Below are 57,365 nucleotides of genomic sequence, written 5' to 3' on the forward strand. Positions count from 1 at the left end.
CCGGGGATCCGGCCGTTGGAGCGGGACGACCGCAGGATCGCGTCGGCGGTGTTGACGCGGGGCAGCGCGTACGGGTGCTCCTCGGACAGCCAGCGGATCATCCGCTCGCGGACGGTCACGCGGACCGTCCAGATGTCGTCGGCGTCCTTGGCGGTCACCAGTGCCCTGATCTGGAGGGTGTTGGGCGTGGTGTCCGTGACGTCCAGGCCGTAGGCGCGGCCGTCCCAGGCCGGGCACTCGCGCAGGATGTCGCGGAGCTTCTCACGCATCGCGTCCAGCGGTGCGGAGTGGTCGAGGTGCCAGTAGACGATGCCGGTCATCTGCGGGGTGCCGCGCGACCAGTTCTCGAACGGCTTGGACGTGAAGTACGAGACGGGCATGGTGATCCGGCGCTCGTCCCAGGTCCGCACGGTGAGGAAGGTCAGCGTGATCTCCTCGACCGTGCCCCACTCGCCGTCCACCACCACCGTGTCGCCGATCCGCACCATGTCGCCGAAGGCGATCTGGAAGCCGGCGAACATGTTGCTCAGCGTCGACTGGGCGGCGACACCGGCGACGATGCCGATGATGCCCGCGGAGGCCAGCAGCGAGGCGCCGGCCGCGCGGAACGCCGGGAACGTCAGCAGCATCGCCGCCACCGCGACCACCCCGACCACCGCGGAGACGACCCGCATGATCAGCGACACCTGGGTGCGTACCCGCCGCACCCGGGCCGCGTCCCGGTGCACGCGCGCGTAACGGCGGTACGAGGTCTCGACGACCGCGGCGGAGATCCGGATCGCCATCCACGCGGTCGACCCGATCAGCACCAGGGTGAGCGTCTGGCCGATGCCGACGCGGTGGCCCTCCAGCATCTCGGCGTTGTCGAACGATCCTCTCAGCAGGGCGGCGCACAGCCCGAGCTGGTACGGGATGCGCGCGCGGCGCAACAGCCCCCACAGGGGTGTCTCGGGATGCCGTCGGTCGGCCTTGCACAACAGTCGGTCGGTGGCCCAGCCGATGAACAACGTCAGCACGACCGAACCGCCGACCACGATCAGTGGGCGGAGCAGGTTCTCCATGCCTTCGAACGTAACCGGCCCTGCGGGGTCGTGAACATGCACGTTGTGTGAAGAGACCCACGTGGGGTGGTGCGGGGGGCGCCCCGTGGGGCGTTGTCGGCACCGGCTGGCACCATGGCCCCATGAACATCATGCTCTTCCATTCGACCTATGGACTGCGTCCCGCGGTGCGCGCGGCGGCGGACCGGCTGCGCGCCGCCGGTCACGAGGTGTGGACCCCGGACCTCTTCGACGGGCGCACGTTCGACACGGTCGAGGAGGGCATGGCCCACAACGAGGGGATCGGCAAGGACGAGCTGCTGAGGAGAGCCGTCCTGGCCGCCGCGCCCTACTCGGAGCGGGGGCTGGTGTACGCCGGTTTCTCGCTGGGCGCGTCGATCGCCCAGACCCTCGCCCTCGGTGACGACAAGGCACGCGGTCTGCTGCTCCTGCACGGCACCTCCGACCTCGCGCCGAACGCCTCGGTGGACGACCTGCCGGTGCAGCTGCACGTGGCCGAGCCGGACCCGTTCGAGACCGACGACTGGCTGAGCGCCTGGTACCTCCAGATGGGCAGGGCGGGCGCCGACGTGGAGATCTACCGGTACGCCGGGGCCGGTCACCTCTACACCGACCCCGACCTGCCCGACTACGACGCCGAGGCCGCCGAGGCCACCTGGCGGGTGGCGCTCGGCTTCCTCGAGAGCCTGTAGGCGGCGGCTACACGGGGTCGTACGTCCGCTCGACCTTCTGCGTGCCGGTGCGGGTGCGGTAGGAGCGGGACCAGGACGAGGTCGCGTCCGCCCTGGTGCGGCTGGACACCACGTAGTAGTCCATCTGCGCGCGGTCGGCGGTGATGTCCAGGACGCCGTAACCGTGCCGGTCGGTGTCCACCCAGTGGACGTGGCGGTTGGCGGCCTTGATGACCGGGGCGGCGAGTGCGGAGACCGTGCCCTCGGGGACCTTCACCAGGTCGTCGAGGTTGTCGGAGGTCACCGAGGTGACCACGAACTCCGTGGCGGCCGAGGCGGACAGCGGGTAGGTCCCGGCGTCCACGGGAACGTCGTTGGCCCACGCCATGTGGATGTCGCCGGTGAGGAAGACGGTGTTGCGGATGGCGTTCGCGCGCAGGTGGGCGAGGAGTTCACGGCGGTCGTCCGTGTAGCCGTCCCACTGGTCGGTGTTGAGGGCGAGGCCCTCCTGCGGCAGGCCGAGCAGCTTGGCGAGCGGCTTGAGCAGGTCCGCGGAGAGCGAGCCGATCGCGAACGGCGAGATCATCACCGAGTTGCCGACCAGCCGCCAGGTGGTGTCGGACGCCTTCAGACCGGCCTTCAGCCAGTCGAGCTGGGCGCGGCCGGTGAGGGTGCGGTCCGGGTCGTCGACGTCGCCGTTGCCGACGGAGACCTGCTGGGAGCGGAAGGAACGCAGGTCCAGCAGGGAGAGGTCGGCGAGCTTGCCGAAGCGCAGCCGGCGGTAGGTGGTGCCCGCCAGCGCCGGGCGGACCGGCATCCACTCGAAGTAGGCCTGCTTGGCGGCCGCCTGACGGGCGGTCCAGTTGCCCTCGGCGCCCTCGGTGTGGTTCTCGGCGCCGCCCGACCAGGTGTCGTTGGCGATCTCGTGGTCGTCCCAGATCGCGATGACGGGCGCCTTGGTGTGCAGGGCCTGCAGATCGGGGTCGGTCTTGTACCTGCCGTGCCGGGTGCGGTAGTCGGCGAGGGTGAGGATCTCGTGCGTGGGCGCGTGCTGCCGTACGACGGTGCCGCGGGTGCCGTACTCGCCGGTGCCGTACTCGTAGATGTAGTCGCCGAGGTGCAGCCAGGCGTCGAGGTCGCCGCGGGCGGCGAGGTGGCGGTAGGAGGAGAACCAGCCGGCCTCCCAGTTGGCGCAGGACACCACGCCGAAGCGCAGACCCGCCACGGACGCGTCCGCCGCCGGCGCGGTGCGGGTACGCGCCACCGGGGAGTCGGTCCCGCCGGCCGAGAAGCGGAACCAGTAGTCCGTGGCCGGGGCGAGACCGCGGACGTCGGCCTTGACGGTGTGGTCGGAGGCGGCGGTCGCGGTGACGGACCCCTTCGCCACGACGTTCGTCAGTGCCTTGTCCCGGGCGACGACCCACTCGACCTCGGTGTCCGGGCCGAGCCCGGAGCCGGGTACGGCCTCGGCGGTGGGCGTCACCCGGGTCCACAGCAGGACGCCGTCGGGCAGCGGGTCGCCGGAGGCGACACCGTGCAGGAAGGCGGGGGTCTCGTCGGCGGCCCACGCGGGCAGCGCGGCGGCGAGCGGCCCGGCCAGCACGGCGGTGGCGGCGGCGGCCTTGACGACCGTACGGCGGCGCGGGGCGCCCGCGTCGAGGCGGTCCGACGGCGCGTCGGTGCTCTCTGTTGATCTGTATCGACTGGTCACGGGCGATCAGATTACTGACCAGTACGACGCAGGGCGGGCGAACTGGCAAAAGTTCGCCCGCTCTTCGGTTCTCCGTCTCTCAGGCTGCCGTCACGCGGCGGCCGTTCAGGCCTTGAGGGCCGCCTCGAGCGCGGTGTTGAAGTCGGCGACCGTCATCGGGGCGTTCTGACTGCCGGGTGCGGTCAGCGGCTTCCCGTCCATCCTCAGGGTCGGGGTGCCCGACACACCGCTCTTGTCGAACGTCTCGGACATCTCCAGCGCCCACCTGTCGTAGGTGCCGTCCTTCACGGCCTTCTGGAACGCGGCGTTGCCCTTGAGCGCGGAGACCGTGTCCGCCGCCTTGATCAGGTAGCTGTCGTCCTTGAACTTGTCGTCGGACTCCTCGGGGTGCCACTTCGCCGAGTACAGCGCCGTCTTGTACTCGAGGAACGCCTCCGGGCTGACGTCGAGCGCGGCGCCCAGCGCGCTCAGCGCGTTCTTGGAGCCCTCGCCGGTCAGGCTGTTGTCGAGGAAGGTGGCGCCGACGAACTGGAGCTTGAACTTGCCGGCGTCGTAGTCCGACTTCACGGTGGCGCCCACGGTCTGCTCGAACTGGGCGCAGACCGGGCAGCGCGGGTCCTCGTACATCACGAGGGTCTTCTTGGCGGTGCTCTTGCCCATCACGACCGTCGTGCCGTTCTCACCGGTGGTGTTGGCCGGCTTGACCAGCGGCTTGTCCTTGGCCTCCTCCCAGTACGTGGGCTTGTTGTTCTGGACGACCGCGTAACCTATGCCGCCGGCCACCGCCAGCACCGCGACGACCGAGCAGGCCACGACGACCTGCCGCTTGACCTTGGCCCGCTTGGCCTGACGTTCGCGCTCGAGACGCAGTCGCTCGCGGGCCGCCGTCTTCGCCGCCGCACTGTTGCGCTTGCTCATGGTGGTGTTCTCCAGGTGGGACGCGCACGGGGGTGCGCGGATACGTGTGTGGGGACTGTCGTGCTCCGGGGCCGCGCAGGGCGATCGGGACGGGGACCGGCCCGGTGATCGAACCCGTCGGATCGAAGCCGGTGACCGGACCCGGTACGTCCGACCGGGCGATCCGGTGTCGCTCAGGCGGCGGCCGGGCGCGGGGGTCCGCGACGTCCCAGGGAGTGCACGAGGATCCGGTCGCGGCTGGTGGCGACCGGACGGCGCGCGGGCCGCGGCAGGCGGCGGGCAGCCGGGGTGCCGCGGACGGTCACGGCGGCCACGGCCAGCAGCAGCGGCCGGAACGTGGTCGCGGTCGCCGCGCGCAGCAACTGGCCCAGCGCGCGCTCGCCCCGCCGCAGCCAGGCCGCGGCGACGAGGCCGACGCCGACGTGCGCGCCCAGCAGCAGCCAGGCCGTCGACGGGTCGGCGTGGGCGAGGAGGCCGCCGACCCGCTCGGGGTCGGTGCCGGTCACGCGGGCCAGCGGGGCGCCGACACTGGTGCCGTCGCCGCACAGGACGTCGAGGCCGACGGAGCGCAGCGGGCCGGCGACCGGGCCGCCCGCCCGGCCGTAGCAGACGTGCTGGCCGGTGGTGAAGACGGTGTCGGCCGCCAGCTCCAGCGGGATCAGCAGGGCGGCGATCCGCCCGAAGCCGCGCTCCCGGCCCGCCAGCGCGTACGCCAGGAGGAACACGGCGACCGCGAGGGCGGCCACCGTGTTCAGCGGCAGCGGGACCCGGGACAGCAGCACGTGCGACGCGGTGCTGAGCGTCACGACGAAGGCCGTGAACAGCGCCGCGCGTACGGCTCTGAGGCGGGTCCCGGATATGTCCATAGCGGAGGAGAGTGTGTCACGCGCGCCGGTAAGAGGCCCCTAAAGGGTTGCTGTGAGCGCCCTTTTCGTTATGGAGCCCGTCACAGACCCGGGATCCGGCCGTTGCGGAACAGGTCGAGGAAGATCTGGTGGTCCGCACGCGCGCGTGCGCCGTAGGCGTGCGCGAAGTCGACCAGGAGCGGCGCGAAGCCCTCCTCGTCGCCGGCGATCGCCGCGTCGATGGCCCGCTCGGTGGAGAACGGCACCAGCGACTCGCCGGAGGTGTCGTCCGCCGCCGCGTGCATGGTGGCCGTGGCCCGGCCGAGGTCGGCGACGACGCCCGCGATCTCCTCCGGGTCGTCGATGTCGCTCCAGTCCAGGTCCACCGCGTACGGCGATACCTCGGCGACCAGCTGACCCGCGCCGTCCAGCTCGGTCCAGCCCAGCCACGGGTCGGCGTGCTGCTGGAGGGCCCGCTGGGAGATCACCGTGCGGTGGCCCTCGTGCTGGAAGTAGTCGCGGATCGCCCGGTCGGTGATGTGCCGGGAGACGGCCGGGGTCTGGCCCTGCTTGATGTAGATCACCACGTCGTTCTCCAGGGCGTCGCTGTGGCCCTCCAGGAGGATGTTGTACGAGGGCAGGCCCGCCGAGCCGATGCCGATGCCCCGGCGGCCGACGACGTCCTTCACGCGGTAGGAGTCCGGGCGGGCCAGGGAGGTCTCCGGCAGCGTCTCCAGATAGCCGTCGAAGGCGGCGAGGACCTTGTAGCGGGTGGCGGCGTCCAGCTCGATGGAGCCGCCGCCCGGCGCGAAGCGGCGCTCGAAGTCGCGGATCTCGGTCATGGAGTCCAGCAGCCCGAATCGGGTCAGGGAACGGGCGTCGCGCAGCGCGTCCAGCAGGGGGCCCTCGGCCGTGTCCAGCGTGAAGGGCGGCACCTCGTCCTGCTTGGCACCCGTCGCCAGGGCGCGGATCCGCTCGCGGTAGGCGCCCGCGTACACCCCCACCAGCTCGGTGATCTGGTCGTCGCTGAGCGCCTTCGCGTACCCGATCAGGGCGATCGAGGCGGAGAAGCGCTTCAGGTCCCAGGTGAAGGGGCCGACGTACGCCTCGTCGAAGTCGTTGACGTTGAAGATCAGACGGCCCTGGGAATCCATGTAGGTGCCGAAGTTCTCCGCGTGCAGATCGCCGTGGATCCACACGCGCGAGGTGCGCTCGTCCAGGTAGGGCCCGGTGAAGGCGCCGGTCTCGCCGCGCCCGCCGCTCGCCGCGTCCTGGTCGTGGTAGAAGAGGCACGCCGTGCCCCGGTAGAACGCGAACGCCGAGGCCGCCATCTTGCGGAACTTCACACGGAACGCGGCCGGGTCCGCGGCCAGGAGTTCGCCGAAGGCGGTGTCGAGGACGGCGAGGATCTCCTCGCCGCGAGGCTCTTCGTTGAGCTGCGGAACCGACATCGCGGGGTGCCTCCTGGTGCTTCATGCGTACGACAGCGTTTCTGTCGTCTCCAACGGGCGGACGCGTGCGAAAGTGCCCACGGCCCCCCGCTGTGAAGGTACGCCGGGGAGCCGCCCGCCCGTCACCCGGCCACCGCCCCTCATCGAGGCGCTTCGCGCCACCGTGTTCACCTCACCTGTCAGTGCCGAGGCATAGACTTCGAGGCTGACCCCCCGACCGTCCGCCAGCCCGTCGTCGATCGTTCACCCGTCGCCCGACCGCCGCCCGCAGCACGGCGCGTCGCGCCGCAGCACCTGCCCCATGGAGGCCATGCCGTGTCGAAGCCGCCGTTCACGCACCTGCACGTCCACACCCAGTACTCGCTGCTGGACGGTGCCGCGCGGCTGAAGGACATGTTCAACGCGTGCAACGAGATGGGCATGACCCATATCGCCATGTCCGACCACGGCAATCTCCACGGGGCGTACGACTTCTTCCATTCCGCGAAGAAGGCCGGGGTCACCCCGATCATCGGGATCGAGGCGTACGTCGCCCCCGAGTCGCGGCGCAACAAGCGCAAGATCCAGTGGGGCCAGCCGCACCAGAAGCGCGACGACGTCTCCGGTTCCGGCGGTTACACGCACAAGACCATCTGGGCGGCGAACGCGACCGGCCTGCACAACCTCTTCAAGCTCTCCTCGGACGCGTACGCCGAGGGCTGGCTCCAGAAGTGGCCGCGGATGGACAAGGAGACCATCTCCCAGTGGTCCGAGGGGCTCATCGCCTCCACCGGCTGCCCCTCCGGCGAGCTCCAGACCCGCCTGCGCCTCGGCCAGTACGACGAGGCGCTGAAGGCGGCGGCCGAGTACCAGGACATCTTCGGCAAGGACCGCTACTTCCTGGAGCTGATGGACCACGGCATCGAGATCGAGCGCCGGGTCCGCGACGGCCTGCTGGAGATCGGCAAGAAGCTCGGCATCCCGCCGCTGGTCACCAACGACTCGCACTACACGTACGCGCACGAGGCGGCCGCCCACGACGCCCTGCTGTGCATCCAGACCGGCAAGAACCTCTCCGACCCGGACCGTTTCCGCTTCGACGGCACCGGCTACTACCTGAAGTCCACGGACGAGATGTACGCCATCGACTCCTCGGACGCCTGGCAGGAGGGCTGCGCCAACACCCTCCTGGTGGCCGAGCAGATCGACACGACCGGCATGTTCGAGGCCAAGAACCTCATGCCGAAGTTCGACATCCCCGAGGGCTACACGGAGGTCAGCTGGTTCAAGGAGGAGGTCCGCCGCGGCATGGAGCGCCGCTTCCCGGGCGGCATCCCCGAGGACCGGCAGAAGCAGGTCGAGTACGAGATGGACGTCATCATCCAGATGGGGTTCCCGGGCTACTTCCTCGTCGTCGCCGACTTCATCATGTGGGCCAAGAACAACGGCATCGCGGTCGGCCCCGGCCGAGGCTCCGCGGCCGGCTCGATCGTCGCGTACGCCATGGGCATCACCGACCTCGACCCGATCCCGCACGGCCTGATCTTCGAGCGGTTCCTCAACCCCGAGCGCGTCTCCATGCCGGACGTCGACATCGACTTCGACGAGCGCCGGCGCGTCGAGGTGATCCGGTACGTGACCGAGAAGTACGGCGCCGACAAGGTCGCCATGATCGGCACCTACGGCAAGATCAAGGCGAAGAACGCCATCAAGGACTCCGCGCGCGTGCTGGGCTATCCGTACGCGATGGGCGACCGTCTCACCAAGGCGATGCCGGCCGACGTCCTGGGCAAGGGCATCGACCTGAACGGCATCACCGACCCCTCGCACCCCCGCTACAGCGAGGCGGGCGAGATCCGCGCGATGTACGAGAACGAGCCGGACGTGAAGAAGGTCATCGACACCGCCAAGGGCGTCGAGGGCCTGGTCCGGCAGATGGGCGTGCACGCGGCGGGCGTGATCATGTCCAGCGAACCGATCGTCGACCACGCCCCGATCTGGGTGCGGCACACCGACGGCGTGACCATCACCCAGTGGGACTACCCCCAGTGCGAGTCGCTGGGCCTGCTGAAGATGGACTTCCTCGGCCTGCGCAACCTCACGATCATGGACGACGCCATCAAGATGGTGAAGGCCAACAAGGGCATCGACCTGGAGATGCTCGCCCTCCCGCTGGACGACCCCAAGACCTTCGAACTGCTCTGCCGCGGCGACACCCTCGGCGTCTTCCAGTTCGACGGCGGCCCGATGCGCTCGCTGCTCCGCCAGATGCAGCCCGACAACTTCGAGGACATCTCCGCCGTCTCGGCCCTGTACCGGCCCGGCCCGATGGGCATGAACTCGCACATCAACTACGCGGAGCGCAAGAACGGCCGCCAGGAGATCACGCCGATCCACAAGGAGCTGGAGGAGCCCCTCGAGGAGGTCCTGGCCGTCACCTACGGTCTGATCGTCTACCAGGAGCAGGTGCAGAAGGCCGCCCAGATCATCGCCGGGTACTCCCTCGGCGAGGCCGACATCCTCCGCCGCGTGATGGGCAAGAAGAAGCCCGACGAGCTGGCGAAGAACTTCACCATCTTCCAGGCCGGCGCGAAGAGGAACGGCTACAGCGACGAGGCGATCCAGGCCCTGTGGGACGTGCTGGTCCCCTTCGCCGGCTACGCGTTCAACAAGGCCCACTCGGCCGCGTACGGACTGGTCTCGTACTGGACGGCGTACCTGAAGGCGAACTACCCCGCCGAGTACATGGCCGCGCTGCTCACCTCGGTCAAGGACGACAAGGACAAGTCGGCCGTGTACCTCAACGAGTGCCGCCGCATGGGCATCAAGGTGCTCCCGCCGAACGTGAACGAGTCCGAGTCGAACTTCGCCGCCCAGGGCGACGACGTGATCCTCTTCGGCCTCTCCGCGGTGCGCAACGTCGGCACCAACGTCGTCGAGTCGATCATCAAGTCCCGCAAGGCCAAGGGGAAGTACTCCTCCTTCCCCGACTACCTCGACAAGGTCGAAGCGGTGGTCTGCAACAAGCGCACCACGGAATCGCTGATCAAGGCCGGCGCCTTCGACTCCATGGGCCACACCCGCAAGGGCCTCACCGCGCAGTACGAGCCGATGATCGACAACGTGGTCGCGGTCAAGCGCAAGGAGGCCGAGGGCCAGTTCGACCTCTTCGGCGGCATGGGCGAGGAACAGAACGACGAGCCCGGCTTCGGCCTCGACGTCGAGTTCACCACCGACGAGTGGGACAAGACGTACCTGCTCGCGCAGGAGCGCGAGATGCTCGGCCTGTACGTCTCCGACCACCCCCTCTTCGGTCTGGAGCACGTGCTGTCCGACAAGGCGGACGCCGGCATCGCCCAGCTCACCGGGGGTGAGCACGCCGACGGCGCGGTCGTGACCATCGGCGGCATCATCTCGGGTCTCCAGCGCAAGATGACCAAGCAGGGCAACGCCTGGGCCATCGCCACCGTCGAGGACCTCGCCGGTTCCATCGAGTGCATGTTCTTCCCCGCGACCTACCAGCTGGTCTCGACCCAACTCGTCGAGGACGCCGTGGTGTTCGTCAAGGGCCGCCTCGACAAGCGGGAGGACGTGCCCCGCCTGGTCGCGATGGAACTCCAGGTGCCGGACCTGTCCAACGCGGGCACCAACGCGCCCGTGATCCTCACCATCCCGGCCGTGAAGGTCACCCCGCCGATGGTCAACCGCCTCGGCGAGATCCTCACCCACCACCGGGGCGACAGCGAGGTCCGGATCAAGCTCCAGGGCCCGACGAAGACGACCGTGCTCCGCCTGGACCGGCACCGGGTCAAGCCCGACCCGGCCCTGTTCGGCGACCTGAAGGTGCTGCTCGGCCCGTCCTGCCTGGCCGGCTGAGCCGCGGACGCACGCAAGGGGCGCACCCGGACCTCCGGGTGCGCCCCTCCTGCATGCGCCAGGGCGTCAAGGGCCCGTCACGCGGATGCTAGTTGTGGCCGAAGCGCTTGCCGCGTCCCTTGCCGCGGGCCATCTCGCCGGGCGCCATCTGCGTCGGGTTCGACTCGTCCTGCGGCTCCAGGGTGGCCTGCGCCGTCTGCGGGGTGCGCTCGGACTGCGGCTGCTTACGGTCACGGTTCTTGTTCTTGGCCATGGGGATCTGCCTCCTGTTGGGGGTCTAGGGGCCAGGGCCGGAATCAGATTCACATAGGCTGACTTGTGGCGCATTTCGGATAATTACCGTCGGTGACAGGGTCCGTCGGCGGGCTCCGCCCCGAAACGCCACGCCGAAGATCGAGTTCCGGCCGTTAACCCCCGTGCGGTCGGGCAGACTCGAAGCAGGCCTGAAGCAAACCTCCCGGGAAGAGGGTGAGTCGTGTGGACCGCTGCATCGTCCTGGTGGACGCCGGGTATCTGCTGGGGGCCGCCGCGAGTCTCCTCGCCGGAGAACCCTCGCGCTCCCGGATCACCGTCGATCACGCCGCCCTCGTCCAGGGCCTGCGCGAACAGGCCGAGTCCGAGACCGAACGGCCCCTGCTGCGCATCTACTGGTTCGACGGCGCCCCCGACCGCGTCCCCCAGCCCGAGCACCGCAGACTGCGCGTGATGCCGCGGGTCACCGTCCGGCTGGGCGCCCTGACCCGCAGCGACGGCCGCTGGGCGCAGAAGGGCGTCGACGCCGCGATGCACGCCGAGCTGACCGAGCTGGCCCGCAACCGGGCCTGCTCCGACGTCGTCCTCGTCACCGGTGACGGCGACCTGCTGCCCGGCATGATGGCCGCCAAGGAACACGGCGTCGCCGTCCACCTGTGGGCCGTCCAGGCCGCCGACGGCGACTACAACCAGTCCGAGGACCTCGTCGCCGAGGCCGACGAACGGCGCGTCCTGGACCGCACCTGGATCACCAAGGCCGTACGCGCCAAGGACCTCGGCGGGGTCTGCGCGCCGCCGCCCGTGCCGCGGCCCGAGATCGCCGCCATCCTCTCCGCGCCGCTCCCCGAATCCACCCTGGCGCCCACGTCCGAGCGGCCCGCGGAGCAGAGCGAGCACCCCTCCGCCGCCACCGGCAACGGCCCCCGGGACCGGGTCCCCGCCCCCAAGGGCGTCCCCACCCCCAAGGACCTCGCGGCCCTGCGCGCGCCCGGCGACCGGGCCGCCCAGCCCCCGGCCACCGCGACCCTGCGCTGGTCCTCCGACAGGGGCTGGGTCGACCGGCCCGGCACCGCCGCCGAGCCCCCGGAGATCGCCTCGATGCCGACCCTCGCGCAGGTCACCACGGCCGAGCAGCGGTGGGCCGACCGCGAGGAGGACATCACCACCGTCGGCGGCGACCCCTTCGAGGTGGGGCAGGTCTTCGCCCGCCGCTGGATGGGGCGCCTCGGCGACCAGAACCATCTCCAGAAGCTGTCCGGCATGTACCCGCGCATCCCGCACCGCATCGACGGCGAACTGCTGCGCTACGCGGCCCGCTTCGGCCTCCTCGCGCACAAGGACGACCAGATCGACGAGCACGACCGCTACGCCATCCGGGCGGGGTTCTGGCGCGAGATCGACGTCCGGGCGACGGCCGAGCACGCGCCCGCGGCGGACTGAACCGGACACTCTGGGCGCCCCCCGACGGCGGGCGGGGCGCGCCGACCCCGTAGGCTCGTTCCTTGTGAGTACGCGCGCGGCATCGACCATTCGGCACCGGGACGAGGTCGTGTGTGCCGTACGCGGACTGACCAAGACCTATCCGGCGGTCCGGGGCCGGCGCGGCACTGCCGGGACCCCCGAGGTCCGCGCCACCGACGACGTGCGGCTCGACGTGCGGCGGGGTGAGATCTTCGGCCTGCTCGGGCCCAACGGGGCCGGCAAGACCAGCGTCGTGCGCCAGGTCACCGGTCTGATGCGGCCGGACGGCGGCAGCGTGGAGATCCTCGGCCACGACATCGTGCGCCACCCCGAACGGGCCGCGCGCATCCTCGCCTACCTCGGTCAGGAGTCCACCGCCCTCGACGAACTCACCGTCTCCCTCGCCGCCGAGACCACCGGACGGCTGCGCGGACTCCCCGTGCGCGAGGCCCGGCGGGAACGGGACGCCGTGCTCGAGGAACTGGGGCTCACCCCGATCGCCGGCCGGCCGCTGCGCAAGCTCTCCGGCGGACAGCGGCGGCTGGCCTGCTTCGCGACCGCGCTGGTGGGGGAGCGGCCGCTGCTGGTGCTGGACGAACCCACCACCGGGATGGACCCCGTCGCCCGGCGCGCCGTGTGGTCCGCCGTGGACCGGCGGCGCGCCGAGCGCGGCACCACCGTGCTGCTCGTCACCCACAACGTCATCGAGGCCGAGACCGTCCTCGACCGGGTCGCCGTCCTCGACCGCGGCCGGGTCATCGCCTGCGACACGCCCGCCGGGCTCAAGGAGCAGGTCGCCGACGAGGTACGGGTCGAGCTGGTGTGGCGGGAGCGGGCGCCGCTGGACGTCCCCGAGGTCGCCGCGCTGCGCGAGCGGGCCGTGGAGTCCGGGCGCCGCTGGACGCTGCGGCTCGGCCCCGAGGAGGCCCGCACGGTTGTCGCCACCGTCACCGGCGGGGCCGCCTTCGCCGCCCTGGACGACTTCACCCTCGCCACCCCCAGCCTGGAGGACGTCTACCTGGCGCTGGGCGGGGCCGCGCGGCAGGGACTGGTGAAGGCGTGAGCAGGACCGTCCCCGCGTCCGTACCGAACAGGGCGACCACCGGACCCAAGAGGAGCACCGCGACGTGAGTGTCGTACCCGCAGAGGTTCTGCCGGGCAGCGCCCTGGCCGTGGACGGACAGCCGGCCCGGGAGGCGGCCGAGCTGGCGCCGCGCGCGCGGCTGTGGCCGTCGCTCGTGGCCGTGTACCGGGCGCAGCTGTCCCGCGCGCGGGTGGCCCGCATCCCGCTCCTGTTCGTGGCGACCTTCCAGTCGGTCGGCATCCTGATCATGATGCGCGGGGTCGTGGAGGGCGGACGCGAGGCGGAGGCCGTGGTGGCCGGCTCGGCGGTCCTCGTCGTCGCCTTCGTCGCGCTGAACCTGCTGGCGCAGTACTTCGGCCAGCTGCGGGCCACCGGTGGCCTCGACCACTACGCCACGCTGCCGGTGCCGCCCGCGGCCGTCGTGCTGGGCGCCGCGGGCGCGTACGCCTCCTTCACCGTGCCGGGGACGCTGGTGACCGCGGTCTTCGGCGCCGTGCTCTTCGGACTGCCGCTGACCCACCTGTGGGTGCTGGCGCTCGTCGTCCCGCTGTCCGGCGCCGCGCTGGCCGGGCTCGGCGCGGCCTTCGGCCTGCTCGCCCCGCGCCCCGAGCTGGCCACCGTGCTCGGCCAGCTGGGCATGTCGGCGGCGCTGCTGCTCGGCGTGCTGCCGCCCGACCGGATGCCGGAGACGGTGCGCCTCGCCCGCGACCTGCTGCCGTCGACGTACGGCGTGGAGGCGCTCGCGCGGACCTTCCGGCCGCACCCCGACTGGGCCTTCGTGCTCGGGGACCTCGCGGTGTGCGCCGCCGTCGGCGTGGTGTCGCTGGCGGTCGCCACCTGGGCGTACCGCCGGGCCGCCGTCCGATGACGCACGGCACGGACGGGCCTGGCACGATGTCAGGGTGACCGCACCGCTGACTCCCCCTCCGCCGCCGCACGAACCGTCCCCGGGCGACGCCTGGCCGTCGCCCGGCGCACACCCCGATGCGGCCGCATTCCGGGGCGTCGCGCCCCACGACGCCGGACACGGACAGGACGGGCCCGGGATGAAGACGGAGCTGCGGGAAGCCGCCGTGATCACCGTCGTGGTCGCGCTCGTCGGCGTGGCACTGGGTCTGCTGTGGCTGTGGCTGGCGCCGCGCGTCCCGCTGGTCGGGGAGGCCGTGGACGACAACTGGGTCGTCTACCTCAAGGACACCGAGGGCGAGCAGGCCGTCGGTGTGGACGGAACGTTCGTCCTGCTCGCCATGGCCTGCGGCGCCGTGAGCGCCGCCGCCGTGTTCGCCTGGCGCCGACGCGGAGGCGTGCCGCTGGTCGTGGCCCTGGCCCTCGGCGGACTGCTCGGCTCCCTGCTGGCGTGGCGGCTGGGCGTGTGGCTCGGCCCCGGGCAGGACGTGATCGCGCACGCGAGGGCGGCGGGCGCGGGCGTCACGTTCTCGGCCCCGCTGAAGCTGAGCGCCAAGGGCGCGCTGCTGGCCTGGCCCCTGGCCGCCCTCCTGGTGCACCTCGGCCTCACGGCCCTGTTCGGCCCCCGCGACCCCGATCCGTACGGGCAGGGACCGCTCCCGAAGGACCCGTACGGAGCGCCGCTCGGGTAGGGCGGGCGCCGCGCCCGCGCTGGGCGTGCGGTGCCCGAGCCGGGGCGCGGCACTCGGCGGGCTTGTGCGCCGGGGAGCGGTGGGGCGTGGCCGGGCTCGGCGGGCGCGTGGCCGAGGTGGCCGGGTGCGCCCGGCTGTACGGAGCGTGCGGTGGCCGTACGAGGCGTGCGGCGCTCGTGCCGGGCGGCACCCGAGCCGGAACCGTGGCTGGGCGTGCCGGGTCCGGGCCGGGGGTGCGGCTGGGCGTGCCCGGCCCGTACCGAACCTGTCGGGCGCTCGCCGGTCAGGAGCGGCCGATGGGGGACAGGACCGCTTCCGTGAGCTCGGCCAGGTCGGTGGGGGCCAGTTCGACCTCCAGACCGCGGCGGCCCGCCGAGACGCAGATGGTGGCGTGCGCCCGCGCCGAGTCGTCGAGCACCGTGGGGAGCTTCTTGCGCTGGCCCAGCGGGGAGATGCCGCCGCGGACGTAGCCGGTGGTGCGTTCGGCGAGGGCCGGGTCGGCCATGGCGGCGCGTTTGCCGCCGACCGCCGCCGCGAGGGCCTTGAGATCGAGCGAGCCGGCGACCGGCACCACGGCGACCGTCAGGGTGCCGTCCACGTCGGCGACCAGGGTCTTGAAGACCCGGTCGGGGGAGACGCCCATGGCCTCGGCGGCCTCCTCGCCGTAGGACGGGTGGGCCGGATCGTGGTCGTAGGCGTGGACCGTGAACTCCACGCCCGCCGCCGTCAGGGCGACGGTCGCGGGCGTGCCGCCGGACTGCTGCTGCTTCTTCGACTTCTTCGCCATCAGGGCCTTCCCGTGCGTCAGTTCAGACTCGTCTGCCCGCGGGTCAGATCCGCCGCGGGCAGCGAGGGCAGGCTACGGAGGATGGCCGTCTCCACGCGCAGGAGTTTCAGCTCGTCGCGCAGCCGGGAGGCGGTGTCCGGGGCCTGGAGCAGCCGCTGCTTGGCGGGCGTGTCGAGCATCATCGCGGCCGCCACCAGGTACGACACCACGGACGGATCGTCCGGCAGGTCCGCCCCGGTGGACAAGGAGCGTTCGCGGGCGCCCGCCAGACGCTTCTGGTACTGGCGGAAGGCCCGCAGGACGCCCTCCGCGAGCGCGCCCGCCTCGTCGCCCGGCTCCTCCGCCAGCTCCTCCAGTTCCGCCACCAGGAAGGGGCCCGAGGCGTCCACCGACACCAGGCGCACCCGGGTCGTCCCGGTGGCCAGCACCTCGAAGGTGCCGTCGGCGCGCTCCCGGACCGTCGCCGCGTCGGCGACGCACCCGACGGAGTGGAACGCCTTGACCGGGTCGTCGCCGAACCCGGCGGCGGGACCCCGCCGGGGCGGCGCCGTCGCGTCCGGCATGCCCGGGGCGGCCGGTGCGACCTCGTGGCCGTCGCGGATGGCGACGACGGCGAACCGGCGCGCCTCCTCCTCGGGGGTCTTCAGCAGATCGCGCATCAGGGCGCGGTAGCGCTCCTCGAACACGTTGAGCGGCAGCACCAGTCCGGGGAAGAGGACGGTGTTCAGCGGGAAGAGCGGCAGCCGGACGGTGGTCACGGCGCAGAAGCCTAGTGGTCCGTGGGGTACGCGCGTTCCCCGTGCCCGTTCCGCGGATGGTCCGGGGGCTCTCCGGAGGGTCCCGCGCACACGCTCTCGCGCACCGCCAGGAAGTGTCCCAGCGGGTCGTCGGACAGCCGGCCCCACGGGAAGGACGTGGCGTACGGGCCGACCAGACGCAGCTGGGCGAGGGCGTCGGCCCGGCGGCCGAGCCGGACCAGGACGTACGTCAGGAGGTTGCGGATCTCGGCCGTCCACGGGTCCGACCCCGGGAAACGGGCGGAGAGCACGATCGCGCGGTCGGCGGCCGCGTCGAGGCGCTCGCGGGGCACCTCGGGCCCGCAGCCGTCGGTCAGGTAGGAGAAGGCGGCCCGTACCGGCAGCGCCTGGACGAGCGAGCCGGCCGGGGCGTCCTGCGCGGCACGGTCGGCGAAGTCGAAGCACTCGCGGTGGGAGCCGTGCCAGGACTCGGCCAGATAGCGTTCGGCGGCCACATGACAGCCGTAGTGGTGCGGGGCGCGGCGGACGGCGGCCGCCCACAGCTCCTCGAAGTACGTGTGCCCGGCGTTCGAGCCGCGCGCGTGGTCCAGGGCGATCCGCCACGGCACCGGGTCGCGGTGGTCGCCCTGCGCGGCGGCCGTGATCAGCGGGCTCACCTCGCGCAGCAGCTCGGCCCGGGCGGGTGACCCCCAGGCGCGCCCCACCGCGAGCTGGGCGGCCACCAGCAGGACGTCGGGGTCGTACGGGGCGGCGGCCCGCCAGTCCTCGAACCACTCCGGGCGGGACCGCGCGAAGGACGCGAGGCGGGTGACGTACCGGTCGCGGTACTCCCACTCGGCCCGCTCCCTGGTGCCGGCCAGCAGCGCGGCGGCCGCCCCGTACGCGCCCCGCCCGGCCGCGACCAGCGCGGGGCCCAGGCGGTCGTCGGGCACGTCGAGGAGCACCTCGTCGTCGGCCGGGAGTCCGGCCGCGGGGCGGGGGACGGCGGTCCGCGCGCGCCGGGACGCGACCGTCCGCGGGGCGCGGATGAACGGGGGCAGCAGAGCCATGGTTTTGCCATTGAAAAGCGATCGGCCGACCCCGCGCCAGGGGGCGGGGCGAACCTCTGGAAAGTTGTACGCCACCGGGTCAAGGCCGGGTAAAAGGTGAAGGTTCCGCTCCGGTGGGCCGGCTTTCCGGGCGGGTCGCACCGGGCCCCGGCCGCCGTCAGCCGCGTCGCAGCGCCCGGGTCACGCCCGCCGCGACCGTCGTGGCCAGCACCCAGCCCAGCAGGATCATCGCCGTCTGCACCCACTGCCAGCCGTCGTGCAGCCGCCACTGGCCCGCCTGGCCCAGGTCGATCACGGGCAGCAGCAGGTCGAGGGCGAACAGCGCCGGATTCCACGGCGGGTGCCCGTCGCGGTTGACCGGCGGATGGTCCGCGTGCGCGAACGCCAGGGAACTCGCCGCCCACAGCACCGCCATCCACACGGCCGCCCGGCCCGGCCGGTAGCCGTAGGCCACCGTCCAGTCCTGGGCGTACCCCCAGAGCTTCGCGGCCGGCGGCAGCGTCTCGCGGCGCCTGCGCTGCTTGGCGAGCAGCACCTCGCGGGCGTCCTCGTCCTCCCCGCCGGCCCGCAGCACCGCCGCCAGCCGCTCGTACGGCTCCGGGTTGTACTCGGCGGTCGCCGCGGCCACCCAGCCCAGGCGCTCGTCCAGCGGGAACGGCCCCTGCGGCACCAGGTTCTCGTACGCGAAACCGCCCATGTGCAGGTTGCCGGGGCCCGGCCAGGCGCCCGCGCGGTCCACCAGGTTGACCACCCGCGCCCCCGACAGCACCACCTTGCCGCGCTGCGGCCGCTCCCCGAGGAAGCGCAGCTCGGGCGTCTGCACCCGGCGCAGCGACAGCTCCTGGTCGTCGGTGAAGCTGAACCGGGCCTGCTCCAGGTCGACGGCGTCCCCGAACCGCCCGTCGTCCAGGCGCACCCCGCCCCGGCACTCGAAGCGCTGGACGCGGGTCCCGCGCGCGGGAGTGGTGCCGCTCAGCGCCTGGCCGCCGAGGCCGGCCGGGGTCAGGTAGAGGGAACGTTCGACGGTGAGCTGGGGCGCGTTCAGCGCGAACCGGGTGTACGGATTGGTCAGCCGCGCCCCGCGCAGGCTCAGCGAGACCCCGATCTTGGCGCTGCGCAGCCGCAGCTCGCCGTGCGACTCCAGCATCTCGGCCTGGAGGTCCTGGCCGACGCTCAGGCCGTCGGCGGTGATCGAGCGGCCGCTGCGGTCGCGGTAGACGATCGCCATGTTGAGCATCAGGTCGGTGCCGATCTGCGCGTCGGTGAGCCGGACGCCGTTGTGGAAGCGGCAGCGGGGCAGGTGCAGATCCCCCTCCGTCTGGAGCCGGGCGGCCTCCAGCCGCGGCACCGAGCAGTCCACCATGCGCAGCGTGGACACCCGCGCCTCGGGCAGCAGCACGTCCCGCTCGAAGCGGCAGCGCTTCATCTCGACGTACGGCTCCACGGTGCCGCCCGCCAGGTCGAGGCTGTCGCTGATCTGCACGCCGACCAGCTTGAGCGAGGACACCCGGCCGGCGAGGGCGGGCGGCCCGTCCAGCAGCAGCCAGGCCACGATCCGCGCCCTTACCGTGCGGGACTCGCCCCAGGGGTGCCCGCCGTGCGGGTCGTCGACGACGCCGTCGCCACTGCTGAGGTCGTACACGCTGCCGTTGCGGAAGGCCTGCCACATGCCGGCCTCGGCGGCGGTCAGGTCGTCCGGCAGGTCCCCGGTCCGGATGCCGGCTCCTTCCGTCACGCTGCTTCGGTCCCTTCGCTCGCGCACACGTTCCGCACAACCGTTCATGCCCGGTGGGTGACGCCCCGAACGCTAACCGTGAGGAGGATCTTCCGTTTCCGGCCACGTTCTGTATCAGCCATTGATACGCGCGGACGACCTCCGATTCCGGTCTGAGAGAATTGACGTCGTGATCTCCCGAATCGATCTGCGCGGCGACGCCCTCCCCGAGGGACCCGCCCTGCGCGACCTGCTGCCCCGAGCCGACTTCGACGTCTCGGCCGCCCTCGAGAAGGTGCGTCCGATCTGCGAGGCCGTGCATCATCGTGGCGACGCGGCACTGATCGACTTCGCCGAGAAGTTCGACGGCGTCCGGCTCGACCGGGTGCGGGTCCCCGCCGAGGCCCTCGCCCGCGCCCTCGCGGAACTCGATCCCGCCGTGCGCGCGGCCCTGGAGGAGTCCATCCGCCGCACCCGTGCCGTCCACCGCGAGCAGCGCCGTACGAACCACACGACGCAGGTCGTGCCCGGCGGCTCGGTGACCGAGAAGTGGGTTCCGGTCGACCGCGTCGGGCTGTACGCGCCCGGCGGCCGGTCGGTCTACCCGTCCTCCGTGATCATGAACGTGGTCCCGGCCCAGGAGGCCGGCGTCGAGTCGATCGCGCTCGCCTCCCCGGCCCAGGCCGACTTCGGCGGACTGCCGCACCCGACGATCCTCGCCGCGTGCGCGCTGCTCGGCGTCGACGAGGTCTACGCGGCCGGCGGCGCCACCGCCGTCGCGATGTTCGCCTACGGCACCGAGTCCTGCCCGCCCGCCAACATGGTCACCGGCCCCGGCAACATCTGGGTCGCCGCCGCCAAGCGCTACTTCACCGGCAGGATCGGCATCGACGCCGAGGCCGGCCCGACCGAGATCGCCGTCCTGGCCGACTCCACCGCCGACCCCGTCCACGTCGCCGCCGACCTGATCAGCCAGGCCGAGCACGACCCCCTGGCCGCCGCCGTCCTGGTCACCGACTCCGCCGAGCTGGCGGACGCGGTCGAGCGGGAGCTGGAGCCGCAGGTCGCGGCCACCCGACACATCGACGACCGGATCGTCCCGGCCCTCAAGGGCCGGCAGTCCGCGATCGTCCTGGTCGACGGCATCGACGAGGGCCTGCGGGTGGTCGACGCCTACGGCGCCGAGCACCTGGAGATCCAGACGGCCGACGCCGCCGCGGTCGCCGACCGGGTGCGCAACGCGGGCGCGATCTTCGTCGGACCCTGGGCGCCCGTGTCGCTCGGCGACTACGCCGCCGGGTCCAACCACGTCCTGCCCACCGGCGGCTGCGCCTGCCACTCCTCCGGCCTGTCCGTCCAGTCCTTCCTGCGCGGCATCCACATCGTCGACTACACGAAGGACGCGCTGGCCGACATCGCGCACCACGTGGTCACGCTGGCGGAGGCGGAGGACCTGCCCGCGCACGGCGCGGCGATCAAGGCACGGTTCGACTGGAAGGTACCCGAGGGCAAGTGACCGGCATTGACGATCTCCCCGTACGGGACGAGCTGCGCGGCAAGTCCCCCTACGGCGCGCCCCAGTTGGACGTGCCGGTACGGCTGAACACCAACGAGAACCCCTACCCGCTGCCCGAGGCGCTCGTCGAGCGGATCACCGAGCGCGTCCGCGCGGCCGCCCGTGACCTCAACCGCTACCCCGACCGGGACGCCGTCGAGCTGCGCACCCGGCTCGCCGCGTACCTGACGGACACCTCCGGGTACGAGGTCGGTCCGGCGAACGTCTGGGCCGCCAACGGCTCCAACGAGGTCATCCAGCAACTGCTCCAGACCTTCGGCGGACCGGGCCGCACCGCGATCGGTTTCGAGCCGTCGTACTCGATGCACGGCCTCATCGCGCGCGGCACCGGCACAGGATGGATCTCCGGGCCGCGCAACGAGGACTTCACCATCGACCTCGCGGCCGCCGAGAAGGCCATCGCGGAGAACCGGCCGGACGTCGTCTTCGTCACCACCCCCAACAACCCCACCGGCACCGCCGTCCCGGCCCCGACCGTCCTCGCGCTGTACGAGGCCGCGCAGGCCGCCAAGCCGTCCATGGTGATCGTGGACGAGGCCTACGTCGAGTTCAGCCACGGCGACTCGCTGCTGCCGCTGCTCGAAGGTCGGCCGAATCTCGTCGTCTCGCGGACGATGTCGAAGGCCTTCGGCGCGGCCGGCCTGCGTCTCGGCTACCTCGCCGCCCACCCGGCCGTCGTGGACGCCGTCCAGCTGGTCCGGCTGCCCTACCACCTGTCCGCCGTCACCCAGGCGACCGCCCTGGCCGCCCTGGAACACACCGGCACGCTGCTGAAGTACGTCGAGCAGCTCAAGGCGGAGCGGGACCGTCTGGTGGCCGAACTGCTGGCGCTCGGCTACGAGGTGACCGCCTCCGACGCCAACTTCGTGCAGTTCGGCCGGTTCGAGGACGCGCACGCGATGTGGCGGAAGATCCTCGACCGGGGCGTCCTGGTCCGTGACAACGGCGTACCGGGATGGCTGCGGGTCACCGCCGGGACCCCCGAAGAGAACGACGCGTTCCTCGACGCGGTCCGTGAGATCAAGAAGGAGCAGGGTTCATGAGCCGTGTCGGACGCGTGGAGCGCACCACCAAGGAGACGTCCGTCCTGGTCGAGATCGATCTCGACGGCACCGGCAAGGTCGATGTGGCGACCGGCGTCGGCTTCTACGACCACATGCTCGACCAGCTCGGCCGGCACGGTCTGTTCGACCTGACCGTGAAGACCGACGGCGACCTGCACATCGACTCCCACCACACCATCGAGGACACCGCCCTCGCGCTGGGCGCCGCCTTCAAGCAGGCGCTCGGCGACAAGGTGGGCATCTACCGCTTCGGCAACTGCACGGTCCCACTGGACGAGTCCCTCGCCCAGGTGACGGTGGACCTGAGCGGCCGCCCCTACCTCGTGCACACCGAGCCCGAGAACATGGCGCCGATGATCGGCGAGTACGACACCACGATGACCCGGCACATCCTGGAGTCCTTCGTCGCCCAGGCGCAGATCGCGCTGCACGTGCACGTGCCCTACGGACGCAACGCGCACCACATCGTGGAATGCCAGTTCAAGGCGCTGGCCCGGGCCCTGCGCTATGCCTGTGAGCGCGACCCGCGCGCGGCCGGCATCCTCCCCTCCACGAAGGGTGCGCTGTGACCGGCCTGTCGACCATTCTGATCGTCGTCGGCCTCTTCCTGGCCGGCGGCATCTACTCCTTCGTCAAGCAGGACATGCCGAGGAGCCTGATCGTGCTTCTCTCCATCGGCGCCGCGATGTGTCTGGTCGCGGGAGTGATGAGGCTGGAGGTGTGGAGTTGACCGCCGCATCCAAGAAGGTCGTCGTCTTCGACTACGGCTTCGGCAACGTCCGCTCCGCCGAGCGCGCCCTCGCGCGCACCGGGGCCGACGTCGAGATCACGCGTGACTTCGACACGGCGATGAACGCCGACGGGCTGCTGGTGCCGGGCGTCGGCGCCTTCGCCGCCTGCATGAAGGGCCTGCGGGCCGCCCGCGGTGACTGGATCATCGACCGCCGGCTGTCCGGCGGCCGCCCGGTGATGGGCATCTGCGTCGGCATGCAGATCCTGTTCGCCCGCGGCATCGAGCACGGCGTCCAGACCGAGGGCCTCGACGAGTGGCCCGGCGCGGTCGAGCCGCTCCAGGCGGAGATCGTGCCCCACATGGGCTGGAACACCGTGGACGCCCCGGCCGGCTCCCAGCTGTTCGCCGGCCTGGACGCGGACGCACGCTTCTACTTCGTGCACTCCTACGCCGTCCAGGACTGGTCCTTCGACGAGCACAACCCCACCATGCAGGCGCCCAGGGTGACCTGGTCGACGCACGGCAAGCCGTTCGTGGCCGCCGTGGAGAACGGTCCGCTGTGGGCCACCCAGTTCCACCCCGAGAAGTCCGGCGACGCCGGAGCCCAGCTCCTCACCAACTGGATCGGAACCCTGTGAGCAAGCTCGAACTCCTCCCCGCCGTCGACGTCCGCGACGGCCAGGCCGTCCGGCTCGTGCACGGCGAGTCGGGGACGGAAACTTCTTACGGTTCGCCCCTGGAGGCCGCCCTCGCCTGGCAGCGCTCGGGCGCCGAGTGGCTGCACCTGGTCGACCTGGACGCCGCGTTCGGCACCGGCGACAACCGCGCGCTGATCGCCGAGGTCGCGGGCGCCATGGACATCAAGGTGGAGCTGTCCGGCGGCATCCGCGACGACGACACCCTCGCCGCCGCCCTCGCCACCGGCTGCACCCGCGTCAACCTGGGCACGGCCGCCCTGGAGACCCCCGAGTGGGTCGCCAAGGTCATCGCCGAGCACGGCGACAAGATCGCCGTCGGTCTCGACGTCCGCGGCACCACCCTGCGCGGCCGCGGCTGGACCCGGGACGGCGGCGACCTCTACGAGACGCTGGAGCGCCTGAACAAGGAGGGCTGCGCGCGGTACGTCGTCACCGACATCGCCAAGGACGGCACCCTCCAGGGCCCCAACCTGGAGCTGCTGCGCACCGTGTGCGCCGCCACGGACCGTCCGGTCGTCGCATCCGGCGGGGTGTCCTCCCTCGACGACCTGCGCGCCATCGCCGACCTGGTCCCCCTCGGTGTGGAGGGCTCCATCGTCGGGAAGGCGCTCTACGCGAAGGCGTTCACCCTGGAAGAAGCCTTGGAGGCTGTGTCTTCATGACGTCCGAAACCGTACGGCGCGTGCAGAGCGGAAATCCCTGGGAAGAGACTCTCGGCTTCGCGCGCGCCGTGGCGGCGGGCGACATGGTGCTGGTGGCGGGCACGACGTCCTTCAAGGGCAGCGTGCTGTACGGGGAGGGCGACCCCTACGAACAGGCCAAGGTGGCCTTCACCAGCGCCCTGGAGGCGATCGCCGAGTTCGGGCTGGGACCCGAGTCGGTGGTCAGGACCCGGATGCACCTGGCGCATCCGCGGGACGTCGACGAGGTGGGCCGGGCCCACAAGGAACTCTTCGACACCGTGCGCCCGGCCGCGACCCTGCTGGTCGTGGAGGGGTTCATCGACCCGCGCGTCCTGGTCTCCGTGGAACTGGAAGCGTTCAGAGGCAACTAGTAGAAGCAATCAGAGGAGCCGTGGATTCATGACCCTGGCGGTCCGAGTCATCCCCTGCCTGGACGTGGACAACGGCCGGGTCGTCAAGGGCGTCAACTTCCAGAACCTGCGCGACGCGGGCGACCCCGTCGAGATGGCCAAGGTGTACGACGCCGAGGGCGCCGACGAGCTGACGTTCCTGGACATCACCGCCTCGTCGGGCAACCGCGAGACCACCTACGACGTGGTCCGGCGCACGGCCGAGCAGGTGTTCATCCCGCTCACCGTCGGCGGCGGGGTGCGCACCCCCGAGGACGTCGACAGGCTGCTGCGGGCCGGCGCCGACAAGGTCGGCGTCAACACCGCCGCGATCGCCCGCCCGGAGCTGATCAAGGAGATCGCCGAGCGCTTCGGCAGCCAGGTCCTGGTGCTCTCCGTGGACGCCCGCCGCACCGGGTCGGGCTCCTTCGAGGTCACCACCCACGGCGGCCGCCGCGGCACCGGCATCGACGCCGTCGAGTGGGCCCACCGCGCCGCCGAGCTGGGCGCCGGCGAGATCCTGCTCAACTCGATGGACGCGGACGGCACCAAGGACGGCTACGACCTGGAGATGATCGCCGCCGTCCGGAAGCACGTCTCGGTGCCGGTCATCGCCTCCGGCGGCGCCGGCAAGCTCTCCGACTTCCCCCCGGCCGTCGAGGCGGGCGCGGACGCGGTCCTGGCCGCGTCGGTCTTCCACTTCGGCGACCTGCGCATCGGCGAGGTCAAGCAGGCGCTGCGAGCGGCGGGCCACCCGGTCCGCTGAGGCGTCCCCCACCGACGTCAGCCCCGGCCACCTGGTGGCCGGGGCGCACGCGTGAGCGGACACGAAGGCCGGACTATCCCCTGGCCTGCGCCAGTTGCACGTAGTTGCCGACCGTGTCGTCCAGCACCGCGGTGATCACCGGACCCCGCGACCGGGGCTCCTGCGCGAAGTGCACGCCGAGGCCGCTCAGCCGCTCGAACTCCGCCCGCATGTCGTCCACGGACAACACGATGCAGGGCAGCTCGGCCTCCCGCAGCGCCGCGCGGTACGGCGCCGCGACCGGGCCGTGGCCGGGTTCCAGCAGCAGCTGGAGGTCCCGCTGGGCGCCCTCGGCCGCGCCCACGGTGACGTACTGCGCGCCGTCGCCCAGGTCCAGGTGGACGCGGGTCTCGAAGCCGAGGACGTCGGTGTAGAAGGCATGGGCCCTGGTGACGTCGTCGACGTACACGCTCGTCACGGCGACCTTGATCACTGCGGCGTCCTCTCAGATGCCGAGCTGCTTGCCGCTGTGCAGTGCGGTGATGGCGGCCTCGTCGCCGACCAGGTCCACCTTGGCGGCGCTCTGCCGGCCGTACAGGAACAGCAGCAGCTCCGAGGGCTCGCCGGTCGCCGTGACGACCGGGGTGCCGCGGTTGGCGACCGCCGTACGCCCGTCCGGGCGGCGCAGCACCAGGCCGGTCGGGGTGCCACGGCCCATCAGCCGGGCGGTGCGCTCCAGGCGCGACCACAGGGCGTCCTGGAAGACCGGGTCCAGCTCACGGGGCGTCCAGTCGGGCTGGGCGCGGCGCACGTCCTCGCCGTGGATGTAGAACTCGACGGTGTTCGACGCCTCGTCGAGCTGCTTGATCCGGAAGGGGGAGAACCGCGGCGGGCCGGTACGGATCAGCTGGATCAGCTCCTCGTACGGCTTGGCGGCGAACTCCTCCATCGTCCTGTCCAGCCGGGACGCGAGCTGCTTGACGATGATGCCGCCGGCCGCGTCGGGCCGGCGCTCGCGCACCACCACGTGCGCGGCCAGGTCGCGGGTCCGCCAGCCCTCGCAGAGGGTCGGCGCCTCGGGCCCCACCGTCTCCAAGAGCTCGGCGAGCAGAAGTCGTTCACGCTTGGCGAAAGTCGACATGCCGTCAGCCTACGACCGTCCGGCGGGTCCGCCCAGTGGACATCGGCCCGGGAGTGTCACCACCGCGCGGCACAATGGCCCCATGACCAGCAAGCCCGCCCGTCACCCGGCCACCGCCCCTGATCGAGACGCCTCGCCCCACGGTTCCCCGCCCCGCGGTCTCGCTCCGGACATCGCCGCGCGCCTCAAGCGCAGCCCCGACGGCCTCGTGCCGGCCATCGCCCAGCAGTACGACACCGGAGAGGTGCTCATGCTCGGCTGGATGGACGACGAGGCGCTGCACCGCACCCTGACGACCGGACGGTGCACGTACTGGTCGCGCAGCCGCCGCGAGTACTGGGTCAAGGGCGACACCTCCGGCCACTTCCAGTGGGTCAAGGCGGTCGCCCTGGACTGCGACGCCGACACCCTGCTGGTCAAGGTCGACCAGGTCGGTGCCGCCTGCCACACCGGCGCCCGCACCTGCTTCGACGCCGACGTGCTCCTCGAGGACGCCGGGAGCGCCGATTCCGGCACCTCCGCCCCGGATCAGTAAGGTCAGCCGTCATGGATCTCGAGACGTTCCGCAAGCTGGCCACCGACCGCCGCGTCGTTCCGGTCACCCGCAAGCTCCTCGCGGACGGCGACACCCCGGTCGCGCTCTACCGCAAGCTGGCCGCCGAGCGCCCCGGCACCTTCCTGCTGGAGTCCGCGGAGAACGGCCGTTCCTGGTCCCGGTACTCGTTCGTGGGCGTGCGCTCGGCGGCCACGCTCACCGCGCGCGACGGACAGGCCCACTGGCTCGGCACGCCGCCCGTCGGCGTCCCCGTCGACGGCGACCCGCTGGCCGCCCTGCGCGCCACCATCGAGGCCCTGCACACCCCTCACCAGGAGGGCCTGCCGCCCTTCACCGGCGGCATGGTCGGCTACCTGGGCTACGACATCGTCCGCCGGCTGGAGAAGATCGGCCCCGGCGAGCGCGACGACCTCCGGCTGCCCGAGCTGACCATGCTCCTCACGAGCGACCTCGCCGTGATGGACCACTGGGAGGGCTCCGTCCTGCTGATCGCCAACGCGATCAACCACAACGACCTCGACACGGGCGTGGACGAGGCCCACGCGGACGCCGTCGCCCGCCTCGACGCCATGGAGGCGGACCTCTCGCGCGCCGTGGCCCAGCCGCCCGCCGTCCTGCCCCCCTCCGAACTGCCGGAGTACACGGCCCGGTGGGGCGGCCCCGACTTCCGGCGGGCCGTCGAGGACGTCAAGGAGCGCATCCGCGCGGGCGAGGCCTTCCAGGTCGTCCCCTCCCAGCGCTTCGAGACGCCGTGCACGGCGAGCGCGCTGGACGTCTACCGGGTCCTCAGGGCCACCAACCCCTCGCCGTACATGTACCTGTTCCGCTTCGACGGCTTCGACGTCGTGGGTTCCTCCCCGGAGGCACTGGTCAAGGTCGAGGACGGGCGGGCCATGGTGCACCCCATCGCCGGCACCCGGCACCGCGGGGCGACCCCGCAGGAGGACCAGGCGCTCGCCGACGAGCTGCTGGCCGACCCCAAGGAGCGCGCCGAGCACCTCATGCTCGTCGACCTGGGCCGCAACGACCTGGGACGGGTCTGCGAACCCGGCTCCGTCGAGGTCGTCGACTTCATGTCCGTCGAGCGCTACTCCCACGTCATGCACATCGTCTCGACGGTCACGGGCCGGGTCGCGGCGGACCGCACCGCCTTCGACGTCCTCACCGCCTGCTTCCCGGCGGGCACCCTCTCCGGCGCCCCCAAACCCCGCGCCATGCAGATCATCGACGAACTGGAACCGTCCCGCCGCGGCCTGTACGGCGGCTGCGTCGGCTACCTGGACTTCGCCGGCGACTCCGACACCGCCATCGCCATCCGCACCGCCCTGCTGCGCGACGGCACCGCCTACGTCCAGGCCGGCGCCGGCATCGTCGCCGACTCCGACCCGGTCGCCGAGGACCAGGAGTGCCGCAACAAGGCGGCGGCCGTGCTCCGCGCGGTCCACACCGCCAACCGACTGGCCAAGTAGGGGCGCTTCGCGCGAAGTAGGACGAGGCTCACGTGAGCCCCGGGTGACGGTTCGCCCGGGGTTCAGGCGATAGTGGAGTACGTGACTGCCGTTCCTCACCCCCGTTCCGAAGCCGCCGCTCCCGCCCGGTCCGGCCGCCGGAGCCTCGCGCTCGCCCTGATGTGCGGTGCGCTGGGCGCGGCTCTGGCCCTGCTCGCGACCCGGCAGCGCTGGTCGCAGGGCACGGCGACGGTGGCGGGAGGCGCCTTCCCCCTGACCGCCAAGGGCAGCGACGTCACGGGCGTCCCCGCGGCGCTCGCCATAGTGGGCCTCGCCGCGCTCGTCGCCGTCTTCGCCGTCCGCCGGGCGGGCCGCCTCGCCGTCTCCGCCCTCCTCGCGCTCTCCGGCGCCGGCATCGTCGTCGCCGCGCTGCTCGGCGCCTCCGACAGCTCCGCCCTCGACGACAAGGCCGCCAAGGCCTCCGGGGACACCGCCGCGGCCGTCGCCTCCCTCACCCACACGGCCTGGCCGTACGCCGCGGCGGCGGGTGGCGCCCTGATCCTCCTGGCGGGCCTGCTCGCCCTGCGCTACGGCCGCCTGTGGCCGGCCATGTCGGGCCGCTACGAGCGCGACGGCACCCCCCGGGCCCGGCGCAGGGCCCCGGTCGTCGACCCCGACCGCCCCGAGGACATCTGGAAGGCCCTGGACCGCGGCGAGGACCCCACGGGCGCGGACCCGGCCTGATCCGCCTCCGCGTCCGGTTCCCCGGTGTGGCGAACCAGACTCGACCGGAAGCCACCCCGGCACTTCTGCACACGTGCGCGTACGGGACAATGGAGGACGAGCCCCCGGCTCGGACATGTACGACCAGTACGCCACATAGACAGCAACGAGGAGCAAGTCATGGCGGGCAGCAGCCACGGACACACCCCGGCCGCCTGGACCGGTGTCACCATCGCCTTCATCGGTTTCTGCGTCGCGGGCGCGTTCATGGTGATGGCCGAGCCGCTCGGCTTCTGGGCCGGCATGGTGATCGTGGTCCTCGGGGGTGTCGTCGGCGCCGTCATGAGCGCCATGGGCCTCGGCATGCCGAAGGACGCCCACCCGGTGCACCGGGTCACGGCGACGCGCGAGCCGGCCGGCGCCGAGGGCTGACGCCCGCGAACGACCTCGCGTGAGGGGCGGCCGGTACCGAACCGGCCGCCCCTCACGCGCGCGCGGAGGAGTCGCGGGGCACAATACGAGGCGTGAACGCAGACAGCCGCAGCGTGACACCACCCGCTCCCGCGACGGTCCTGGCCCGGCTCGCGGTGCCCGCCGGGATCCTCGCGGCCGTCGTGGGCGCCTTCGCGTACGTGGCCGCCGTCGACCCCAACGAGCCGGGCCACTACCCGGTCTGCCCGCTGCTGCGGGTCACGGGCCTCTCCTGTCCCGGCTGCGGCGGTCTGCGCAGCGCCCACGCCTTCGCGCACGGCGACCTGGTGACCGCGCTGCACGCCAACGCCGTGGCCGTGGCCGGCTACGCGGGCTTTGCGGTGCTGTGGACCGTCTGGGTGGTCCGCGCGGCACGGGGCCGCCCGGTCCGCGTCGATCCCGGACCGGTCCCGATGTGGACGCTGGGCGCGTTGCTGCTGGTCTTCACGGTGGTCCGGAACCTGCCGTCCGGCGGCTGGCTGCTTCCTTGACCACCGGTGAACGTCCAGCACGGGGGGCACCTCCCGCCCGAGCCGTGCGAAGCTGGTTCGAGGGTGGGGGAGGAACCGCCCCCCACCGGATGCGAGGCCACCGCCCTCCTCCGGATACCATCGCAGTGACCATCCATCTCCTCTGGTCGCTGGAACCGCAACCGTCTGGAAGGGGGCCGCTCGCGTGAGTGTGCTCGACGAGATCATCGACGGAGTCCGTGCCGACCTCGCGGAGCGGCAGGCGCGCGTCAGCCTCGACGAGCTCAAGGAGCGCGCCGCCAAGGCCCCCGCGGCCAAGGACGGGGTCGCCGCGCTCAAGGGCGACGGCGTCAAGGTGATCTGCGAGGTCAAGCGCTCCAGCCCCTCCAAGGGCGCGCTGGCCGCGATCGCCGACCCGGCGGGCCTCGCCGCCGACTACGAGGCGGGCGGCGCCGCCGTCATCTCCGTCCTCACCGAGGAACGCCGCTTCGGCGGCTCGCTCGCCGACCTCGAAGCGGTCCGCGCGCGCGTCGACATCCCGGTGCTGCGCAAGGACTTCATCGTCACGTCGTACCAGCTGTGGGAGGCCCGCGCGTACGGCGCCGACCTCGCCCTGCTGATCGTCGCCGCCCTCGACCAGTCGGCCCTGGAGTCGCTGATCGAGCGCGCCGTCTCCATCGGCCTCACCCCGCTCGTCGAGGTGCACGACGAGGACGAGGTCGAGCGCGCCGTGGACGCGGGCGCCAAGCTGATCGGCGTCAACGCCCGCAACCTCAAGACCCTCGAGGTCGACCGGGGCACGTTCGAGCGGGTCGCCCCCGAGATCCCGGACCACCTCGTCAAGATCGCCGAGTCCGGCGTCCGGGGCCCGCACGACCTGATCGCCTACGCCAACGCCGGCGCCGACGCGGTCCTGGTCGGCGAGTCCCTCGTCACCGGCCGCGACCCGAAGACGGCGGTCGCCGACCTGGTGGCGGCGGGCGAGCACCCCGCACTGCGGCACGGCCGGGGCTGACCCCGCTAGGCTGGGCACGATGACGCTCCCGATCACCCTCACGGCCACGGACCGGTACGCCCGCCTCGCGCGCGGCTGCCGCCCCCGCGGCTGCCGCGCGCCCGCCCGCAGGGTGCACGGCCGCAGGGTGCGGTACGTCATCGGAGACGAGCCGGGCCAGGTGAACGGACGCCGATGGCAGCGCGCCCCCGAGGGGCGCAGCGCAGTGTCCGCCCACGCGGCTTCGCCGCCCGGGCCCGACCGGCCGCACCCGGCCTGAGGTCGTCGGACCAGCTCCGCCCCACGGCGATCGGTTTCTCCCCAACTCACCGTGAGGTTTCCGCATGCCCAGCGAGTTCTTCATTCCCGACCCCGAGGGTCGGATCCCCACCGTCGAAGGCTACTTCGGCGCCTTCGGCGGCAAGTTCATCCCGGAGGCCCTGGTCGCCGCCGTGGACGAGGTCGCCGTCGAGTACGACAAGGCCAAGCACGACCCCGAGTTCGCCCGCGAGCTCGACGACCTGCTCGTCAACTACACCGGCCGGCCCAGCTCCCTCACCGAGGTGCCGCGGTTCGCCGAACGTGCCGGTGGCGCCCGGGTGTTCCTCAAGCGCGAGGACCTCAACCACACCGGCTCCCACAAGATCAACAACGTGCTCGGCCAGGCGCTGCTCACCAAGCGCATGGGCAAGACGCGCGTCATCGCGGAGACCGGCGCCGGCCAGCACGGCGTCGCCACCGCCACCGCCTGCGCGCTGTTCGGCCTCGAATGCACCATCTACATGGGCGAGATCGACACGCAGCGGCAGGCCCTCAACGTGGCCCGGATGCGCATGCTCGGCGCCGAGGTCGTCGCGGTGAAGTCCGGCAGCCGCACGCTGAAGGACGCCATCAACGAGGCCTTCCGCGACTGGGTCGCCAACGTCGACCGCACCCACTACCTGTTCGGCACGGTCGCCGGACCGCACCCCTTCCCGGCGATGGTGCGCGACTTCCACCGCGTCATCGGCGTCGAGGCCCGCCGCCAGATCCTGGAGCGCACCGGACGCCTGCCCGACGCGGCCGTCGCCTGCGTCGGCGGCGGTTCCAACGCCATCGGCCTCTTCCACGCCTTCATCCCGGACACGGACGTACGCCTCATCGGCTGCGAGCCGGCCGGGCACGGCGTCGAGACCGGCGAGCACGCCGCCACCCTCACCGCGGGCGAGCCCGGCATCCTGCACGGCTCCCGCTCCTACGTCCTCCAGGACGACGAGGGCCAGATCACCGAGCCGTACTCGATCTCGGCCGGCCTGGACTACCCGGGCATCGGCCCCGAGCACTCCTACCTCAAGGACAGCGGCCGCGGCGAGTACCGCGCGGTCACCGACGACGCGGCCATGCAGGCGCTGCGCCTGCTGTCGCGCACCGAGGGCATCATCCCGGCCATCGAGAGCGCGCACGCGCTGGCCGGCGCCCTGGAGGTCGGCAGGGAGCTGGGCGAGGACGGGCTGATCGTCGTCAACCTCTCCGGCCGCGGTGACAAGGACATGGACACGGCCGCCCGCTACTTCGGCCTGTACGACACCGACGCCGAGGTCGCCGCCGACGCGGCCGACACCGCCGAGATCGAGGGGGACGCCAAGTGAGCGGGAACATCCAGTTGCTGTCGGACACCCTCGCCGCCGCCAGGGCCGAGGAACGCGCCGCGCTCATCGCCTACCTGCCGGCCGGGTTCCCGACGGTCGACGGCGGCATCGAGGCGATCAAGGCCGTTCTGGACGGCGGCGCCGACGTCGTCGAGGTGGGTCTGCCGCACAGCGACCCCGTCCTCGACGGCCCGGTCATCCAGACCGCCGACGACATCGCCCTGCGCGGCGGCGTACGGATCGCGGACGTCATGCGCACCGTCCGGGAGTCGTCCGAGGCCACCGGCAAGCCGGTCCTCGTGATGACGTACTGGAACCCCGTCGACCGCTACGGCGTCGAGCGCTTCACCGCCGAACTGGCCGAGGCGGGCGGGGCGGGCTGCATCCTGCCCGACCTGCCCGTGCAGGAGTCCGCGCTGTGGAGGGAGCACGCCGAGAAGCACGGCCTCGCGACGGTCTTCGTCGTGGCGCCCAGCAGCCAGGACGAGCGGCTGGCCACGATCACCCGGGCGGGCAGCGGATTCGTCTACGCCGCCTCGCTGATGGGGGTCACCGGCACCCGCGAGTCGGTGGGCACGCAGGCCAAGACCCTGGTCGAGCGCATCCGCGCGACCGGCACCGGCCTGCCCGTCTGCGTGGGCCTCGGGGTGTCCGACCCCCGGCAGGCCGCCGAGGTCGCCGGCTTCGCCGACGGGGTGATCGTCGGCTCGGCCTTCGTCAAGCGGATGCTCGACGCCCCGGACGAGGCGGCCGGTGTCGCGGCCGTGCGCGAACTCGCGGGCGAGCTGGCGAAGGGCGTGCGCGGCCAGGCCTGACACGCGGCCGTGCGGAGCACGTCGGGCACGGGAGGAACCGATCACTCGAACGGGTGGACCTGGGACCGGGGAGGCGCTGGGCGCCTCCCCGGTTCGTTTCCGGGGTGTGAGCGAGAAGAATCGTGACAGGAAGCGCACCGCCCGGGAGCGGCTGGCGGTCGAGCGTGACAGGCAGAAGGCCGCGGAGCGACGGCGGCGGACGCTGATCGTCGCCGCGAGCGTCGTCTGTGTACTGGGCCTGGCCGCGGTCGTCGGCATCGTCGCGGCGAACGCCGGCAAGGACGACGGCGGCGACAGCGCGGGCCCGGTCGTGGCGCCCTCGGGCGCGCAGGGCAAGGACGCCCTCGCGATCCCGGTCGGGAAGGAGAGCGCGAAGTCCACGCTCACCGTGTGGGAGGACTTCCGCTGCCCGGCCTGCAAGTCCTTCGAGGACACCTACCGTTCGACGATCCACGAGCTGACCGACGCCGGAAAGCTGAAGGTGGAGTACCACCTGGCCACCATCATCGACGGCAACATGGGCGGCAGCGGGTCCCGCACCGCGGCCAACGCCGCGGCCTGCGCGCAGGACGCCGGGAAGTTCCCCGCCTACCACGACGTGCTGTACGTGAACCAGCCGGAGGAGACCGACGACGCCTTCGCCGACGACGACAAGCTCCTCGAACTCGCCGGCAAGGTCGACGGCCTCGACACCCCCGCCTTCCGCACCTGCGTGGGGAAGGGCACCCACGACGGCTGGGTCGAGAAGTCCAACCAGGCCTTCCGCACCGGTGGTTTCACCGGCACCCCGACCGTCCTGTTCAACGGCAAGAACATCTACCAGGACCAGACGATGACGCCGGCCAAGCTGAAGAAGATGGTGGAGGAGGCCGACCAGGGGTGAGCCCCGCTCACCGGCCCGTTATGGAGCCGTAGCCGGGCTGCCCGCCGTGGGCCCGGCCCGGCACGGTAGCGTCGACCCTGCCATGGAACTTGCCTACATTCCCAGCCCGTCGCGCGGAGTGATCCACCTCGGCCCCATTCCGCTGCGCGGCTATGCCTTCTGCATCATCATCGGTGTCTTCGTCGCCGTCTGGCTCGGCAACAAGCGCTGGATCGCCCGGGGCGGGCGGGCCGGCACGGTGGCCGACATCGCCGTGTGGGCCGTGCCCTTCGGCCTGATCGGCGGCCGGCTCTACCACGTGATCACGGACTACGAGCTGTACTTCAGCGAGGGCCGCGACTGGGTGGACGCCTTCAAGATCTGGGAGGGCGGCCTCGGCATCTGGGGCGCGATCGCGCTCGGCGCGGTGGGCGCCTGGATCGGCTGTCGCCGCCGGGGCATCCCGCTGCCCGCGTACGCCGACGCCATCGCGCCGGGCATCGCCCTCGCGCAGGCGATCGGCCGCTGGGGCAACTGGTTCAACCAGGAGCTGTACGGCAAGGAGACCGACCTGCCGTGGGCCCTGCACATCACGTCCTCCGTGGACGGCCGGGAACCGGGCTACTACCACCCGACGTTCCTGTACGAGTCGTTGTGGTGCGTCGGCGTCGCCCTCCTCGTCGTCTGGGCCGACCGCCGTTTCAAGCTGGGGCACGGACGGGCGTTCGCCCTGTACGTCGCCGCGTACTGCGCCGGCCGCTTCTGGATCGAGTACATGCGCGTCGACGACGCCCACCACATTCTCGGTCTGCGGCTGAACAACTGGACCGCGCTCGTCGTGTTCCTGCTGGCCGTGGCGTACCTCGTGATCTCGGCCAGGAAGCGGCCGGGACGGGAGGCCGTGGTGGAACCGGGCGCGGACGACCCCACCGGCGGTGAGGCCGCCGCCGGCTCCGAGGCCGACGGTGGAGCCGCGGCCGGGGCGAAGGCCGAGCCCGCGCAGGGCGGCGACGACGGCAAGGCCGGCGCGAAGACCGACGAGGACGCCGAGGCCGGGACGAAGGACGTCGAGGACGGCAAGGACGGGGCGGGCGACCGGGCGAAGGACGCCGCCGAGTCCGGCTCGGCGGGCAAGAAGAGCTGACGGCGACTTCCACGACGACGAGGGCGCCCGGGATCTCCGGGCGCCCTCGTCGTGTGCGACGGCTCAGGTGCGACGGGCCAGCGACAGCGTCCGCCGGGCCGTCGCCACCACCGCCGCGTCGACGAACCGGCCGTCCGGCAGGGCCTGGGCACCCGGCTCGGCCGCTGCCGCCTTCACGATCGTCTCCGCCTCCTCGACCTCCCGCTGCGTGGGCAGGTAGGCCCGTTCGATGATCGGGAGCTGGCGGGGATGGATCGCCGACCGGCCCAGGAAGCCCAGGCTGCGACCGTGTGCACAGGAGGACGCCAGGCCTTCGAGGTCGCGGATGTCGGGGTGGACCGACTGCGGCGGCGGGGCCAGCCCCGCCGCCCGCGCGGCGACGATCACCCGGGAGCGGGACCAGTCGAGGCCCGCGTCCGCCCGTACGCCGAGGTCGGCCCGCAGGTCGGACTCGCCCAGGGAGATGCCGCGCAGGTCGGGGTGGGCGGCGGCGATGGCATAGGCGTGTTCGACGCCGAGGGCCGTCTCCAGGAGGGCGTAGAGCGGGCGCGGGCCGTGCTCCGCGACGCGGCCGGCGATCCGGGTGATCTGGGCGGGCGAGGTCACCTTGGGCAGGCGGAGGCCACGGACACCGGGGAGGGCCGCCACCGCCCGGAGATCGGGGGCGGCGAGGGGCCCGTCCAGGGCGTTGACCCGGACGTGGACCGGGACCGGCTGTTCCTCGGAGAGCAGCTCGGCGGTGGCCGCGCGGGCGTACTCCTTGCGGCCGGGGGCGACTGCGTCCTCCAGGTCGATCACCACGACGTCCGCTCCGCAGCGCAGGGCCTTGGCGACGATGTGCGGACGGTCGCCGGGGACGTACAGCCAGGTGAGCGGGAAGGTCACAGGGCGCCCTCCGTCCGCAGGGCCTCCAGGTCGGCCGGGGTGAGGCCCAGTTCGGTGAGGACCGCCTCGGTGTCCGCGCCGTGCGGGCGCCCGGTCCAGCGGATCGCGCCGGGGGTGGAGGAGAGGCGGAAGAGGACGTTCTGCATGCGGATCGGGCCCAGTTCGGGGTCGTCGACCGTGGTGACGGTGTCGAGGGCCTGGTACTGGGGGTCGGTCAGCACGTCCCGTACGTCCTGGATCGGGGCGACGGCCGCTTCCGCCTTCTCGAAGGCGGCGAGGACGTCGGTGCGGGTGCGGGCGGCGATCCAGGTGCCGACCGCCGTGTCGAGGACGTCGGCGTGGGCGGCCCGTTCGGCGCCCGTCGCGAACCAGGGCTCGTCGATCAGGTCGGGGCGGCCGACCAGCCGCATCACCCGCTCCGCCACCGACTGGGCCGACGTGGACACGGCGACCCAGGTGCCGTCGGCCGTGCGGTAGGTGTTGCGCGGGGCGTTGTTCGCGGAGCGGTTCCCGGTGCGCTCCTGGACGTATCCGAGCTGGTCGTACCAGAGGGGCTGCGGGCCGAGGACGGTCAGGATCGGTTCGATGATCGCCATGTCGACGACCTGGCCCTCGCCCGTGCGGTCGCGGGCGGCGAGGGCCGTCATGACGGCGTACGACGTGGCGAGCGCCGCGATGGAGTCGGCGAGGCCGAACGGCGGCAGGGTCGGAGGCGCGTCGGGTTCGCCGGTGATGGAGGCGAAGCCGCTCATCGCCTCGGCGAGGGTGCCGAAGCCGGGGCGGTGGGCGTACGGGCCGAACTGGCCGAAGCCGGTGACGCGGGTGAGGACCAGCCGGGGGTTGGCCGCCGACAGCTCCTCCCAGCCGAGGTCCCACTTCTCCAGGGTGCCGGGGCGGAAGTTCTCGATGATCACGTCGGCGGTGGCGGCGAGGCGGAGCAGGGTGGCGCGGCCGCCGGGCCTGGACAGGTCCAGGGTGATGGCGCGCTTGTTGCGGCCGAGGAGCTTCCACCACAGGCCGACGCCGTTCTTGGAGGGGCCGTGGCCCCGGGACGGGTCGGGTTTCGACGGGTGCTCGACCTTGACGACCTCCGCGCCGAAGTCGCCGAGCATGGTGGCGGCGAGGGGGCCGGCGAAGAGGGTGGCCAGGTCCAGGACGCGCAGACCGGCGAGGGGCGCGCCGCCCGTCCCGGTCGCGGTGCGGGCGTTGCCCGGTCCGGTCATGACGTGTGCCGCTTCTCGACGTCGGCGACGGGGCCCGTGTGCGTGCTGCCGAGCACGACGATGTCGGTCATGGGCGTGCAGCCTCCCGGTGGGTGAGGTGGGCGAGGGTGTCGAATCCGGTGCCGTCGAAGTCGGCGACGGAGGTGGTCAGGCGGTTCTTGAGCGGGGCCGTCCAGCGGTCGGGGAGGGCGGCCGGGTCGCCGGCGAGCAGCGCGGCGACTCCGCCTGCGGTGGCGCCGGCGGAGTCGGTGTCCAGGCCGCCGGACACGGCACGGCAGACGGAGCCGGTGAAGTCGCCGTCGGCGTGGGTGAGGGCGGCGGCGATCAGCGCGGTGTTGGGGACGGCGTGGACCCAGTGGTGGGTCGCGCCGTGCGCGGCGTGGAGTTCGTCCACGACCGTGTCGAAGTCGGCGTGCTCGCGGGCGAGTCCGATCGCGTGGGTGACGGCCCGGAACAGGCGCGAGCGGGGCGGGACCACGGTGAGGCCGGTGCGCAGGCAGGCGTGGACGTCGTGCCCGCCCGTCGCGGCGGCGGCGATGGCGGCCGCCGCGAACATCGCCGCGTAGACGCCGTTGGCGGTGTGGGTGAGCGTGGCGTCGCGGTGCGCCTGCTCGGCGGCGGCGGCCGGGTCCCCGGGGTTGGTCCAGCCGTGGACGTCGGCGCGGATCAGCGCGCCGATCCACTCGCGGAAGGGGTTGCGGTGGCGGGCGGTGTGCGGGGGCTCGACGCCGCAGAGCAGGTTGCGGTAGGCGACGCGTTCGGCCGTGAAGGTGCGCCCGGCGGGGAGTTCGTCCAGCCAGAGGCGTGCCACGTCGGCGGTGGTGAAGGCCCTGCCGTGACGCCGGAGCAGGAGCAGGTTGAGCAGGGGGTAGTTGAGGTCGTCGTCCTCGGGCATGCCGTCGATGTTCTCGGCGAGGGAGGTGAGTGCCGAGCGGCGGTTCCAGGGGTGCGCCTCCAGCAGGTCCTGCGGGACGCCCCGGGCCGTGAAGTAGGTGGTGAGGGGCCAGTTGCCGGTGGCGCCGGCCAGGGCGCGGATGGCGCCGAGGGGAAGCTTCTCCACGGGCTTGCCCAGGAGGCAGCCCACCGCCCGGCCCAGCCAGGCGGCTTCCAGGCCGGCCGGGGTGGGGGCCGGGCCGCGCCCGCCCGCGGGACCGGCGGGCCACGCCGGACAGGCGGCCCTGATGCCCGGCAGGTCCGTCGGCTCGTCCTCCGCCAAGGCGCTCGGCAGGTCCGCCAGTTCGTCCAGCAGGTCCTCCGCCAGCAGGCGCAGGTAGCGCGACGCGCGCCGGGGGGACGCGCCGGCGCGCTCCGGGGCCTCCCAGCCACCCGCCGCCCGCCAGCGGGCCGCGACCGCCGAGGGTTCGCGGCCGTCCTGGGCCGCCTGCCGCAGTTCGTGGCCGACGAGGTCCTCGGGCTGGACCCAGGTCAGGCGGAGCATCACCGGCCCCCGAGGGCGGCGAACGCCCGCTCGTGCGCCCGGCGGCGGCGGACGTCCTTCTCGAAGATCTCCCGCGCGACCTCGGCCAGGGCGGTCGCCGGTGCCCACAGGTCCAGGCGGCTGGCCTCCGCGACCTGCTTCGACCACTCGTCCGGCACGGGGGAACCGAGGGCGCCGGTCACCGCGCCGGCCATCGTCGCGATCGAGTCGCAGTCGCGGCCGTAGTTCACCGCGCCCAGCACGGCGTGGCGGTGGTCGCCGCCGGCCACCACCACCATGCCCAGGGCGACGGGGAGTTCCTCGACGGCGTGCAGACGGGAGGGACGGCGGGCGGCCAGGGAGGGCTGCCGGTAGTCGGGGCCGACGGTGTCGTACGGCGCCACCGCCTCCCGGAGCGGGACCAGCGCCGACTCGAAGTCCTGGTGGCGGGAGGCCACTTCACAGACCCGCTCGATCGCGGTCCGGGTGCCGTCCTTGGCCAGGGACAGGCACGTCGCCACCACCGAGTCGGGCGTCGCGCCGGGTGCGCAGGCCGCGGCCACCGCCGCCGCGAGGACGCCCGCCGCCTCACGGCCGTACGACGACTGGTGGGCGCCCGCCAGGTCGATCGCCTCGGCGTAGGCGGCCGCCGGGTCGGCCGCGTTGACCAGCCCCACCGGAGCCGTGTACATCGCCGCACCGCAGTTGACGATGTTGCCGACGCCCGCCTCGCGCGGGTCGACATGGCCGTAGTGGAGCCTCGCGACCATCCACTTCTCCGCCAGGAAGACGCGCTGGAGGGGGAGCGCCTCGGCCTCCAGCTCCGGGATCCAGCGCGGGTTCGTCATCAGGTCGGGGACCAGGTGGCCGGCGAGCGCGTACGAGTCCAGGTGGTCGCGGACCGTGGTGTAGACCCTGATCAGCGCATGGGTCATCAAGGTGTCGTCGGTGACGTGGCCGTCGCCCTTGTGGTACGGCGCGATGGGGCGGGCCGTGCGCCAGTCGTCGCCGTTCCAGGGGCCGACGACGCCGTGCACGCGGCCGCCGTGGCGTCGGCGGATCTGGTCGGGGGAGTAGCCCTCCACCGGGCCGCCGAGGGCGTCGCCGACGGCCGCGCCGACGAGGGCGCCCGTGACGCGTTCCTCCAGCGTCCCGCCTTCCGGGGGCCGCCTCGTCGGGGTCTGCCGCTGGGGGATTCCCCCGGACCTGTCGCCGCTTTCTTCTGTTTTGGGTGTCATGGGCCGAATCATCCTCCTGGTGCGGCCGGTTGTGCGGCTTCCAGCAGTTCGGCGAGTTCCACCAGGTCGGTGCCGGTGAGGCGGGGCAGGGTGCAGCCGGAGAGGGTGCGGCAGGCGGCGCGCCAGGTCGCCGGGATCGACGCGGCACCGCCCAGCGCCCCGGTCAGCGCGCCCGCGAGCGCGGGGGCGGAGTCCGCGACCCGCGACAGACAGGCCGCCGCCGGTACGGCCTCCGCGATCCGCCCGCCCGACGCGACGGCCAGGGCGAGGGCGACCGGGACGGTCTCGGCGGCGGCGACGCCGTAGCTGTAGACGTGGTCGACGATCTGGTGCTCCAGCAGCGGCACCAGGGCGAACGTGCTCTCCGCGGCCCGTGCGAGGGCGAGCGCGTGACGGGCGTTGCGGCCGATCTCCGTCTCCTCGGGGAGTTCGGCGAGCGCCGCGGCCACGCAGGCCCCGGTGTCCGCGCCGGCCAGGGCCAGGGAGAGCGCCGCCGCCATCGCGCGGGCGCCGTGCACGCCGTCGCCGTCCTGCGTGTAGCGGGCGTCGAACTCGGCCAGTTCGGCGGCGAGTCGGGGGTCGCCGGGGTGGGCCACCGCGAGCACGCAGGCGCGGACGCAGGCCGCGTCGTCGAAGTAGTGCGGGTTGTCGTGGCCGGTGGCGGGCGGGCGCAGACCGGTGGCCAAGTTGCCGAGCCCGGCCCGGACCGAGATGCGGGCACGCAGGGGGAGCACGGCCGACTCCACCTCGGGCGCGCGGTCCGCCGCCGCCGCGACCTCACTGGCGACGGCGTTCCAGGTGAGATCGATGGCGGCGCGCATGCGGCGCTGGCGGCTGAGGTCGCCGAGGACGGTGTCGTCGCCCGCCCGCAGGACCGCCTCCGCGGCGAAGGCCGCCCACTCGGCGTCGTCTGACGGGCCCAGGCGGAGGGGTTCGGGGGACTGGTTCAGGGCGATGGGGACGGGGAGGGTCGTCGTCGCGTTCTGCTCGGCGAAGGTGTCCAGTTCGCGGGTGAGGCGGCGGGTCCACTCCGGCATGCGGGCGGCGCGGTGACGGGCGGCGGGCCAGCCGGCGGCGTCGCCCGCGGCGAGGCCGAGGAGGAGGCCCTCGGTGCGGCGCGGGGCCGGTCCGGCCTCGGCCTCGCCCTCGGCCGCGGAGGGTTTCCCACCCGCACCGTCCGTGCGGGCATCGCCGGCGGGCGCGGGCGGCCCCGGCCGGGGGTCCCCGCCGTCGGCGGCCGCGCGTCCGCCCGGCTCCACCGTGATCGTGGCGTCCGTGGTGTCGATGTCGGCATCGACGCTGTCGCTCCCGCCGTCGCCGCCGTCGGTGGTCGCGGGCCCGGTCGGCCTCGTCGGGACGGTGCGGGGCGTGGCGGCTTCGCCGCCGGCGGCGGGTGCGGGCGGCTCCGCCGTGGTCGTGCCACCGGCCCTGGCGGCGTCCGCGGGCGGCGCCAGGGCCACCGGACCGCCCGCCGCCCCCTCGTCCCACGGGCCCGGCGGCCTCATGAGGCGGCCGCCGGAGTCAGGAGGTCGGCCACGTCCAGGACGTGGTGGCCGCAGACCGACGGGAGGCAGCTGCCGCGGGCCGGGCCGATGGCGGCCGCCCAGTCCGGGGGGATCGCCGAGACGCCCTGGCCGGCGCCGGACAGGGCGCCCGCCACCGCGGCCGTCGTGTCGGCGTCGCGGCCCATGTTGACGGCCGTGAGGACGGCCCGGGCGAAGTCGCCGTCGGCCGCCGCGTACGCGCCGAAGGCGAGGGCGACCGCCTCGGGGGCCAGGTCGGTCCAGGGGTAACCGCCGATGACGACGGCGGAGCGGACGGCGCGTTCGCCGCGGTGGGCGACCGCGACCGCGCGGCGCAGGGAGCGGGCCGTCCAGGAGTCGTCGGGGATCACGGCCAGGGCGGCGGCGACCACGGCGACCGTCGGCGCTCCCGCCATCGCTGCCGCGACGCCCGCCGCGACCGCCTGGCCGCCGTAGATGCCCTCGCCGTCGTGGCTGACCGAGCCGTCGACGGCGACCAGGCGGGCAGCCTCGGCCGGGCGGCCCGCGGCGAAGACGCCGAAGGGCGCGGCGCGCATCGCGAGGCCGTCGCTCCAGGCGTGCCGGTGCTGGGCGGAGACGGGGGCGGCCAGGCCCCGGCGGAGGTTCTCCAGGGTGCCGCGTTCGCTGAAGCCCGCCCCGCGGAAGGGGCCCTCGTGGCGGTCGGTGATCCACCGGTGCCAGGCCGCCTCCACGTCGGCGGGGGTCAGCGCGGAGCCGTGCCGGGCCAGCAGGAGGCCCGAGAAGATCGCGTACTCGGTGTCGTCGGTGCCGGCCGGGTGATCGGTGACGTAGCCCGTGACCCGGCCCCAGCGGGCGCGGATCTCGGACGGTTTGAGGTTCTCGGCCGGTGCGCCGAGGGCGTCTCCCACGGCCAGGCCGAGCAGTGCGCCGCGGGCCCGGTCGCGGAGGCCGGTGGCGTCCCCCGGCGCCGGGACCGGGGGCATGCAGGCGATCGATGCCATACGGGGCCTTCCCTCCGGGGGCCGCGCACGGGTGCGGAGCCCTTTGCGGGATGTGTCCCACCGTCGGCGGTTGACCTGAGCCTCCCGAGCCGCCATGTCACCCGGTCGACATCTGTGCGCACTCCCGATCGAATGAGCGAACAAGGGTAAAGCTGCAGGTTAGCGGAGCCTTTCCTTGCTGGCGAGGAGGGAAGGGTGCACGTATTCTCAGCGTTGTCAAAATATGGAATGAATCCAAAGAGGGCTGTCCGGGGGTCACGCCGGGCGGCGCGGAGACGTACGTCTGGAGATCGGCATGGCTCTCATCGAGAACGAGGCGGCGCTGCACGAGGCGCACCGGGACAACCACACCCACCGGGACGTGAACGGCGGCTGGCTGCGGCCGGCCGTCTTCGGTGCGATGGACGGCCTCGTCTCCAACCTCGCCCTGATGACCGGTGTCGCCGGCGGGGCGGTCGAGCGGCAGACCATCGTGCTCACCGGGCTCGCGGGTCTCGCCGCCGGCGCCTTCTCGATGGCCGCCGGCGAGTACACCTCCGTGGCCTCGCAGCGCGAACTCGTCGAGGCCGAACTCGACGTCGAGCGGCGCGAGCTGAGGAAGCACCCCAAGGACGAGGAGGCCGAGCTGGCCGCGCTCTACGAGTCCCGCGGCGTCGAGCCGGAGCTCGCCCGGCAGGTCGCCTCGCAGTTGTCGCGCGACCCCGAGCAGGCGCTGGAGATACACGCCCGCGAGGAACTGGGCATCGACCCCTCCGACCTGCCCTCGCCGCTGGTCGCCGCCGTCTCCAGCTTCGGCGCCTTCGCGCTGGGCGCCCTGCTGCCCGTCCTGCCCTATCTGCTGGGCGCGACCGTGCTCTGGCCGGCCGTCCTGCTCGCGCTGTCCGGGCTGTTCCTGTGCGGTGCGGTGGTGGCCAGGGTGACCGCGCGGACCTGGTGGTACAGCGGGCTGCGGCAGCTCGCCCTCGGTGGTGCGGCGGCCGGTGTGACGTACGCCCTGGGCAGTTTCTTCGGAACGGCCGTAGGATAGGACGGCCGCTATTTATGCGATGGGCCGCATAAATAGCCGTTACTCGCTGGTTTCGCGCGCTTGACCACCGGGCATGAGCCGTAAGCGCTGTGGGCAATGACGCCCGCGGTGCACCCGTGGAGTGGGCTACGAGGCCCCCTCCGCCCCCGAGGGCCGACGGACACCGGTCCGACCGATGGTGTCCGGTCAAGCCCCCCCACACACTTTCAGCCGCTCGTGCGGCACCCCGCCGCCACCCCACGGCGTCCGCATGTTGGAACGGAGTATCCGGTTCCCGAGAACCGCTCCATCATGTAACCTGCACGAAATTTTGCACTTACGCAGAGGGCCAACGTCGTCCCTTCGCCAGCAGACATGCCACTTGAGACGACGACGGGAGAGCCGATGCGTACGCCGCGCCAGCCGTCCCAGCATTCCGCGAATGGCCAGAACTGGTCCTTCATGGATGCTCGCCCTGCTGCGCAGGGTATGTACGACCCCCGCAACGAGCACGACGCCTGTGGCGTCGGCTTCGTGGCCAACCTCACCGGCGAGGCGAGCCACACGCTGGTCGAGCAGGCGCTGACCGTTCTGCGCAACCTCGAGCACCGTGGCGCCACCGGCTCCGAGCCCGACTCCGGCGACGGCGCGGGCATCCTCACCCAGGTCCCCGACGCGTTCCTGCGTGAGGTCACCGGGTTCGAGCTGCCCGAGGCCGGCGGTTACGCCGTCGGCATCGCCTTCCTGCCGCAGGACGGCCTCCAGGACGCCGTCTCGCGCATCGAGACGATCGCCGCCGAAGAGGACCTCACCGTCCTCGGCTGGCGCGAGGTCCCGGTCGCCCCCGAGCTCCTCGGCGCCACCGCCCGCTCGACGATGCCGGCCTTCCGGCAGGTCTTCGTCACCGACGGCACCTCGAAGGGCATCGACCTCGACCGCCGCGCCTTCGTGCTGCGCAAGCGCGCCGAGCGCGAGGCCGGCGTCTACTTCCCCTCGCTGTCCGCGCGGACCATCGTCTACAAGGGCATGCTGACCACCGGCCAGCTCGAACCCTTCTTCCCGGACCTGTCCGACCGCCGCTTCGCCTCGGCCGTGTCGCTCGTCCACTCGCGCTTCTCGACGAACACCTTCCCGTCGTGGCCGCTCGCCCACCCGTACCGCTTCGTCGCGCACAACGGTGAGATCAACACCGTCAAGGGCAACCGCAACTGGATGGCGGCCCGCGAGTCCCAGCTCGTCTCCGACCTCTTCGGCGACCAGGAGCGCATCGACCGCGTCTTCCCCATCTGTACGCCGGACGCCTCCGACTCGGCGTCCTTCGACGAGGTGCTCGAGCTGCTCCACCTCGGTGGCCGCTCGCTGCCGCACTCCGTGCTGATGATGATCCCGGAGGCGTGGGAGAACCACGACTCCATGGACCCGGCCCGCCGTGCCTTCTACCAGTTCCACTCCAACCTGATGGAGCCCTGGGACGGTCCCGCCTGCGTCACCTTCACCGACGGCGTCCAGGTCGGCGCGGTCCTCGACCGCAACGGTCTGCGCCCCGGCCGCTACTGGGTCACCGACGACGGCCTCGTCGTCCTCGGTTCCGAGGTCGGCGTCCTCGACATCGACCCGGCGAAGGTCGTCCGCAAGGGCCGCCTCCAGCCCGGCCGGATGTTCCTCGTCGACACCGCCGAGCACCGCATCATCGAGGACGACGAGATCAAGGCCCAGCTCGCCGCCGAGAACCCCTACGCGGAGTGGCTGGACGCCGGCGAGATCGAGCTGAGCGACCTGCCCGAGCGCGAGCACATCGTGCACACCCACGCCTCGGTCACCCGCCGCCAGCAGACCTTCGGCTACACCGAGGAGGAGCTGCGCATCCTGCTCGCGCCGATGGCCAAGTCGGCCGCCGAGCCGATCGGCTCCATGGGCACCGACTCGCCGATCGCCGCGCTGTCGTCGCGCCCGCGCCTGCTCTTCGACTACTTCACCCAGCTGTTCGCGCAGGTCACCAACCCGCCGCTGGACGCGATCCGCGAGGAACTGGTCACCTCCCTGCGCTCCTCGCTCGGCCCGCAGGGCAACCTGCTCGACCCGAACGCCGCGTCCTGCCGCTCCGTCGTGCTGCCCTTCCCGGTGATCGACAACGACGAGCTGGCCAAGCTCATCCACATCAACGCCGACGGCGACATGCCCGGCTTCAAGGCCGCGACCCTCTCCGGCCTGTACCGGGTGCACGGCGGCGGGGACGCCCTGGCCGCGCGGATCGAGGAGATCTGCGCCGAGGCCGACGAGGCCATCGCCAACGGCGCCCGCCTCATCGTGCTGTCCGACCGACACTCCGACGCCGAGCACGCGCCGATTCCGTCGCTGCTGCTCACCGCGGCCGTCCACCACCACCTCATCCGCACCAAGCAGCGCACCCAGGTGGGCCTGCTGGTGGAGGCCGGTGACGTCCGCGAGGTGCACCACGTCGCCCTGCTGATCGGCTTCGGCGCCGCCGCCGTCAACCCGTACCTGGCGATGGAGTCCGTCGAGGACCTGCTGCGCGCCGGCACCTTCCTGGACGGCATGGAGCCCGAGCAGGCGATCCGCAATCTGATCTACGCCCTCGGCAAGGGCGTCCTGAAGGTCATGTCCAAGATGGGCATCTCGACCGTCGCCTCCTACCGCGGCGCCCAGGTGTTCGAGGCCGTCGGTCTCGACGACGCCTTCGTCGCGAAGTACTTCAACGGCACGGCCACCAAGATCGGCGGCGTCGGCATCGACGTCGTCGCCAAGGAGGTCGCCGCCCGTCACGCCAAGGCCTACCCGGCCAGCGGCATCGCGCCGGCCCACCGCGCGCTGGACATAGGCGGCGAGTACCAGTGGCGCCGCGAGGGCGAGCCGCACCTGTTCGACCCGGAGACGGTCTTCCGCCTCCAGCACTCCACGCGCGCGGGCCGCTACGACATCTTCAAGAAGTACACGGACCGCGTGAACGAGCAGTCCGAGCGCCTCATGACGCTGCGCGGACTGTTCGGCTTCAGCTCCGGCCGGCAGCCGATCCCCCTCGACGAGGTCGAGCCGGTCAGCGAGATCGTCAAGCGCTTCTCCACCGGCGCCATGTCGTACGGCTCCATCTCCAAGGAGGCGCACGAGACCCTCGCCATCGCCATGAACCAGCTGGGCGGCAAGTCCAACACCGGTGAGGGCGGCGAGGACCCGGACCGGCTGTACGACCCGACGCGGCGTTCGTCGATCAAGCAGGTCGCCTCCGGCCGCTTCGGCGTCACCTCCGAGTACCTGGTCAACGCGGACGACATCCAGATCAAGATGGCCCAGGGCGCCAAGCCCGGCGAGGGCGGCCAGCTGCCCGGCCACAAGGTCTACCCGTGGGTCGCCAAGACGCGTCACTCGACGCCGGGCGTCGGCCTGATCTCCCCGCCGCCGCACCACGACATCTACTCCATCGAGGACCTGGCCCAGCTGATCCACGACCTCAAGAACGCCAACCCGCAGGCCCGCATCCACGTGAAGCTGGTCTCCGAGGTCGGCGTCGGCACGGTCGCCGCCGGTGTCTCCAAGGCCCACGCGGACGTCGTCCTCATCTCCGGCCACGACGGCGGTACGGGCGCGTCCCCGCTGACCTCCCTGAAGCACGCGGGCGGTCCCTGGGAGCTGGGCCTCGCCGAGACCCAGCAGACCCTGCTGCTCAACGGCCTGCGCGACCGCATCGTCGTGCAGACCGACGGCCAGCTCAAGACCGGCCGCGACGTGGTCATCGCCGCGCTGCTCGGCGCCGAGGAGTTCGGTTTCGCCACCGCGCCGCTCGTCGTCTCCGGCTGCGTCATGATGCGCGTCTGCCACCTGGACACCTGCCCGGTCGGCATCGCCACCCAGAACCCGGTGCTGCGCGACCGGTTCAACGGCAAGGCCGAGTACGTGGTGAACTTCTTCAAGTTCATCGCCGAGGAGGTCCGCGAGCTGCTGGCCGAGCTGGGCTTCCGCTCGATCGAGGAGGCCGTCGGCCACGCCGAGGTCCTCGACGTCGAGCGCGCCGTCGACCACTGGAAGGCCCAGGGCCTGAACCTGGAGCCGCTGTTCCACGTGCCGGCGCTGCCCGAGGGCGCCTCGCTCCACCAGGTCGTCGAGCAGGACCACGGTCTGGAGAAGGCGCTCGACAACGAGCTGATCAGGCTCGCCGCCGACGCGCTGGCCGCGGACTCCCAGGCCGACGCCCACCCGGTGCGCGCCCAGGTCGCGATCCGCAACATCAACCGCACGGTCGGCACCATGCTCGGCCACGAGGTGACGAAGAAGTTCGGTGGCGCGGGCCTGCCCGACGACACCATCGACATCACCTTCACCGGCTCGGCCGGCCAGTCCTTCGGCGCCTTCCTCCCGCGCGGTGTCACGCTGCGCCTGGAGGGCGACGCCAACGACTACGTCGGCAAGGGCCTCTCCGGCGGCCGGATCGTCGTCCGCCCGGACCGGGGCGCCGACCACCTGGCCGAGTACTCGACCATCGCGGGCAACACCATCGCGTACGGCGCGACCGGCGGCGAGCTGTTCCTGCGCGGCCGGACGGGCGAGCGGTTCTGCGTCCGCAACTCCGGCGCGACGGTCGTCTCCGAGGGCGTGGGCGACCACGGCTGCGAGTACATGACCGGCGGCCACGCGGTGGTCCTCGGCGAGACGGGCCGCAACTTCGCGGCCGGCATGTCCGGCGGCGTCGCCTACGTGATCGACCTGAACCGCGACAACGTCAACGCCGGCAACCTCGGCGCCGTCGAGGCGCTCGACGACACCGACAAGGCGTGGCTGCACGACGTGGTGCGCCGCCACGCCGAGGAGACCGGCTCGACGGTCGCCGAGAAGCTGCTCGTCGACTGGGACGTCTCCGTGGAGCGTTTCAGCAAGATCATCCCCAGCACGTACAAGGCAGTGCTCGCCGCCAAGGACGCCGCCGAGCGAGCCGGTCTCTCCGAGACCGAGATCACCGAGAAGATGATGGAGGCGGCGACCAATGGCTGATCCCAAGGGCTTTCTCAACCACGGCCGCGAGGTCGCCAAGTCCCGCCCCGTCGAGGAGCGCGTCAGGGACTGGAACGAGGTCTACGTCCCCGGCTCGCTGCTGCCGATCATCGGCAAGCAGGCCAGCCGGTGCATGGACTGCGGCATCCCGTTCTGCCACAACGGCTGTCCGCTGGGGAACCTGATCCCCGAGTGGAACGACTTCGCCTACCGCGAGGACTGGTCGGCGGCCTCCGAGCGCCTGCACGCCACGAACAACTTCCCGGAGTTCACGGGCCGGCTGTGCCCCGCCCCGTGCGAGTCGGCGTGCGTGCTCGGCATCAACCAGCCGCCGGTCACCATCAAGAACGTCGAGGTCTCGATCATCGACAAGGCGTGGGAGACCGGTGACGTCGCCCCGCAGATCCCCGAGCGGCTGTCCGGCAAGACGGTCGCGGTCATCGGCTCGGGCCCGGCTGGCCTGGCCGCCGCCCAGCAGCTGACCCGGGCGGGTCACACCGTCGCCGTCTACGAGCGCGCGGACCGCATCGGAGGCCTCCTGCGGTACGGCATCCCCGAGTTCAAGATGGAGAAGCGGCACATCAACCGCCGTATCGAGCAGATGCGCGCGGAGGGCACCCGCTTCCGCACGGGCATCGAGATCGGCCGCGACCTCAAGGCCACGGACCTGAAGAAGCGCTACGACGCGGTCGTCATCGCCGCCGGCGCCACGACCGCCCGTGATCTGCCGGTCCCCGGCCGCGAACTCAAGGGCGTCTACCAGGCCATGGAGTACCTGCCGCTGGCCAACAAGGTGCAGGAGGGCGACTTCGTGGCGCCCCCCATCTCGGCCGAGGGCAAGCACGTCGTGGTCATCGGCGGTGGCGACACCGGCGCCGACTGCGTGGGCACCGCCCACCGCCAGGGCGCGGCCTCCGTCACGCAGCTGGAGATCATGCCCCGCCCGAACGAGGAGCGGAACCCGGTCGCCCAGCCGTGGCCGACGTTCCCGATGCTCTACAAGGTCACCAGCGCGCACGAGGAGGGCGGCGAGCGGGTCTACTCCGTCTCCACCACCCACTTCGAGGGCGACGAGGACGGCAACGTCCAGTGGCTGCACCTCACCGAGGTCGAGTTCGTCGAGGGCAGGCTGACCCAGAAGCCGGGCACGGAACGCAAGATCCCCGCCCAGCTGGTCACCCTCGCCATGGGCTTCACCGGCACCGACCGCGAGAACGGCCTGGTGGAGCAGTTCGGCCTGGAGCTGGACGAACGCGGCAACATCGCCCGCGACGCCGACTTCCGGACCAACGTGCCGGGCGTGTACGTCGCCGGTGACGCCGGCCGCGGCCAGTCCCTCATCGTGTGGGCGATCGCGGAGGGCCGCTCGGCCGCCCGCGGCGTCGACCGCTTCCTGACCGGCGCCAGCGAACTGCCGGCCCCGATCCGGCCGACCGACCGGTCCCTGATGGTCTGACGGTCCGGTTCCTGACGGACCGCCCGGCGGATCGCCCCACGCTCCGCCTGACGGTCCGTCACCAAGCGTCCCGTACAAAGGCGTACGGGCGGGATGCCCGGGGGCACTGCCCCCGGACACCCCCCGAGACGGCGTCTGCCCCACTGTCCCCGACCGGACGACCGGGCAGGCGCCGCCGCACGTCCCGGTGTGGGAGGGTGTCGCCCATGGTCGCGATCAGTCTCAGCAAGGTCCAGGAGACGGCGCCCGCGCTGGTCAGCCTGTACAAGAGCGCCGGGGTGTCCCTCGCGAAGCACGGCCTGGACGGGCAGCGGGCCGCCGTCTACCTGGTCGTGGACTACTCGGGGTCGATGAAGCCGTACTACCGGGACGGCAGCGTGCAGGCGCTCGCCGACCGGGTGCTGGGGCTCTCGGCGCACCTCGACGACGACGGGCGGGTGCCGGTGGTGTTCTTCTCCACCGATGTGGACGCCGTCACCGACATCGCGCTCGCCGACCACCGGGGGCGGGTGGAGCGGATCGCGGCCGGTCTCGGGCACATGGGCAGGACCAGCTACCACCTGGCGATGGACGCCGTCATCGACCACTACCTCGACAGCGGCTCGCGCGAGCCCGCCCTCGTCGTCTTCCAGACCGACGGCGGGCCGATCGACAAGCTCGCCGCCGAGCGCTATCTGTGCAAGGCCTCCACGCTGCCGCTGTTCTGGCAGTTCATCGGCTTCGGGGACGAGGACAGCAAGCAGTTCGACTTCCTGCGCAGGCTCGACGAGCTGCCCGTGCCGGGAAAGCGGGTCGTCGACAACGCCGGCTTCTTCCACGCGGGCGCCGATCCGCGCAGGGTCTCGGACGCGGACCTGTACGACCGTCTGGTCGGCGAGTTCCCCCGGTGGCTGACGGCGGCGCGGGCGCGGGGGATCGTGGGCCCCGGCCGCTGAGCCGCACGGCGTCCGGGACGCCCACGGCCGGGCGGACGCCTCAGGTGTCGCACTCCAGCACCGTCCGGCACAACCCGCACCGCGCCCGCACCCGCCCCCGCACCGGCACCCTGATCCGCTGCAGACAGGTGGGGCACGGGAACGTCACCCGCAGCGGCCCCCGCCCGTCCGGCACGAAGGCGTACGGAGCGGTCGACGAGGCGGCCGGCGCCGGGGTGTCCTGCGCGTGCCGTCGGTCACGCGCGTAGCGCCGCCGCCCCGCCCACCCCGCGGCCGTCAACGGCGGCTGCCGTCCGTCGAGACGGGCCCGCTCCCGCCCCTCGACGTACGCCGTGTACGCCTGCGCACTGGTGAACCACGTCGACGGGTCCTCGCCGAAGACCAGCGCCCGCTTGGCCAGCACGTACCCGAACTCCTCCGGCGTCAGGTACCCCAGCTTCTGCGAGGAGACCGCGTCCTCCCGGTAGGCGTCGAGCAGCAGCCACCCCGCCCCCAGATAGGCGGTGGCCGTGTCCGTGAGGATCTCGTTGTCACGCGTGCCGGGGAACGCCAGGTCCACGCGGTGCAGGAAGACGTGCATGATCTCGTGCGCCAGGGCCGCGCCGATGTCCCGCCGGTGGGTGCGGAACCGGTCGTTCAGCTCGATGAAGTACTCGGGCCCCGCCGTCAGTTCGACGTTGGCGGCGTGCTGCATCTCCCGGAAGCCGACGATCACCCGGGCGTCCGGCAGGCGGAAGTGCCGCACCAGCTCCCGCGCCACCCGCTGCGCCCCGAGATGCAGGTCGTCGGTGTCGCAGAACGCGACGTCCGCGGGGGCCACGCTGACGGGGAACTGGTGGACGGTGTCGTACGACAGCCGCCGGTACAGCGCGGTGACGGCGTCCCGCACCGTGTCCAGGTGGGGATAACCGTGCTCGACCGGTCCGCCGTTCGCCACGCCCGTACCCCCAAGACGCCGTGCACCCGTTTCCACTGTACGAGCAACCGCCGGAAGCGACCCCGGCGGGAAGGTGACGACGGGGCCCGGGGCCCCGGCGGACGGTGATCCCGCGGCCGCCGGCCCCGGATCGCGACGCACTAGGGTGAACGCCCATGACCACCAGCAACACCGGAACCGGTGACGTCGACCCCGCCGTCCACGAGGAACTCGCCCGGCTGCGCGACAGCATCGACAACATCGACGCGGCCGTCATCCACATGCTCGCCGAGCGCTTCAAGGCCACCCAGCAGGTCGGCCACCTCAAGGCCCGCCACCAGCTGCCGGCCGCCGACCCGGCCCGCGAGGCCCGCCAGATCGCCCGCCTGCGCACCCTCGCCGAGAGCGCCAAGCTCGACCCGGCGTTCGCCGAGAAACTTCTCAACTTCATCATCGCCGAGGTGATCCGCCACCACGAGCGCATCGCCGAGGACGCCGTCAACGGCGCCTGACCTCCACGGACGGCCCCGCGCGCGGCGGATCCGAACCCGGCGCGGCCGGCACCGCGCGCGCCCCGGCGGGCACCGGGCGTCAGCCGACGGACACTGCGCGTCAGGGTTCGGGCATAAGCTGGTGGTCCCATCGCGGGAGGGACGTCGGTCATGCCGCCGGATGCCAGGATCCTGATCGTGGACGACCACCAGGACACGTTGTACGCGCTGGAGAACGTCCTGGCGCCGCTGGGCCACCGGATAACCCGCGCCACCAGCGGCGACGAGGCGCTCAAGCAGGTGCTGCGGGGCCGGGTCGGCCTCCTCGTGCTCGACGTGCGGATGCCCGGCGTCAGCGGCCTGGACGTGGTCCGCTACCTGCGGCGCCTCGAACAGACCCAGCACATCCCCGTCATCCTCCTCACCGGCTTCGGCCCCGACCAGGAACTGACCGCCACCGCCTTCGGCCTCGGCGTGGCCGACCTGGTCATGAAACCGGTCGACCCGCTGGCCCTGCGCACCAAGGTCCGCTACCTCTACGACGCCCACCAGCGCTACGTCGCCCTCCAGGAGGAGACGCGCGCGCTGCGGGCCCGGGTGGAGGGCCTGGGCGCCGGGACCCCGGAGGCCCCGGACACACGGGTGCCGCCCCAGCGCGACACCGAGGCCCGTCCGACGGGCCCGCGGACCCCTACGGCCACGTAGGCCAGGCCCGGCGCCGCAGGCGCCGCCCGGCGGACGCGGGCCCGGCCCCGCGCCGTCGGCACCGGAATCCCGCCCTCCCGGCGCGCGCGGACGGGGGACAAACGGCGCGTACCGATCCGCCCCTGTGCCCGGCCTGCGGCATCGGGCAGCATGGCCTGCATGTCCGTACTGACGCGCGACGAAGCGCAGACCCGTGCCCAGCACCTCGACGTCCACCGCTACACCATCGAACTGGACCTGACCACCGGCGACGAGACCTTCGAGTCACGCACCGTGATCCGGTTCACCGCGCGCACGGGCGCCGACAGCTTCGTCGAGCTGAAGCCGGCCGAGCTGCGCTCCGCCGTCCTCGACGGCGAGACCCTCGACCCGCAGACCCTGGACGGCAACCGGCTGCCCCTGAAGAACCTCGCCGCCGGCGAACACGAACTGCGGATCACCGCGAGCATGCGCTACTCCCGCACCGGCGAGGGCATGCACCGCTTCACCGACCCCGCCGACGGCGAGACCTACGTCTACACGCAGATGTTCATGGACGACGTCCAGCGCGTCTTCGCCGCCTTCGACCAGCCCGACCTCAAGGCCGTCTTCGACCTGTCGGTCAAGGCCCCCGCGGGCTGGACCGTCCTCGCCAACGGCGTCACCGAGCACCTCGGCGAGGGCCGCTGGCGGGCCGCCACCACCCCGCCGATCTCCACCTACCTCGTCGCCGTCGCCGCCGGCCCCTGGCACTCCGTGCGCACCGAACACCGCGACCTGCCCTTCGGCATCCACTGCCGCCGCTCCCTCGCGCCCCACCTCGACGCCGACGCCGACGAGATCCTCGACGTCACCCGCGCCTGCTTCGACCGCTACCACGAGAAGTTCGCCGAGCCCTACCCCTTCGACTCCTACGACCAGGCCTTCGTCCCCGAGTTCAACGCCGGCGCCATGGAGAACCCCGGCCTCGTCACCTTCCGCGACGAATTCGTCTACCGCTCCGCCGTCACCGACACCGAGCGCCAGACCCGCGCCATGGTCATCGCGCACGAGATGGCCCACATGTGGTTCGGCGACCTCGTCACCCTCAAGTGGTGGGACGACATCTGGCTGAACGAGTCCTTCGCCGAGTACATGGGCTACCAGACCACCGCCGAGGCCACCCGCTTCACCGACACCTGGACCGAGTTCGGCGTCGTCCGCAAGGCCTGGGGCTACGACGCCGACCAGCGCCCCTCCACCCACCCCGTCGCCCCCGAGGACGTCGCCGACACCGCCTCCGCACTCCTCAACTTCGACGGCATCTCCTACGCCAAGGGCGCCTCCGCCCTGCGCCAGCTGGTGACCTGGCTCGGCGAGAAGGACTTCCTGGCCGGCATCAACACCCACTTCGCGCGGCACAAGTTCGCCAACGCGACCCTCGCCGACTTCATCGACTCCCTCGCCTCCGCCACTCAGCGCGACGTCCACGCCTGGGCCGACGCCTGGCTGCGCACCACCGGCGTCGACACCCTCACCCCGACCGTCACCACCGAGGCCGGCACCTGCGCCCTCACCGTCGAGCACACCGGCAGCCGCCCGCACCGCATCGCCGTCGGCCTGTACGACCACGACCTCTCCGACGACGAGGGCCGCCTCACCCTGCGCGAACGCGTCGACATCGACATCCCGCAGAGCGCGCCGCAGCCCATCGGCAAGCCCCCCGCGCTGCTCCTGCTCAACGACGGCGACCTCACCTACACCAAGGTCCGCTTCGACGCCGCGTCCGCCGAGTCCGTCGGCACGAGCCTGTCCCGGCTGCCCGACCCGCTGACCCGCGCCGTCGTCTGGAACGCCCTGCGCGACGCGGTCCGCGACGGCGAACTCGCCCCCGGCGCCTACCTGGAGACCGCCCGCGTCCACCTCCCGCGCGAGACCGACCTGGCCCTCGCCCAGGGTGTCCTCGCCTTCGCGTCCACCCAGATCGCCGACCGCCACCTCACCCCCGAGGAGCGCCCCGCGGCCCTGGCGACCCTGTCCTCGCTGTGCCGCGACCTCATCCGCCGCACCGAGGACGGCGACCACCCAGGCCTGCGCCTGATCGCCGTACGCCACTTCATCGACGTCGCCGCCCACCCGGAGACCATCGCCGCCTGGCTCGCCGAGGGCACGGTCCCCGGCGGACCCGAACTCGACCCCGACCTGCGCTGGCGGGTCCTCGCCCGGCTCGCCGTCCTCGGCGCCGCCGACGAGGCCGCCATCGCCGCCGAACAGGAACGCGACCCGTCCGCCAACGGCCGCGAAGGCGCCGCCCGGTGCCGCGCCGCCCTGCCCGACGAGGAGGCCAAGCGCGCGGCCTGGGCCGCGATGTTCGACGGCGACGACCTGTCCAACTACCTCTTCACCGCCACCGCCCAGGGCTTCTGGCAGCCCGAACAGGCCGACCTCGTACGGCAGTACGTGCCGCGCTTCTACGACGACGCGGTCGCCGTGGCGGCCCGCCGCGGCCCCGCCATCGCGGACGCCGTCGGCCGCTGGGCGTTCCCCGCGCACGCCGTCGACGCCGAGAACCTGGCCCTGGGCGAGGCCTGCCTGCGCGAGGCGGACCCGACCCCGTCCCTGCGCCGCAAGCTGGCGGACCAGCTGGACGACCTGCGACGCGCCCTGCGGGTCAGGGAGGGCACGACGGCGTAACCCCGCCAGGGCGGTTGCGGGACGACACGTTCGCACCGGAGCGGGCGGGGGCCGGGGGCGGCGGCTCCCGGCCCCCCGCCCGCACGGTATCCCGCGGAGCCTCCCACTTTCGGGTCCAAAAACCCGTACAGCCAGGGCACGTCGTCGCAACCACCGACAAACTGGGACTCCCCGCCCCGGAGGAGCCCATGCGCACGCCGCCCCTCGCCTCAGGCCCCGAAGGACCGGCCGCGCTGCGGCCGTTGCTCGCCACCGTCCTCGACGCGCTGGACGCCGGCGCCCGCGCCCGCGGCGGGCCCCTGCCCGCGGGCGGCCCCGTCGCGGTCGCCGCCCGGGTGCGCGCGGCGGTCGGCGAGGTCCTCCCGCAGCGGGGCGACCCGGCCGCCCTGCACACCCTGGTCCGCGTCCTGGCCGAGGGCTCCGCCGACCCCGCCCACCCGCTGTGCGCCGCGCACCTGCACTGCCCGCCCCTCGCCGTCGCGGCCGCCGCCGACCTCGCCGCCTCCGTCCTCAACCCCTCCCTGGACTCCTGGGACCAGGCCCCGGCCGCCTCGGAGCTGGAGGCGCTCGTCACCCGCGCGCTCGCGGCCGAGGCGGGCCTGGCCGACGCCCTCGTCACCACCGGCGGCACCGAGTCCAACCACCTCGCCCTGCTCCTGGCCCGCGAGCGGCTCGGCGCCGGCCTCCGCCTCGTGTGCGGCGCCAACGCCCACCACTCGCTGCCCCGCGCCGCCTGGCTCCTCGGCCTGCCCGAGCCGGTCGTCGTCCCCGCCCCGGCCGGCACCCTCGACCCCGTCGCCCTCGACGAGGCCCTCACCCGCCTGCCCGGCCCGCTGCTCGTCGCGGCCACCGCCGGCACCACCGACGCCGGGCTCATCGACCCCCTCCCGGACATCGCCGCCCGCTGCTCCGCGCACGGCGCCCGCCTGCACATCGACGCCGCCTACGGGGGCGGCCTGCTGTTCAGCGACCGCCACCGCGCCCGGCTCACCGGCCTCGACGCCGCCGACACCCTCACCCTCGACCTGCACAAACTCGGCTGGCAGCCGGCCGCCGCCGGACTCCTCGCCGTCCGCGACACCGACGACCTCACCGCCCTGAACCAGCGCGCCGACTACCTCAACGCCGACGACGACACCGAGGCCGGCCTCCCCGACCTCCTCGGCCGCTCGCTGCGCACCACCCGCCGCCCCGACATCCTCAAGACCGCCGTCACCCTCGCGACCCTCGGCCGCACCGGCCTCGGCGCCCTCGTCGACGAGGTCTGCGCCCGCGCCCAGGACCTCGCCGCCCTGGTCGCCGCCGACCCCGCCCTCGAGCTGTACGACACCCCCACCCTCAGCACCGTCCTCTTCCGCCCGGCCGCCGCCGACGACGAGACCGTGGCCCGGACCCGGCGGCGGCTGCTCACCGAGGGCCGCGTCGTCCTCGGCCGGGCCCGCCTCGACGGCCGGCTCTGGCTCAAGACCACCCTCCTCAACCCCCGCACCCGGCCCGACGACCTGGCCGCCCTCCTGGAACTGGTGGAAGGAAACACCCCCGCATGAACACCCCCGCCCACCCGGACCCCGACAGCCTC

Annotated in this window: 53 protein-coding genes (2 of these 53 running past the window's edge); 34 read left to right on the top strand and 19 right to left on the bottom strand. The window is 72.7% G+C overall.

Annotated elements, in window-relative coordinates; all coding sequences use genetic code 11:
• Positions 1-1,061, bottom strand: partial view of a mechanosensitive ion channel domain-containing protein gene (locus tag AB0N31_RS15360; protein WP_366058853.1) — the 5' portion only. Its footprint begins 52 nt before the window's first position; only the first 1,061 of its 1,113 coding nucleotides appear in the window; it begins with the start codon at positions 1,059-1,061; the stop codon falls past the left edge of the window.
• Positions 1,062-1,183: 122 nt separating this feature from the next.
• Here AB0N31_RS15360 and AB0N31_RS15365 point away from each other — a divergent pair, with 122 nt between their 5' ends.
• Complete coding sequence (locus AB0N31_RS15365) at positions 1,184-1,753, top strand: dienelactone hydrolase family protein (RefSeq protein WP_366058854.1); 570 nt, start codon at positions 1,184-1,186, stop codon at positions 1,751-1,753.
• Between the two features lie 7 nt (positions 1,754-1,760).
• Here the strand turns inward: AB0N31_RS15365 and AB0N31_RS15370 are convergent, their stop codons facing one another.
• The 4 genes from AB0N31_RS15370 to AB0N31_RS15385 form a co-directional block, all read right to left on the bottom strand.
• Positions 1,761-3,443 (bottom strand): alkaline phosphatase D family protein, encoded by a 1,683-nt coding sequence (locus AB0N31_RS15370; protein WP_366058855.1) that lies wholly within the window; start codon positions 3,441-3,443, stop codon positions 1,761-1,763.
• A gap of 105 nt (positions 3,444-3,548) precedes the next feature.
• Entirely contained in the window at positions 3,549-4,361 is an 813-nt protein-coding gene (locus AB0N31_RS15375; RefSeq protein ID WP_366058856.1) for a thioredoxin domain-containing protein, read from the bottom strand.
• 173 nt (positions 4,362-4,534) lie between these two features.
• Entirely contained in the window at positions 4,535-5,227 is a 693-nt protein-coding gene (locus AB0N31_RS15380) for a hypothetical protein (protein ID WP_366058857.1), read from the bottom strand.
• Between the two features lie 80 nt (positions 5,228-5,307).
• Positions 5,308-6,657 (bottom strand): DUF2252 domain-containing protein, encoded by a 1,350-nt coding sequence (locus tag AB0N31_RS15385; RefSeq protein WP_366058858.1) that lies wholly within the window; start codon positions 6,655-6,657, stop codon positions 5,308-5,310.
• A 315-nt stretch (positions 6,658-6,972) separates the two neighbouring features.
• Between AB0N31_RS15385 and dnaE the strand changes: the two genes are divergently transcribed.
• On the top strand, positions 6,973-10,512 hold the full coding sequence (gene dnaE / locus AB0N31_RS15390; protein WP_366058859.1) for a DNA polymerase III subunit alpha: 3,540 nt from the start codon (positions 6,973-6,975) through the stop codon (positions 10,510-10,512).
• A gap of 88 nt (positions 10,513-10,600) precedes the next feature.
• Here dnaE and AB0N31_RS15395 read toward each other — a convergent pair whose 3' ends face one another.
• On the bottom strand, positions 10,601-10,765 hold the full coding sequence (locus AB0N31_RS15395; RefSeq protein WP_363087249.1) for a hypothetical protein: 165 nt from the start codon (positions 10,763-10,765) through the stop codon (positions 10,601-10,603).
• 224 nt (positions 10,766-10,989) lie between these two features.
• Between AB0N31_RS15395 and AB0N31_RS15400 the strand changes: the two genes are divergently transcribed.
• The 4 genes from AB0N31_RS15400 (at position 10,990) to AB0N31_RS15415 (ending at position 14,907) form a co-directional block, all read left to right on the top strand.
• Entirely contained in the window at positions 10,990-12,204 is a 1,215-nt protein-coding gene (locus AB0N31_RS15400; protein WP_366058860.1) for an NYN domain-containing protein, read from the top strand.
• A 109-nt stretch (positions 12,205-12,313) separates the two neighbouring features.
• Positions 12,314-13,288 carry an ABC transporter ATP-binding protein gene (locus AB0N31_RS15405; RefSeq protein WP_366058861.1) on the top strand — a complete coding sequence of 325 codons (975 nt, stop codon included), beginning with the start codon at positions 12,314-12,316 and terminating at the stop codon, positions 13,286-13,288.
• A 64-nt stretch (positions 13,289-13,352) separates the two neighbouring features.
• Positions 13,353-14,177 carry an ABC transporter permease gene (locus tag AB0N31_RS15410; protein WP_366058862.1) on the top strand — a complete coding sequence of 275 codons (825 nt, stop codon included), beginning with the start codon at positions 13,353-13,355 and terminating at the stop codon, positions 14,175-14,177.
• Positions 14,178-14,211: 34 nt separating this feature from the next.
• Positions 14,212-14,907: a DUF2567 domain-containing protein gene (locus tag AB0N31_RS15415; RefSeq protein WP_366058863.1), complete on the top strand. Its 696-nt coding sequence runs from the start codon at positions 14,212-14,214 to the stop codon at positions 14,905-14,907.
• Between the two features lie 283 nt (positions 14,908-15,190).
• Here the strand turns inward: AB0N31_RS15415 and ybaK are convergent, their stop codons facing one another.
• From ybaK to AB0N31_RS15435, 4 genes are all read right to left on the bottom strand, one after another.
• A complete protein-coding gene (ybaK, locus tag AB0N31_RS15420; RefSeq protein WP_366058864.1) occupies positions 15,191-15,694 on the bottom strand; it encodes a Cys-tRNA(Pro) deacylase in 504 nt (167 codons plus the stop codon).
• A gap of 17 nt (positions 15,695-15,711) precedes the next feature.
• Positions 15,712-16,452: an LON peptidase substrate-binding domain-containing protein gene (locus tag AB0N31_RS15425; RefSeq protein ID WP_366058865.1), complete on the bottom strand. Its 741-nt coding sequence runs from the start codon at positions 16,450-16,452 to the stop codon at positions 15,712-15,714.
• An 11-nt stretch (positions 16,453-16,463) separates the two neighbouring features.
• Positions 16,464-17,501 (bottom strand): hypothetical protein, encoded by a 1,038-nt coding sequence (locus tag AB0N31_RS15430; RefSeq protein WP_366058866.1) that lies wholly within the window; start codon positions 17,499-17,501, stop codon positions 16,464-16,466.
• 157 nt (positions 17,502-17,658) lie between these two features.
• Complete coding sequence (locus AB0N31_RS15435) at positions 17,659-19,236, bottom strand: oxidoreductase (RefSeq protein ID WP_366058867.1); 1,578 nt, start codon at positions 19,234-19,236, stop codon at positions 17,659-17,661.
• Positions 19,237-19,405: 169 nt separating this feature from the next.
• On the opposite strand from AB0N31_RS15435, the gene hisD reads away from it, so the two are divergent.
• Genes hisD through hisF form a run of 8 tightly spaced genes read left to right on the top strand, consistent with a single transcriptional unit; the run spans position 19,406 to position 25,124 of the window.
• Positions 19,406-20,731 carry a histidinol dehydrogenase gene (hisD, locus tag AB0N31_RS15440; protein ID WP_366058868.1) on the top strand — a complete coding sequence of 442 codons (1,326 nt, stop codon included), beginning with the start codon at positions 19,406-19,408 and terminating at the stop codon, positions 20,729-20,731.
• Complete coding sequence (locus AB0N31_RS15445; RefSeq protein ID WP_366058869.1) at positions 20,728-21,834, top strand: histidinol-phosphate transaminase; 1,107 nt, start codon at positions 20,728-20,730, stop codon at positions 21,832-21,834. The genes hisD and AB0N31_RS15445 overlap by 4 nt, the downstream gene beginning before the upstream one ends.
• Positions 21,831-22,424 (top strand): imidazoleglycerol-phosphate dehydratase HisB, encoded by a 594-nt coding sequence (gene hisB, locus AB0N31_RS15450; protein WP_366058870.1) that lies wholly within the window; start codon positions 21,831-21,833, stop codon positions 22,422-22,424. Before AB0N31_RS15445 ends, hisB begins: the two co-directional genes overlap by 4 nt.
• A complete protein-coding gene (locus AB0N31_RS15455) occupies positions 22,421-22,585 on the top strand; it encodes a hypothetical protein (protein WP_170109940.1) in 165 nt (54 codons plus the stop codon). Before hisB ends, AB0N31_RS15455 begins: the two co-directional genes overlap by 4 nt.
• The gene (gene hisH, locus AB0N31_RS15460) at positions 22,582-23,226 is read left to right on the top strand and encodes an imidazole glycerol phosphate synthase subunit HisH (RefSeq protein WP_366058871.1); all 645 of its coding nucleotides are present in this window, start codon (positions 22,582-22,584) and stop codon (positions 23,224-23,226) included. Before AB0N31_RS15455 ends, hisH begins: the two co-directional genes overlap by 4 nt.
• Positions 23,223-23,948, top strand: coding sequence for a bifunctional 1-(5-phosphoribosyl)-5-((5-phosphoribosylamino)methylideneamino)imidazole-4-carboxamide isomerase/phosphoribosylanthranilate isomerase PriA (priA, locus tag AB0N31_RS15465; protein ID WP_366058872.1), 726 nt, complete (start codon positions 23,223-23,225; stop codon positions 23,946-23,948). Before hisH ends, priA begins: the two co-directional genes overlap by 4 nt.
• A complete protein-coding gene (locus tag AB0N31_RS15470) occupies positions 23,945-24,340 on the top strand; it encodes a RidA family protein (RefSeq protein ID WP_366058873.1) in 396 nt (131 codons plus the stop codon). The genes priA and AB0N31_RS15470 overlap by 4 nt, the downstream gene beginning before the upstream one ends.
• Positions 24,341-24,368: 28 nt before the next feature.
• Positions 24,369-25,124 carry an imidazole glycerol phosphate synthase subunit HisF gene (gene hisF, locus AB0N31_RS15475; protein ID WP_366058874.1) on the top strand — a complete coding sequence of 252 codons (756 nt, stop codon included), beginning with the start codon at positions 24,369-24,371 and terminating at the stop codon, positions 25,122-25,124.
• 73 nt (positions 25,125-25,197) lie between these two features.
• Here the strand turns inward: hisF and AB0N31_RS15480 are convergent, their stop codons facing one another.
• Positions 25,198-25,596: a VOC family protein gene (locus tag AB0N31_RS15480; RefSeq protein WP_366058875.1), complete on the bottom strand. Its 399-nt coding sequence runs from the start codon at positions 25,594-25,596 to the stop codon at positions 25,198-25,200.
• A gap of 12 nt (positions 25,597-25,608) precedes the next feature.
• Positions 25,609-26,244, bottom strand: a complete 636-nt coding sequence (locus AB0N31_RS15485) for a TIGR03085 family metal-binding protein (RefSeq protein ID WP_366058876.1) — start codon at positions 26,242-26,244, stop codon at positions 25,609-25,611.
• 82 nt (positions 26,245-26,326) lie between these two features.
• On the opposite strand from AB0N31_RS15485, the gene hisI reads away from it, so the two are divergent.
• From hisI to lgt, 11 genes are all read left to right on the top strand, one after another.
• Positions 26,327-26,779 (top strand): phosphoribosyl-AMP cyclohydrolase, encoded by a 453-nt coding sequence (gene hisI, locus AB0N31_RS15490; RefSeq protein WP_366058877.1) that lies wholly within the window; start codon positions 26,327-26,329, stop codon positions 26,777-26,779.
• A gap of 11 nt (positions 26,780-26,790) precedes the next feature.
• On the top strand, positions 26,791-28,269 hold the full coding sequence (locus tag AB0N31_RS15495; RefSeq protein WP_366058878.1) for an anthranilate synthase component I: 1,479 nt from the start codon (positions 26,791-26,793) through the stop codon (positions 28,267-28,269).
• A 72-nt stretch (positions 28,270-28,341) separates the two neighbouring features.
• Positions 28,342-28,992 (top strand): TIGR02234 family membrane protein, encoded by a 651-nt coding sequence (locus AB0N31_RS15500; RefSeq protein WP_366058879.1) that lies wholly within the window; start codon positions 28,342-28,344, stop codon positions 28,990-28,992.
• 159 nt (positions 28,993-29,151) lie between these two features.
• Positions 29,152-29,403: an HGxxPAAW family protein gene (locus AB0N31_RS15505; RefSeq protein WP_366058880.1), complete on the top strand. Its 252-nt coding sequence runs from the start codon at positions 29,152-29,154 to the stop codon at positions 29,401-29,403.
• A 92-nt stretch (positions 29,404-29,495) separates the two neighbouring features.
• Complete coding sequence (locus AB0N31_RS15510) at positions 29,496-29,933, top strand: DUF2752 domain-containing protein (protein WP_366058881.1); 438 nt, start codon at positions 29,496-29,498, stop codon at positions 29,931-29,933.
• 184 nt (positions 29,934-30,117) lie between these two features.
• Entirely contained in the window at positions 30,118-30,927 is an 810-nt protein-coding gene (trpC, locus tag AB0N31_RS15515; RefSeq protein WP_366058882.1) for an indole-3-glycerol phosphate synthase TrpC, read from the top strand.
• 19 nt (positions 30,928-30,946) lie between these two features.
• Positions 30,947-31,186 carry a tryptophan synthase subunit(beta) gene (locus AB0N31_RS15520; RefSeq protein ID WP_366058883.1) on the top strand — a complete coding sequence of 80 codons (240 nt, stop codon included), beginning with the start codon at positions 30,947-30,949 and terminating at the stop codon, positions 31,184-31,186.
• A gap of 64 nt (positions 31,187-31,250) precedes the next feature.
• Positions 31,251-32,534 (top strand): tryptophan synthase subunit beta, encoded by a 1,284-nt coding sequence (gene trpB / locus AB0N31_RS15525; protein ID WP_366058884.1) that lies wholly within the window; start codon positions 31,251-31,253, stop codon positions 32,532-32,534.
• The gene (gene trpA, locus AB0N31_RS15530; protein ID WP_366058885.1) at positions 32,531-33,349 is read left to right on the top strand and encodes a tryptophan synthase subunit alpha; all 819 of its coding nucleotides are present in this window, start codon (positions 32,531-32,533) and stop codon (positions 33,347-33,349) included. The genes trpB and trpA overlap by 4 nt, the downstream gene beginning before the upstream one ends.
• Before the next feature lie 106 nt (positions 33,350-33,455).
• Entirely contained in the window at positions 33,456-34,232 is a 777-nt protein-coding gene (locus AB0N31_RS15535; RefSeq protein WP_366058886.1) for a thioredoxin domain-containing protein, read from the top strand.
• Positions 34,233-34,314: 82 nt separating this feature from the next.
• Positions 34,315-35,355: a prolipoprotein diacylglyceryl transferase gene (gene lgt / locus AB0N31_RS15540; RefSeq protein WP_366058887.1), complete on the top strand. Its 1,041-nt coding sequence runs from the start codon at positions 34,315-34,317 to the stop codon at positions 35,353-35,355.
• Positions 35,356-35,418: 63 nt separating this feature from the next.
• Here lgt and AB0N31_RS15545 read toward each other — a convergent pair whose 3' ends face one another.
• From AB0N31_RS15545 to AB0N31_RS15570, 6 genes are all read right to left on the bottom strand, one after another.
• Positions 35,419-36,240 (bottom strand): CoA ester lyase, encoded by an 822-nt coding sequence (locus tag AB0N31_RS15545; protein WP_366058888.1) that lies wholly within the window; start codon positions 36,238-36,240, stop codon positions 35,419-35,421.
• Positions 36,237-37,463, bottom strand: a complete 1,227-nt coding sequence (locus AB0N31_RS15550) for a CoA transferase (RefSeq protein WP_366058889.1) — start codon at positions 37,461-37,463, stop codon at positions 36,237-36,239. The genes AB0N31_RS15545 and AB0N31_RS15550 overlap by 4 nt, the downstream gene beginning before the upstream one ends.
• 67 nt (positions 37,464-37,530) lie before the next feature.
• A complete protein-coding gene (locus tag AB0N31_RS15555) occupies positions 37,531-38,901 on the bottom strand; it encodes an ADP-ribosylglycohydrolase family protein (RefSeq protein ID WP_366058890.1) in 1,371 nt (456 codons plus the stop codon).
• On the bottom strand, positions 38,901-40,118 hold the full coding sequence (locus AB0N31_RS15560) for an ADP-ribosylglycohydrolase family protein (protein ID WP_366058891.1): 1,218 nt from the start codon (positions 40,116-40,118) through the stop codon (positions 38,901-38,903). The genes AB0N31_RS15555 and AB0N31_RS15560 overlap by 1 nt, the downstream gene beginning before the upstream one ends.
• Before the next feature lie 8 nt (positions 40,119-40,126).
• The gene (locus AB0N31_RS15565; protein ID WP_366058893.1) at positions 40,127-41,623 is read right to left on the bottom strand and encodes an ADP-ribosylglycohydrolase family protein; all 1,497 of its coding nucleotides are present in this window, start codon (positions 41,621-41,623) and stop codon (positions 40,127-40,129) included.
• Positions 41,620-42,624, bottom strand: coding sequence for an ADP-ribosylglycohydrolase family protein (locus AB0N31_RS15570; RefSeq protein WP_366058894.1), 1,005 nt, complete (start codon positions 42,622-42,624; stop codon positions 41,620-41,622). Before AB0N31_RS15570 ends, AB0N31_RS15565 begins: the two co-directional genes overlap by 4 nt.
• A gap of 295 nt (positions 42,625-42,919) precedes the next feature.
• Here AB0N31_RS15570 and AB0N31_RS15575 point away from each other — a divergent pair, with 295 nt between their 5' ends.
• From AB0N31_RS15575 to AB0N31_RS15590, 4 genes are all read left to right on the top strand, one after another.
• Entirely contained in the window at positions 42,920-43,651 is a 732-nt protein-coding gene (locus AB0N31_RS15575) for a VIT1/CCC1 transporter family protein (RefSeq protein WP_366058895.1), read from the top strand.
• 384 nt (positions 43,652-44,035) lie between these two features.
• Positions 44,036-48,631, top strand: coding sequence for a glutamate synthase large subunit (gltB, locus tag AB0N31_RS15580; protein WP_366058896.1), 4,596 nt, complete (start codon positions 44,036-44,038; stop codon positions 48,629-48,631).
• On the top strand, positions 48,624-50,087 hold the full coding sequence (locus tag AB0N31_RS15585) for a glutamate synthase subunit beta (RefSeq protein WP_366058897.1): 1,464 nt from the start codon (positions 48,624-48,626) through the stop codon (positions 50,085-50,087). Before gltB ends, AB0N31_RS15585 begins: the two co-directional genes overlap by 8 nt.
• Positions 50,088-50,293: 206 nt before the next feature.
• Positions 50,294-51,022: a VWA domain-containing protein gene (locus AB0N31_RS15590; protein WP_366058898.1), complete on the top strand. Its 729-nt coding sequence runs from the start codon at positions 50,294-50,296 to the stop codon at positions 51,020-51,022.
• A gap of 40 nt (positions 51,023-51,062) precedes the next feature.
• Here the strand turns inward: AB0N31_RS15590 and AB0N31_RS15595 are convergent, their stop codons facing one another.
• On the bottom strand, positions 51,063-51,959 hold the full coding sequence (locus AB0N31_RS15595) for a hypothetical protein (protein ID WP_366058899.1): 897 nt from the start codon (positions 51,957-51,959) through the stop codon (positions 51,063-51,065).
• A gap of 155 nt (positions 51,960-52,114) precedes the next feature.
• Between AB0N31_RS15595 and AB0N31_RS15600 the strand changes: the two genes are divergently transcribed.
• From AB0N31_RS15600 to AB0N31_RS15620, 5 genes are all read left to right on the top strand, one after another.
• Entirely contained in the window at positions 52,115-52,450 is a 336-nt protein-coding gene (locus AB0N31_RS15600) for a chorismate mutase (protein WP_366058900.1), read from the top strand.
• A gap of 150 nt (positions 52,451-52,600) precedes the next feature.
• Complete coding sequence (locus AB0N31_RS15605; RefSeq protein WP_366058901.1) at positions 52,601-53,134, top strand: response regulator; 534 nt, start codon at positions 52,601-52,603, stop codon at positions 53,132-53,134.
• Positions 53,135-53,293: 159 nt separating this feature from the next.
• The gene (gene pepN, locus AB0N31_RS15610) at positions 53,294-55,786 is read left to right on the top strand and encodes an aminopeptidase N (protein WP_366058902.1); all 2,493 of its coding nucleotides are present in this window, start codon (positions 53,294-53,296) and stop codon (positions 55,784-55,786) included.
• Between the two features lie 188 nt (positions 55,787-55,974).
• On the top strand, positions 55,975-57,333 hold the full coding sequence (locus AB0N31_RS15615) for an aminotransferase class V-fold PLP-dependent enzyme (RefSeq protein ID WP_366058903.1): 1,359 nt from the start codon (positions 55,975-55,977) through the stop codon (positions 57,331-57,333).
• Positions 57,330-57,365, top strand: the beginning of a protein-coding gene (locus AB0N31_RS15620) for a SidA/IucD/PvdA family monooxygenase (RefSeq protein ID WP_366058904.1). Its footprint extends 1,383 nt past the window's final position; only the first 36 of its 1,419 coding nucleotides appear in the window; it begins with the start codon at positions 57,330-57,332; its stop codon lies off the right edge, out of view. Before AB0N31_RS15615 ends, AB0N31_RS15620 begins: the two co-directional genes overlap by 4 nt.

The sequence above is a fragment of the Streptomyces sp. NPDC051051 genome, assembly GCF_040682975.1.
In the GTDB taxonomy this organism is placed as follows: domain Bacteria; phylum Actinomycetota; class Actinomycetes; order Streptomycetales; family Streptomycetaceae; genus Streptomyces.

Coding starts and splice junctions, on each gene's coding strand:
- AB0N31_RS15495 (WP_366058878.1), top strand. CDS start 26,791: ATGGATCTCGAGACGTTCCGCAAGCTGGCCACCGACCGCCGCGTCGTT.
- AB0N31_RS15395 (WP_363087249.1), bottom strand. CDS start 10,765: ATGGCCAAGAACAAGAACCGTGACCGTAAGCAGCCGCAGTCCGAGCGC.
- AB0N31_RS15575 (WP_366058895.1), top strand. CDS start 42,920: ATGGCTCTCATCGAGAACGAGGCGGCGCTGCACGAGGCGCACCGGGAC.
- gltB (WP_366058896.1), top strand. CDS start 44,036: ATGCGTACGCCGCGCCAGCCGTCCCAGCATTCCGCGAATGGCCAGAAC.
- AB0N31_RS15365 (WP_366058854.1), top strand. CDS start 1,184: ATGAACATCATGCTCTTCCATTCGACCTATGGACTGCGTCCCGCGGTG.
- pepN (WP_366058902.1), top strand. CDS start 53,294: ATGTCCGTACTGACGCGCGACGAAGCGCAGACCCGTGCCCAGCACCTC.
- trpB (WP_366058884.1), top strand. CDS start 31,251: ATGCCCAGCGAGTTCTTCATTCCCGACCCCGAGGGTCGGATCCCCACC.
- lgt (WP_366058887.1), top strand. CDS start 34,315: ATGGAACTTGCCTACATTCCCAGCCCGTCGCGCGGAGTGATCCACCTC.
- AB0N31_RS15380 (WP_366058857.1), bottom strand. CDS start 5,227: ATGGACATATCCGGGACCCGCCTCAGAGCCGTACGCGCGGCGCTGTTC.
- AB0N31_RS15520 (WP_366058883.1), top strand. CDS start 30,947: ATGACGCTCCCGATCACCCTCACGGCCACGGACCGGTACGCCCGCCTC.
- AB0N31_RS15550 (WP_366058889.1), bottom strand. CDS start 37,463: ATGACCGGACCGGGCAACGCCCGCACCGCGACCGGGACGGGCGGCGCG.
- AB0N31_RS15615 (WP_366058903.1), top strand. CDS start 55,975: ATGCGCACGCCGCCCCTCGCCTCAGGCCCCGAAGGACCGGCCGCGCTG.
- AB0N31_RS15485 (WP_366058876.1), bottom strand. CDS start 26,244: ATGTCGACTTTCGCCAAGCGTGAACGACTTCTGCTCGCCGAGCTCTTG.
- hisI (WP_366058877.1), top strand. CDS start 26,327: ATGACCAGCAAGCCCGCCCGTCACCCGGCCACCGCCCCTGATCGAGAC.
- AB0N31_RS15565 (WP_366058893.1), bottom strand. CDS start 41,623: ATGAGGCCGCCGGGCCCGTGGGACGAGGGGGCGGCGGGCGGTCCGGTG.
- AB0N31_RS15385 (WP_366058858.1), bottom strand. CDS start 6,657: ATGTCGGTTCCGCAGCTCAACGAAGAGCCTCGCGGCGAGGAGATCCTC.
- hisB (WP_366058870.1), top strand. CDS start 21,831: ATGAGCCGTGTCGGACGCGTGGAGCGCACCACCAAGGAGACGTCCGTC.
- AB0N31_RS15560 (WP_366058891.1), bottom strand. CDS start 40,118: ATGACACCCAAAACAGAAGAAAGCGGCGACAGGTCCGGGGGAATCCCC.
- AB0N31_RS15555 (WP_366058890.1), bottom strand. CDS start 38,901: ATGCTCCGCCTGACCTGGGTCCAGCCCGAGGACCTCGTCGGCCACGAA.
- AB0N31_RS15585 (WP_366058897.1), top strand. CDS start 48,624: ATGGCTGATCCCAAGGGCTTTCTCAACCACGGCCGCGAGGTCGCCAAG.
- AB0N31_RS15470 (WP_366058873.1), top strand. CDS start 23,945: ATGACGTCCGAAACCGTACGGCGCGTGCAGAGCGGAAATCCCTGGGAA.
- AB0N31_RS15600 (WP_366058900.1), top strand. CDS start 52,115: ATGACCACCAGCAACACCGGAACCGGTGACGTCGACCCCGCCGTCCAC.
- AB0N31_RS15505 (WP_366058880.1), top strand. CDS start 29,152: ATGGCGGGCAGCAGCCACGGACACACCCCGGCCGCCTGGACCGGTGTC.
- AB0N31_RS15590 (WP_366058898.1), top strand. CDS start 50,294: ATGGTCGCGATCAGTCTCAGCAAGGTCCAGGAGACGGCGCCCGCGCTG.
- AB0N31_RS15430 (WP_366058866.1), bottom strand. CDS start 17,501: ATGGCTCTGCTGCCCCCGTTCATCCGCGCCCCGCGGACGGTCGCGTCC.
- AB0N31_RS15570 (WP_366058894.1), bottom strand. CDS start 42,624: ATGGCATCGATCGCCTGCATGCCCCCGGTCCCGGCGCCGGGGGACGCC.
- AB0N31_RS15605 (WP_366058901.1), top strand. CDS start 52,601: ATGCCGCCGGATGCCAGGATCCTGATCGTGGACGACCACCAGGACACG.
- AB0N31_RS15375 (WP_366058856.1), bottom strand. CDS start 4,361: ATGAGCAAGCGCAACAGTGCGGCGGCGAAGACGGCGGCCCGCGAGCGA.
- ybaK (WP_366058864.1), bottom strand. CDS start 15,694: ATGGCGAAGAAGTCGAAGAAGCAGCAGCAGTCCGGCGGCACGCCCGCG.
- hisF (WP_366058874.1), top strand. CDS start 24,369: ATGACCCTGGCGGTCCGAGTCATCCCCTGCCTGGACGTGGACAACGGC.